Source organism: Saccharothrix sp. NPDC042600 (genome assembly GCF_040647305.1).
In the GTDB taxonomy this organism is placed as follows: Bacteria; Actinomycetota; Actinomycetes; order Mycobacteriales; family Pseudonocardiaceae; genus Actinosynnema; species Actinosynnema mutabilis.
Map to the genome: position 1 here is coordinate 1 of NZ_JBEZBW010000044.1, position 56334 is coordinate 56334.

General features: G+C 72.9%; 52 protein-coding genes and 1 pseudogene (1 of these 53 only partly in view). 34 read left to right on the forward strand and 19 right to left on the reverse strand.

Features of this window, described 5'->3' with window-relative positions:
• Nucleotides 1–140: 140 nt before the first annotated feature.
• Nucleotides 141–1778 carry a serine/threonine-protein kinase gene (locus AB0A74_RS24345; protein ID WP_358252793.1) on the reverse strand — a complete coding sequence of 546 codons (1638 nt, stop codon included), beginning with the start codon at nt 1776–1778 and terminating at the stop codon, nt 141–143.
• A gap of 121 nt (nt 1779–1899) precedes the next feature.
• Between AB0A74_RS24345 and AB0A74_RS24350 the strand changes: the two genes are divergently transcribed.
• From AB0A74_RS24350 to AB0A74_RS24385, 8 genes are all read left to right on the forward strand, one after another.
• Complete coding sequence (locus tag AB0A74_RS24350) at nt 1900–3669, forward strand: methylmalonyl-CoA mutase family protein (RefSeq protein ID WP_358252886.1); 1770 nt, start codon at nt 1900–1902, stop codon at nt 3667–3669.
• On the forward strand, nt 3666–5837 hold the full coding sequence (gene scpA, locus AB0A74_RS24355; RefSeq protein WP_358252795.1) for a methylmalonyl-CoA mutase: 2172 nt from the start codon (nt 3666–3668) through the stop codon (nt 5835–5837). The genes AB0A74_RS24350 and scpA overlap by 4 nt, the downstream gene beginning before the upstream one ends.
• The gene (gene meaB, locus AB0A74_RS24360) at nt 5830–6843 is read left to right on the forward strand and encodes a methylmalonyl Co-A mutase-associated GTPase MeaB (protein ID WP_358252797.1); all 1014 of its coding nucleotides are present in this window, start codon (nt 5830–5832) and stop codon (nt 6841–6843) included. The genes scpA and meaB overlap by 8 nt, the downstream gene beginning before the upstream one ends.
• 31 nt (nt 6844–6874) lie before the next feature.
• Nucleotides 6875–7159, forward strand: coding sequence for a hypothetical protein (locus AB0A74_RS24365; RefSeq protein ID WP_343940054.1), 285 nt, complete (start codon nt 6875–6877; stop codon nt 7157–7159).
• A gap of 266 nt (nt 7160–7425) precedes the next feature.
• Nucleotides 7426–8592 carry a M20 family metallopeptidase gene (locus tag AB0A74_RS24370; RefSeq protein WP_358252799.1) on the forward strand — a complete coding sequence of 389 codons (1167 nt, stop codon included), beginning with the start codon at nt 7426–7428 and terminating at the stop codon, nt 8590–8592.
• On the forward strand, nt 8589–9857 hold the full coding sequence (locus AB0A74_RS24375) for an amidohydrolase (protein WP_358252800.1): 1269 nt from the start codon (nt 8589–8591) through the stop codon (nt 9855–9857). Before AB0A74_RS24370 ends, AB0A74_RS24375 begins: the two co-directional genes overlap by 4 nt.
• Before the next feature lie 703 nt (nt 9858–10560).
• Entirely contained in the window at nt 10561–11226 is a 666-nt protein-coding gene (locus AB0A74_RS24380; RefSeq protein WP_358252888.1) for a response regulator transcription factor, read from the forward strand.
• Nucleotides 11226–12500 (forward strand): ATP-binding protein, encoded by a 1275-nt coding sequence (locus AB0A74_RS24385; RefSeq protein ID WP_358252802.1) that lies wholly within the window; start codon nt 11226–11228, stop codon nt 12498–12500. The genes AB0A74_RS24380 and AB0A74_RS24385 overlap by 1 nt, the downstream gene beginning before the upstream one ends.
• Nucleotides 12501–12642: 142 nt before the next feature.
• Here AB0A74_RS24385 and AB0A74_RS24390 read toward each other — a convergent pair.
• The 8 genes and pseudogenes from AB0A74_RS24390 to AB0A74_RS24425 form a co-directional block, all read right to left on the reverse strand.
• A pseudogene (locus tag AB0A74_RS24390) lies at nt 12643–12891 on the reverse strand (hypothetical protein); the annotation flags it as partial.
• Nucleotides 12888–15608: a TNT domain-containing protein gene (locus AB0A74_RS24395; protein WP_358252804.1), complete on the reverse strand. Its 2721-nt coding sequence runs from the start codon at nt 15606–15608 to the stop codon at nt 12888–12890. The pseudogene AB0A74_RS24390 and the gene AB0A74_RS24395, both read right to left, overlap by 4 nt.
• An 11-nt stretch (nt 15609–15619) precedes the next feature.
• A complete protein-coding gene (locus AB0A74_RS24400) occupies nt 15620–15928 on the reverse strand; it encodes a hypothetical protein (protein WP_358252806.1) in 309 nt (102 codons plus the stop codon).
• Nucleotides 15925–16383 (reverse strand): YbaB/EbfC family nucleoid-associated protein, encoded by a 459-nt coding sequence (locus AB0A74_RS24405; RefSeq protein ID WP_358252808.1) that lies wholly within the window; start codon nt 16381–16383, stop codon nt 15925–15927. The genes AB0A74_RS24400 and AB0A74_RS24405 overlap by 4 nt, the downstream gene beginning before the upstream one ends.
• Before the next feature lie 95 nt (nt 16384–16478).
• Nucleotides 16479–17027 (reverse strand): GNAT family N-acetyltransferase, encoded by a 549-nt coding sequence (locus AB0A74_RS24410; protein ID WP_358252810.1) that lies wholly within the window; start codon nt 17025–17027, stop codon nt 16479–16481.
• A complete protein-coding gene (locus AB0A74_RS24415; RefSeq protein ID WP_358252812.1) occupies nt 17024–17953 on the reverse strand; it encodes a hydroxymethylglutaryl-CoA lyase in 930 nt (309 codons plus the stop codon). Before AB0A74_RS24415 ends, AB0A74_RS24410 begins: the two co-directional genes overlap by 4 nt.
• Nucleotides 17940–18461, reverse strand: a complete 522-nt coding sequence (locus tag AB0A74_RS24420) for a PH domain-containing protein (RefSeq protein ID WP_358252813.1) — start codon at nt 18459–18461, stop codon at nt 17940–17942. Before AB0A74_RS24420 ends, AB0A74_RS24415 begins: the two co-directional genes overlap by 14 nt.
• Nucleotides 18462–18492: 31 nt before the next feature.
• Nucleotides 18493–19314 carry a biotin--[acetyl-CoA-carboxylase] ligase gene (locus tag AB0A74_RS24425; protein WP_358252815.1) on the reverse strand — a complete coding sequence of 274 codons (822 nt, stop codon included), beginning with the start codon at nt 19312–19314 and terminating at the stop codon, nt 18493–18495.
• A 171-nt stretch (nt 19315–19485) separates the two neighbouring features.
• Here AB0A74_RS24425 and AB0A74_RS24430 point away from each other — a divergent pair, with 171 nt between their 5' ends.
• Nucleotides 19486–21117, forward strand: coding sequence for an acyl-CoA carboxylase subunit beta (locus AB0A74_RS24430; protein WP_358252817.1), 1632 nt, complete (start codon nt 19486–19488; stop codon nt 21115–21117).
• Nucleotides 21114–21359, forward strand: a complete 246-nt coding sequence (locus AB0A74_RS24435; RefSeq protein ID WP_358252818.1) for an acyl-CoA carboxylase subunit epsilon — start codon at nt 21114–21116, stop codon at nt 21357–21359. Before AB0A74_RS24430 ends, AB0A74_RS24435 begins: the two co-directional genes overlap by 4 nt.
• Nucleotides 21360–21674: 315 nt before the next feature.
• On the opposite strand, the gene AB0A74_RS24440 is transcribed toward AB0A74_RS24435, so the two are convergent.
• Nucleotides 21675–22079, reverse strand: a complete 405-nt coding sequence (locus AB0A74_RS24440; RefSeq protein WP_358252820.1) for a hypothetical protein — start codon at nt 22077–22079, stop codon at nt 21675–21677.
• Between the two features lie 123 nt (nt 22080–22202).
• The gene (locus AB0A74_RS24445) at nt 22203–25046 is read right to left on the reverse strand and encodes an NACHT domain-containing protein (protein ID WP_358252822.1); all 2844 of its coding nucleotides are present in this window, start codon (nt 25044–25046) and stop codon (nt 22203–22205) included.
• A gap of 284 nt (nt 25047–25330) precedes the next feature.
• Here AB0A74_RS24445 and AB0A74_RS24450 point away from each other — a divergent pair, with 284 nt between their 5' ends.
• Both AB0A74_RS24450 and AB0A74_RS24455 read left to right on the forward strand, forming a co-directional pair.
• Nucleotides 25331–25936, forward strand: a complete 606-nt coding sequence (locus tag AB0A74_RS24450) for a Maf family protein (RefSeq protein WP_358252824.1) — start codon at nt 25331–25333, stop codon at nt 25934–25936.
• 174 nt (nt 25937–26110) lie between these two features.
• The gene (locus tag AB0A74_RS24455) at nt 26111–27430 is read left to right on the forward strand and encodes a dicarboxylate/amino acid:cation symporter (RefSeq protein ID WP_358252826.1); all 1320 of its coding nucleotides are present in this window, start codon (nt 26111–26113) and stop codon (nt 27428–27430) included.
• A 273-nt stretch (nt 27431–27703) separates the two neighbouring features.
• On the opposite strand, the gene AB0A74_RS24460 is transcribed toward AB0A74_RS24455, so the two are convergent.
• A complete protein-coding gene (locus AB0A74_RS24460) occupies nt 27704–28402 on the reverse strand; it encodes a hypothetical protein (RefSeq protein ID WP_358252828.1) in 699 nt (232 codons plus the stop codon).
• Between the two features lie 113 nt (nt 28403–28515).
• Here AB0A74_RS24460 and AB0A74_RS24465 point away from each other — a divergent pair, with 113 nt between their 5' ends.
• From AB0A74_RS24465 to AB0A74_RS24505, 9 genes are all read left to right on the forward strand, one after another.
• Nucleotides 28516–30282 (forward strand): acetyl/propionyl/methylcrotonyl-CoA carboxylase subunit alpha, encoded by a 1767-nt coding sequence (locus tag AB0A74_RS24465; protein ID WP_358252830.1) that lies wholly within the window; start codon nt 28516–28518, stop codon nt 30280–30282.
• Nucleotides 30283–30292: 10 nt separating this feature from the next.
• Entirely contained in the window at nt 30293–30694 is a 402-nt protein-coding gene (locus AB0A74_RS24470) for a DUF1707 domain-containing protein (protein WP_358252832.1), read from the forward strand.
• Complete coding sequence (locus AB0A74_RS24475) at nt 30691–30936, forward strand: hypothetical protein (RefSeq protein WP_358252834.1); 246 nt, start codon at nt 30691–30693, stop codon at nt 30934–30936. The genes AB0A74_RS24470 and AB0A74_RS24475 overlap by 4 nt, the downstream gene beginning before the upstream one ends.
• A 69-nt stretch (nt 30937–31005) precedes the next feature.
• Nucleotides 31006–31536, forward strand: a complete 531-nt coding sequence (locus tag AB0A74_RS24480; protein ID WP_358252835.1) for a GNAT family protein — start codon at nt 31006–31008, stop codon at nt 31534–31536.
• An 11-nt stretch (nt 31537–31547) separates the two neighbouring features.
• Complete coding sequence (locus AB0A74_RS24485) at nt 31548–31982, forward strand: GNAT family protein (protein ID WP_358252837.1); 435 nt, start codon at nt 31548–31550, stop codon at nt 31980–31982.
• A gap of 6 nt (nt 31983–31988) precedes the next feature.
• Nucleotides 31989–32573 carry a DUF3558 domain-containing protein gene (locus AB0A74_RS24490; protein ID WP_358252839.1) on the forward strand — a complete coding sequence of 195 codons (585 nt, stop codon included), beginning with the start codon at nt 31989–31991 and terminating at the stop codon, nt 32571–32573.
• Between the two features lie 100 nt (nt 32574–32673).
• The gene (locus AB0A74_RS24495; RefSeq protein ID WP_358252841.1) at nt 32674–33054 is read left to right on the forward strand and encodes a transcriptional regulator; all 381 of its coding nucleotides are present in this window, start codon (nt 32674–32676) and stop codon (nt 33052–33054) included.
• 26 nt (nt 33055–33080) lie between these two features.
• Nucleotides 33081–34340 (forward strand): PPE domain-containing protein, encoded by a 1260-nt coding sequence (locus AB0A74_RS24500; RefSeq protein ID WP_358252842.1) that lies wholly within the window; start codon nt 33081–33083, stop codon nt 34338–34340.
• Nucleotides 34340–35137: an ESX secretion-associated protein EspG gene (locus tag AB0A74_RS24505; RefSeq protein WP_358252843.1), complete on the forward strand. Its 798-nt coding sequence runs from the start codon at nt 34340–34342 to the stop codon at nt 35135–35137. Before AB0A74_RS24500 ends, AB0A74_RS24505 begins: the two co-directional genes overlap by 1 nt.
• A 705-nt stretch (nt 35138–35842) precedes the next feature.
• Here the strand turns inward: AB0A74_RS24505 and AB0A74_RS24510 are convergent.
• Complete coding sequence (locus tag AB0A74_RS24510) at nt 35843–36292, reverse strand: gamma-glutamylcyclotransferase family protein (RefSeq protein WP_343935914.1); 450 nt, start codon at nt 36290–36292, stop codon at nt 35843–35845.
• 118 nt (nt 36293–36410) lie between these two features.
• On the opposite strand from AB0A74_RS24510, the gene AB0A74_RS24515 reads away from it, so the two are divergent.
• Nucleotides 36411–37814, forward strand: coding sequence for an NAD(P)H-quinone dehydrogenase (locus AB0A74_RS24515; RefSeq protein WP_358252844.1), 1404 nt, complete (start codon nt 36411–36413; stop codon nt 37812–37814).
• Nucleotides 37815–37905: 91 nt separating this feature from the next.
• On the opposite strand, the gene AB0A74_RS24520 is transcribed toward AB0A74_RS24515, so the two are convergent.
• The gene (locus AB0A74_RS24520; protein WP_358252846.1) at nt 37906–39399 is read right to left on the reverse strand and encodes a carboxylesterase family protein; all 1494 of its coding nucleotides are present in this window, start codon (nt 39397–39399) and stop codon (nt 37906–37908) included.
• A gap of 163 nt (nt 39400–39562) precedes the next feature.
• Between AB0A74_RS24520 and AB0A74_RS24525 the strand changes: the two genes are divergently transcribed.
• The 3 genes from AB0A74_RS24525 to AB0A74_RS24535 are packed head-to-tail and all read left to right on the forward strand — an operon-like array spanning nt 39563 to nt 41610.
• Nucleotides 39563–40159 (forward strand): class F sortase, encoded by a 597-nt coding sequence (locus tag AB0A74_RS24525; protein WP_358252848.1) that lies wholly within the window; start codon nt 39563–39565, stop codon nt 40157–40159.
• A gap of 9 nt (nt 40160–40168) precedes the next feature.
• Complete coding sequence (locus AB0A74_RS24530) at nt 40169–40882, forward strand: hypothetical protein (RefSeq protein WP_358252849.1); 714 nt, start codon at nt 40169–40171, stop codon at nt 40880–40882.
• A 17-nt stretch (nt 40883–40899) separates the two neighbouring features.
• Nucleotides 40900–41610, forward strand: a complete 711-nt coding sequence (locus AB0A74_RS24535; protein WP_358252851.1) for a hypothetical protein — start codon at nt 40900–40902, stop codon at nt 41608–41610.
• 61 nt (nt 41611–41671) lie between these two features.
• Here the strand turns inward: AB0A74_RS24535 and glpK are convergent, their stop codons facing one another.
• Nucleotides 41672–43192 (reverse strand): glycerol kinase GlpK, encoded by a 1521-nt coding sequence (gene glpK / locus AB0A74_RS24540; protein WP_358252852.1) that lies wholly within the window; start codon nt 43190–43192, stop codon nt 41672–41674.
• Between the two features lie 24 nt (nt 43193–43216).
• On the reverse strand, nt 43217–43957 hold the full coding sequence (locus AB0A74_RS24545; protein WP_358252853.1) for an MIP/aquaporin family protein: 741 nt from the start codon (nt 43955–43957) through the stop codon (nt 43217–43219).
• A 189-nt stretch (nt 43958–44146) separates the two neighbouring features.
• Between AB0A74_RS24545 and glpD the strand changes: the two genes are divergently transcribed.
• Both glpD and hisN read left to right on the forward strand, forming a co-directional pair.
• The gene (gene glpD, locus AB0A74_RS24550) at nt 44147–45883 is read left to right on the forward strand and encodes a glycerol-3-phosphate dehydrogenase (protein WP_358252854.1); all 1737 of its coding nucleotides are present in this window, start codon (nt 44147–44149) and stop codon (nt 45881–45883) included.
• A gap of 66 nt (nt 45884–45949) precedes the next feature.
• The gene (gene hisN / locus AB0A74_RS24555; protein WP_358252856.1) at nt 45950–46717 is read left to right on the forward strand and encodes a histidinol-phosphatase; all 768 of its coding nucleotides are present in this window, start codon (nt 45950–45952) and stop codon (nt 46715–46717) included.
• A gap of 4 nt (nt 46718–46721) precedes the next feature.
• Here the strand turns inward: hisN and AB0A74_RS24560 are convergent, their stop codons facing one another.
• The 3 genes from AB0A74_RS24560 to AB0A74_RS24570 are packed head-to-tail and all read right to left on the reverse strand — an operon-like array spanning nt 46722 to nt 50179.
• Nucleotides 46722–47270: a GtrA family protein gene (locus AB0A74_RS24560; protein WP_358252857.1), complete on the reverse strand. Its 549-nt coding sequence runs from the start codon at nt 47268–47270 to the stop codon at nt 46722–46724.
• Between the two features lie 56 nt (nt 47271–47326).
• On the reverse strand, nt 47327–47848 hold the full coding sequence (locus AB0A74_RS24565; RefSeq protein ID WP_358252890.1) for a GtrA family protein: 522 nt from the start codon (nt 47846–47848) through the stop codon (nt 47327–47329).
• A gap of 36 nt (nt 47849–47884) precedes the next feature.
• Nucleotides 47885–50179 (reverse strand): sigma-70 family RNA polymerase sigma factor, encoded by a 2295-nt coding sequence (locus tag AB0A74_RS24570; RefSeq protein WP_358252859.1) that lies wholly within the window; start codon nt 50177–50179, stop codon nt 47885–47887.
• Nucleotides 50180–50324: 145 nt separating this feature from the next.
• Between AB0A74_RS24570 and AB0A74_RS24575 the strand changes: the two genes are divergently transcribed.
• From AB0A74_RS24575 to AB0A74_RS24605, 7 genes are all read left to right on the forward strand, one after another.
• Nucleotides 50325–51161, forward strand: a complete 837-nt coding sequence (locus AB0A74_RS24575) for a GGDEF domain-containing protein (protein ID WP_358252860.1) — start codon at nt 50325–50327, stop codon at nt 51159–51161.
• A gap of 507 nt (nt 51162–51668) precedes the next feature.
• Nucleotides 51669–52058 (forward strand): GntR family transcriptional regulator, encoded by a 390-nt coding sequence (locus tag AB0A74_RS24580; RefSeq protein ID WP_358252862.1) that lies wholly within the window; start codon nt 51669–51671, stop codon nt 52056–52058.
• Nucleotides 52055–52927 (forward strand): ABC transporter ATP-binding protein, encoded by an 873-nt coding sequence (locus tag AB0A74_RS24585; RefSeq protein WP_358252864.1) that lies wholly within the window; start codon nt 52055–52057, stop codon nt 52925–52927. Before AB0A74_RS24580 ends, AB0A74_RS24585 begins: the two co-directional genes overlap by 4 nt.
• Complete coding sequence (locus AB0A74_RS24590; RefSeq protein ID WP_358252866.1) at nt 52924–53913, forward strand: ABC transporter permease; 990 nt, start codon at nt 52924–52926, stop codon at nt 53911–53913. Before AB0A74_RS24585 ends, AB0A74_RS24590 begins: the two co-directional genes overlap by 4 nt.
• 78 nt (nt 53914–53991) lie before the next feature.
• Nucleotides 53992–55185, forward strand: a complete 1194-nt coding sequence (locus AB0A74_RS24595; RefSeq protein ID WP_358252868.1) for a 5-(carboxyamino)imidazole ribonucleotide synthase — start codon at nt 53992–53994, stop codon at nt 55183–55185.
• Between the two features lie 17 nt (nt 55186–55202).
• The gene (gene purE / locus AB0A74_RS24600) at nt 55203–55670 is read left to right on the forward strand and encodes a 5-(carboxyamino)imidazole ribonucleotide mutase (RefSeq protein ID WP_343935948.1); all 468 of its coding nucleotides are present in this window, start codon (nt 55203–55205) and stop codon (nt 55668–55670) included.
• A 109-nt stretch (nt 55671–55779) separates the two neighbouring features.
• Nucleotides 55780–56334: the start of an acyl-CoA dehydrogenase gene (locus AB0A74_RS24605; RefSeq protein WP_358252870.1), read on the forward strand. Its footprint extends 609 nt past the window's final position; 555 of the gene's 1164 nt are visible here — the first part of the coding sequence; its start codon is at nt 55780–55782; its stop codon lies beyond the right edge, outside the window.

Genomic DNA, 56334 nt, shown 5'->3' on the forward strand with positions numbered 1-56334 from the left:
CGGCGTGCGCGTTGGGCCGGCGGCGTGGGCGGCTTGCCGGCGGCGTGCGCGTTGGGCCGGCGGCGTGCGCGGCTTGCCGGCGGCGGTGTGTGGTGTGGCGGCGGGTGGCTGTGTGCGAGGTGGCTGTGTGCGGGGTGGGGTCAGGAGACCGTGAAGGTTTGCGCGATCGGGTTGAACAGCGTGTCGCGGCCGGTCTCCTCCTGCTCCGTCGGGAACACGACCTCCACCACCCACAGGTCCGTCCCCCGGGGCAGCACGCGCGAGTACCGCGAACGCCGCAGCGGCTCCTCCCGCCCGTCCGGCACGATCGCCCGCTCCACCGTCCGGTAGCTGAACTGCACCGCCTCCTCCGGCCCCCCGACCGGCAACGGCGGCGCCTGTTCCACCACCTCGCCGAAGTACGTGTCCTCCGCCCACCGCGATCGCACCAGCTGCAGGTAGTCCGTGATCTTCCGCTTCGGGTAGAAGTCCGCGAACCGCTGCACCGTCACCTCGTACACCCCGGTCGGCGCGACCAGGTGCACGACCGTGCTCGGCACCAGCCCCTTGTTCGTGCGCTGCTCCAGGAAGCTCGTCCAGTCCGCCCCGACGTCGATGGTGAACTCCGCCCCCTGCTCGCCCTTCGCCGTCGCCGCCGACGCCGTGGTGGGCCGCAGCGACACCGTCGAGGAGATCGCCGGCAGGGACGGCCCCGGCACGTCCGGCGGCGGCAGCAGGGTCGCGCCGGCCAGGGTGCGCGTGATCGCGAACCCCGCGCTGCCGCCGATCAGGAACAACACCACCGCGAACACCCCCACCACCCAGAACGGCGTCCGCCGCGCGGGCAGGGTGTGCGTGAACGGCAGCGGACCGGGGTCGGCGGCCAGCGGGGTGTCGCCCGGCACGGGCGTCTTGACCAGCGGCGGGCGGACGATCTCCACCACCGGGCGGGTCTCCTCGGACGCCGGGAACACGTCGGTGCCCGGGTCCGGCAACAGGTGCCGCACGAAGCGGCGCACCTCGGACAACGGCATGCGCTCGGCCGGGTCCTTCGTCATCAGCCCCGCCACGACCGGCGCGAGTTCCCCGCACACCTCCGCCGACGGCACCTCGCCGTGCACGACCTGGTTGATGGTCTGCAGCACGTTCGCGCCCTCGTACGGCTGCTGCCCGGTCATCGCCGCGAACAGCGAAGCGCCCAACGACCACTGGTCCGCCGCCGGCGACACCGCGCCACCCGCCGCCACCTCCGGCGCGATGAACGCGGGCGTCCCCAGCGTGATGCCCCGGCTGGTCAGGGTGGCTTCGGCGACGTTGCGCGCGATGCCGAAGTCGGTCAGCTTCACCCGGCCGTCGTCGGCGACGAGCACGTTGCCCGGCTTCACGTCCCGGTGCGTGATCCCGGCCCGGTGCGCGGCCTCCAGGGCGGCCGCCACGGCGTCCGCGACGACCGCGCCCTGCACGGCGGACAGCGGACCGCGCCGCCGCACCACGTCCGCGAGCGACTCCGACGGCACCAGTTCCATCACCACGTACGGGTCGCCGTCGACCTGCTGCACGTCGTAGAGCGTCACCACGTTCGGGTGAGCCAGCTGCGCGACCGAGCGCGCCTCCCGCAGGGTGCGTTCGCGCAACAGCTCCGCCTCGGTGTCCGGGGTGCCCGGCGGCACCAGGACCTCCTTCACGGCGACGTCCCGGCGCAGCACCTCGTCGTGCGCGGCCCACACGGTGCCCATGGAGCCGCGGCCCAGGACGTGGTGCAGGCGGTAGCGGCCGGCGATCAGGCGCTCGGTTTCCACCAGGCCATTGTTCACCGCTCAAGGCGCGTACAAGGACACACTGGTAGACACGACTGCATCGTTCACGGCGGTGAACCTCACATAGCCGCCGCACTACTGCTGAGTAACACTGCGGAGCATGATGGAGCCGACTGGCGAACTGGCGCTGGCCGCCGAATTCCCTGCGCCCGACCGGGAGCAGTGGCTGGAACTGGTCCAGGGCGTGCTCCGCAAGTCGGGCGCGGCCTTCGACTCCCTGGTGACCACCACCTACGACGGCATCCGCCTCCAACCCCTCTACACCGCCGACGACACCGCGCCGCCCGCCGGCTTCCCCGGCCTGGCCCCGTTCACCCGGGGCGGCAAGCCGCAGGGCGCGGTCGAGGGCTGGGACGTCCGGCAGCTGCACCGGGTCGCCGACCGCAACGCGGTCGTGGCCGACCTGGAGAACGGCGTCACGTCCCTCTGGCTGAAGACGCCCAAGGACGAGCTGGACGACGTCCTCGCCGAGGTCTACCTCGACCTCGCCCCGGTCGTCGTGGACGCGGGCGCGGACTTCCGCGCCACCGGCCTGGAGATGCTGCGGATCTGGGACCAGCGCCCGGTGCTGGCGAGCCAGGTCCGGGGCAACGTCGGCGCGGACCCGATCGGCGTCCAGGCCCGCACCGGTGAGCCCGCCGACCTGGAAGCCCTCCGAGACCTGGTCGAGAAGGCCAAAAACTTCCCCGACCTGCGCGTGGTCGTGGTCGACGGCCTGCCCTTCCACGAGGCCGGCGGCTCGGACGCGCAGGAACTCGGCGCCTCGCTCGCGGCGGGCGTGGCCTACCTGCGGGCGCTGACCGACCTGGGCCTCACGCCGCAGAACGCGGTGCGGCTGCTGGAGTTCCGGTACGCGGCGACCGCCGACCAGTTCCTCACCATCGCGAAGTTCCGGGCCGCGCGCCGGCTGTGGGCGCGGGTCACGGAGGTCGCCGGCGCGCCGGCCCCGCAGGTCCAGCACGCGGTCACCTCGCCCGCGATGATGACCCGCCGCGACCCGTGGGTGAACATGCTGCGCACCACGGTCGCCGCGTTCGGCGCGGGCGTGGGCGGCGCGGACTCGGTGACCGTGCTGCCGTTCGACCACGCGATCGGCCTGCCCGACGACTTCGCCCGCCGCATCGCCCGCAACACCCAGTCGCTGCTGCTGGAGGAGTCGCGGGTGGCGGGCGTGATCGACCCGGCCGGCGGCTCCTGGTACGTGGAGAAGCTGACCGACGACCTGGCGCACGCGGCCTGGGCGTGGTTCCGCGAGATCGAGGCCGCGGGCGGGCTCCCGACCGCGTTCCCGCTGGTCACCGACAAGATCGCCGAGACCTGGGCGAAGCGGTCCGAGAACCTCGCCGACCGCACCGACGCCATCACCGGCGTCAGCGAGTTCCCGAACCTCACCGAACAGCCCGTCCAGCGCGAGAAGGCCCCCGAGGAGCCGTCCGGCGGTCTCCCGCGCATCCGGTACGCGCAGGCCTACGAGGCGCTGCGGGACGCCGCCGACGCCGCGCCGGAACGGCCGAAGGTCTTCCTGGCCACGCTGGGCCCGGTCGCCGCGCACACCGCGCGCGCCACGTTCGCCGCGAACCTGTTCCAGGCGGGTGGCATCGAGACCCCGGCGGCGGGCGCGACCAGGACCGTCGAGGACGTGGTGAACGCTTTCAAGGCGAGCGGGGCCCGGATCGCCTGCCTGGCGGGCAGCGAGACCAGCTACGCCGAACTGGCCGCCCCGGTCGCGGACGCCCTGCGCGCGGCGGGCGCCGAGCGGGTGCTCCTGGCGGGCAAGAAGTCCGACGCGCGAATCGACGAGTACGTCTACACCGGTTGTCCGGCGCTGCGGGTGCTGGAGCACACCTTCGAGTTCCTCGGAGTACAGCGATGATCCCGAACTTCGCCGACGTCGAGCTGGGCGAGCCCACCGCGGCCACCGCCGAGCAGTGGCAGGAGGCGCTGCACCAGACCACCGGCAAGGGCCCGGACGCCCTGGTGTGGGAGACGCCGGAGGGCATCGGCGTCAAACCCGTCTACACCGCGGCCGACACCGAGGGCCTGGACTTCCTGCGGACCTACCCGGGCATCGCGCCGTTCCTGCGCGGCCCGTACCCGACGATGTACGTCAACCAGCCGTGGACGATCCGCCAGTACGCGGGCTTCTCCACGGCCGAGGAGTCCAACGCCTTCTACCGCCGCAACCTCGCGGCCGGGCAGAAGGGCCTGTCGGTGGCGTTCGACCTGGCCACCCACCGCGGCTACGACTCCGACCACCCGCGCGTGGCCGGTGACGTCGGCATGGCGGGCGTGGCGATCGACTCGATCTACGACATGCGCCAGCTGTTCGACGGCATCCCGCTGGACAAGATGTCGGTGTCCATGACGATGAACGGCGCGGTGCTGCCCGTGCTCGCGCTCTACGTCGTGGCGGCGGAGGAGCAGGGGGTGGCGCCGGACCAGCTCGCGGGGACGATCCAGAACGACATCCTCAAGGAGTTCATGGTCCGCAACACCTACATCTACCCGCCGCGGCCGTCGATGCGGATCATCTCGGACATCTTCTCGTTCACCTCGCGGAAGATGCCGAAGTTCAACTCCATCTCGATCTCCGGCTACCACATGCAGGAGGCCGGCGCGACGGCCGACCTGGAGCTGGCCTACACGCTCGCGGACGGCGTGGAGTACCTGCGGGCGGGCCGGGACGCGGGCCTGGACATCGACGCGTTCGCCCCGCGCCTGTCGTTCTTCTGGGCCATCGGCATGAACTTCTTCATGGAAGTGGCCAAGATGAGGGCCGCTCGCCTGTTGTGGGCGAAGCTGGTCAAGGGGTTCGACCCGAAGTCGCCGAAGTCGCTGAGCCTGCGCACGCACTGCCAGACCTCCGGCTGGTCGCTGACCGCGCAGGACGTGTTCAACAACGTGGCCCGCACGTGCGTGGAGGCGATGGCCGCCACCCAGGGCCACACCCAGTCCCTGCACACCAACGCGCTGGACGAGGCGCTGGCGCTGCCCACGGACTTCTCCGCGCGCATCGCCCGCAACACCCAGTTGCTGCTCCAGCAGGAGTCCGGCACCACCCGCGTGATCGACCCGTGGGGCGGCAGCGCGTTCGTCGAGCGCCTGACCCACGACCTCGCGCACCGCGCGTGGGCGCACATCACCGAGGTCGAGGCCGCCGGCGGCATGGCGCAGGCGATCGACGCGGGCATCCCGAAGCTGCGCATCGAGGAGGCCGCGGCCCGCACCCAGGCGCGCATCGACTCCGGCCGCCAGCCGGTGATCGGCGTGAACAAGTACCAGGTGGAGTTCGACGAGCAGATCGAGGTGCTCAAGGTCGACAACGCCGGTGTGCGCGCCCAGCAGCTCGCGAAGCTCCAGCGCCTGCGGGAGGAGCGCGACCAGTCCGCTGTGGACAGTGCGCTCAACGCGCTCACCAACGCGGCGGGCGCGGACGGCAACCTCCTGGAGCTGGCCATCGACGCGGCCCGCGCCAAGGCCACCGTCGGCGAGATCTCCGAGGCCCTGGGCAAGGTGTGGGGCCGGCACTCGGCGCAGATCCGCACCATCACCGGCGTCTACCGCGAGGAGGTCGGTTCGGTGTCCAACGTCGACGCCACCCGGCGGGTGGTCGAGGAGTTCGCGGAGGCGGAGGGCCGCCGCCCGCGCATCCTGGTCGCCAAGATGGGCCAGGACGGCCACGACCGCGGCCAGAAGGTCATCGCGACCGCGTTCGCCGACCTCGGCTTCGACGTCGACGTCGGCCCGCTGTTCCAGACGCCGGACGAGGTCGCCCGCCAGGCCGTCGAGGCGGACGTCCACATCGTCGGCGTGTCCTCGCTGGCCGCCGGGCACCTCACGCTGGTGCCCGCGCTGCGCTCGGCGCTGGCCGAGCTGGGCCGCGAGGACATCATGATCGTGGTCGGCGGCGTCATCCCGCCGCAGGACTTCGACGACCTGCGCGCGGCGGGCGCGGCGGCGATCTTCCCGCCCGGCACGGTCATCGCCGACGCGGCAGGTGACCTGCTGAAGAAGCTGTCGGCGCAGCTCGGGCATGCCTAGGCCGCTCGACGTCGGCGAGTACGCCAAGGGCGTGCTCGCCGGCGACCGCGGCACGCTGGCCCGCGCCATCACGCTGGTCGAGTCCACCCGCGCAGACCACCGCCGGCTCGCGCAGGAACTGCTGGTGGAGCTGCTGCCGGCCTCCGGCGGCGCGCACCGGATCGGCATCACCGGCGTGCCGGGGGTGGGCAAGTCGACGTTCATCGACGCGTTCGGGTCGATGCTGACCGAGCGGGGCCACCGGGTCGCGGTGCTGGCCGTGGACCCGTCGTCCACCCGCACCGGCGGCTCGATCCTGGGCGACAAGACCCGCATGGCGCGGCTGGCCGTGGACCCGGCGGCGTTCATCCGGCCGTCCCCGACCTCCGGGACGCTGGGCGGCGTGGCCAAGGCGACCCGCGAGACGATCGTGCTGGTCGAGGCGGCCGGGTTCGACGTGGTGCTGGTGGAGACCGTCGGCGTCGGGCAGTCCGAGGTGGCCGTGGCCAACATGACCGACTGCTCGCTGTTCCTGACCCTCGCGCGCACCGGCGACCAGCTCCAGGGCATCAAGAAGGGCGTGCTGGAGCTGGCCGACGTGATCGCGGTGAACAAGGCGGACGGGCCGTTCGAGCAGGACGCGCGCAAGGCGGCCCGGGAGCTGGCGGGCGCGCTGCGGTTGCTGCGCGCGCCGGACGCCGTGTGGAACCCGCCCGTGCTGACGTGCAGCGGGCTCACCGGGGCCGGGCTGGACACCGTCTGGCAGCAGGTCGTGCAGCACCAGACCGCGCTGCGGGACGCCGGAGAGCTGGCCGAGCGGCGGCGGCGTCAGCAGGTCGAGTGGACGTGGGCGATGGTCAACGACCAGCTGTTGACCGGCCTGCGCACGAATCCGGCGGTGAAAGCGCTGGTCCCGGAGCTGGAGCGGCAGGTGCGCGACGGTGAGCTGACCGCCACGCTGGCCGCCGAACGCATCCTCGCCGCCTTCACCGCCCGTGAAGACCACACCGGTTTGGACGACCGCTGACCGAGGTAACCATCGGCTAGTCTTGGTGACCATGTGGCGATCTGTGCTCGCGGTGTGCCTCGTCGTGCTGGCCGGAGCCTTCACCGTGACGGGAGTGGCGAACGCCACAGACCACGTGCACGTCGCCGCCGTCCAGCCGACCGACACGGTCTCACCTGGGCCGGACATCAACGCGCCGCAGCAACCCGACACCGGCGTGAACCCCGAGACGCGCAGGAAGTTGTGGATCGGTGGTATCGCGCTGGTGCTGTTCGCCCTCGTTTACTGGCGTAACAAGAAGCGGTGGGACAAGTGGCGGAAGGCCAAGAAGGGCTGACCGCTCGTCGTCCTCCGCGCAACGGCGCGGGACCCGACCGCACGGAGGTCGGGTCGCGGTCCGGTCGCAGGCGGCTGGGGTGCGGCTGTATCCCAATAGTTGGGACACGCCGGTCGTTATATGGTCTCCTGCTGTAGGAGCGCCTGCGCGGACTTGATCGGTCTGACCGAATCCCGCGCACCGCTTGGCGCAGCCGCGCGACCGGCCGGCGTTGATCGACGTCGTCGGCCCACGGCCTGCCGACACGTGATGCAGGATGGACGCAAATGGGTACCGACTTCGAGGTGAGAACGCGCTCGGCCGTCGAGCGGTACTCGAATGCGCTGGTAGGGCTCTCGCGCAGCATCCACGCCGAACCCGAGCCGGCCTTCGCCGAGCACCGCAGCGCCGCCAAGGTGGCCGACCTGCTCGCCGCCGAGGGCTTCGAGGTCGAGCGCGGCGTGGCCGACCTGGACACCGCGTTCACGGCCTCGTTCGGCTCCGGCGACCTCGTGCTCGGTCTGTGCGCGGAGTACGACGCGCTGCCCGAGGTCGGACATGCTTGCGGGCACAACGTCATCGCCGCCGCGTCCGCCGGGGCCGCCCTGGCGCTGCGGGACGTGGCCGACGAGCTGGGCCTGACGGTCCGGGTGATCGGCACGCCCGCCGAGGAGGTCGGCGGCGGCAAGGTGCTCATGCTGGAGCGCGGGGTGTTCGACGACGTCTCGCTGTCGATGATGGTCCACCCCGCTCCGTACGAGGCCATCGCCGCCCGCTCGCTGGCCATCACCGACGTCGAGGTCCACTACAGCGGCCGTCCCTCGCACGCCGCCGCCGCGCCCCACCTGGGCGTGAACGCCGCCGACGCCATCACCGTCGCCCAGGTCGCCATCGGGCTCGCCCGCCAGCACCTGGAGCCCGGCCAGATGGTCAGCGGCATCGTCACGCGCGGCGGCACGGTCCCCAACGTCGTCCCCGACCGCACGTCGGCCATGTTCGACCTGCGGGCGGAGGACATGGAGTCCCTGCACCGCCTGGAGCAGCGCATCAACCGCTGCTTCGAGGCCGGCGCCCTGGCCACCGGGTGCACGCACGAGGTCGTCAAGGTCTCGCCCGTGTACGCCGAACTCACCCCGGACCCCTGGCTGGCCGACGCCTACCGGCGCGCGGTCACCGCACTCGGCCGCACGCCGCTCAGCGCGGAGGAAGAACGCGGCCACAAGATCGGCAGCACCGACATGGGCAACATCACCCGCGCGCTGCCGGCCATCCACCCGACCATCGCCATCGACTGCGGAGACGCGGTGAACCACCAAATCGAGTTCGCGACCGCCTGTGCCTCGGCTTCGGCCGACCGAGCCGTGCTCGACGGGGCACTCGCCCTGGCCTGGACAACGATCGCCGCGGCGTCCGACGACGCGCAGCGGGCCCGGCTGCTGGGCGGTGCGGCATGACGGTTCTCGACTCGCGCCTGCCGCCGGGTGAGGAGGGCTCCGAGGTGCTGTTGACGGAACGCGGGGTCAGCATTGCCCCTGTGGAAGATCCGGGAGCGGGGCGCGGCCCCTCGTGGCTGGACGACTGGCTCACCGCCAACGCGTCCGAGGTGGTGGCCTGGCGCCGCCACATCCACGCGCACCCGGAGCTGTCCCGCAAGGAGTTCGCGACCACCGAGCTGATCTCGGACGTCCTGCGCTCGGCGGGCCTCAAGCCCCGCGTCCTGCCCGGCGGCACCGGCCTGGTCTGCGACGTCGGCAACGGCCCGCGCTGCGTGGCCCTGCGCGCCGACATCGACGCGCTGCCGGTCACCGAGAACACCGGCGCGCCCTACGCGTCCACTGTGGACGGTGTGGCGCACGCGTGCGGTCACGACGCCCACACGACGATCCTGCTGGGTGCGGCCCTGGCGCTGGCCTCGGCCACCGAGCTGCCCGGACGGGTGCGCCTGGTGTTCCAGCCGGCGGAGGAGGTCATGCCCGGCGGGGCGCTGGACGTGCTGGCCGCCGGCGGCCTGGACGGCGTGGAGCGCATCTTCGGCCTGCACTGCGACCCGAGGCTCCCGGTGGGCCGCATCGGCACCCGCATCGGCGCCATCACCTCCGCCAGCGACCTGCTGGAACTCCGCCTGACGTCCCCCGGCGGGCACACGTCCCGTCCGCACCTGACGGCGGACCTGGTCCACGCGCTGGGCACGGTCATCACGGGGCTGCCGACGCTGCTGTCGCGGCGGGTGGACCCCCGTTCGGGGACGGTGCTGGTCTGGGGTGCCGTGCACGCCGGCGAGGCCGCCAACGCGGTGCCGCAGGACGGCGTCCTGCGCGGGACCCTGCGGACCGGCGACCGGGACATCTGGGCCGAGCTGGAGCCGTTGATCAAGGAGCTGACCGGCGCGCTGCTGGCCCCGACCGGTGTCGGGTTCGACCTGCACCACCGCCGCGGCGTGCCGCCGGTGGTGAACGACCGCGAGTCGACCATGTTGCTCCGGGCCGGCATCGAGGCGGCGTTGGGCGAGGACGCGCTGGCCGGCACCGAGCAGTCGTCGGGTGGCGAGGACTTCGGGTGGTACCTGGAGCACGTGCCGGGGTCGTTCGCGCGGTTGGGCGTGTGGAACGGGGTGGAGAAGCAGCGCGACCTGCACCAGCCCGGGTTCGACCTGGACGAACGGGCCCTGCTAGTCGGCGTCCGGGTCATGGTCCACGCCGCTCTCGCCGCACTCGCCTGACGCAAGGCGCAGCCGCAGTTGCTTTTCCTTTTGGCTGTTGAGCCAAAGGAAGGGCTTCGGTTCGTCCCCCGTACGGCCTGGGCGCAGCCCAACCACAGATCGTCGGGGTCGGCCTGAAAAAGTTTTGCGAGGAACGAGCGAAAGTTTTTTGGCCGACCCCGGCGATCTGTGGTTGCCTCCGGCAGGTCGTGCGGGGGACGAACCGACGCTCTTCCTCCCCCGGGGGCCTGCCTGCCGGCGAGGCGCTTTTATCTTTAGAGCGCTCCGCGCGTTCGTCTTGCGAGCGCTCTGCGCGTTCGTCTTGAAAGCGCTCCGCGCGTTCGTCTTGAGAGCGCGGAGCGCGTTGCTTGAAGCTCTCGAAAAGATCAAAAGCGCCTCGCCGGCGGGCAGGCCCCCGGGGAGGAAAAGCAAAAGCGGGGCTTTTCCGTCCTCCCCGTACGGCCTGGCGGAGCCAACCACAGATTCCCCCGGGTGCCGCTAAAATTTTTGCTCGTTCCTCACAAAAATTTCGGCTGCACCCGGGGAAATCTGTGGTAGCCCTTCGGGCAGGCCGTACGGGGAGGACGGAAAAGCCAAAAGCGGGGGCGCTGCGCGCCCCGGAAGCGAGGCGCTGCGCGCCCCGAAAGCCGACGAGTGGCATCCGTGGGGCGGGCGGCGTGAGGGCTTGGGGGGAGGGCTTGCGCCTACGCTGGAGTGTGTGAGCGTGGTCTTGTTGGCCGAGGACGACCCGGCTATCGCCGAGCCGTTGTCGCGTGCCCTCCAGCGTGAGGGGTACCAGGTGCAGGTCGTCGGGGACGGGCCCGGCGCGTTGGAGGCCACCGCGCAGGGCGGTGTGGACCTGCTGGTGCTCGACCTCGGGTTGCCCGGCATGGACGGGCTGGAGGTGTGCCGTCGGCTGCGGGCCGGTGGGCGTGGGGTGCCCGTGTTGATGCTCACCGCGCGTTCCGACGAGGTCGACTTCGTCGTCGGCCTGGACGCGGGTGCGGACGACTACGTGGCCAAGCCGTTCCGGTTGGCCGAGCTGATGGCCCGCATCCGCGCCCTGCTGCGCCGGCGTGCGCCGGGGACGTTGGAGGTCAACGGGGTGCGCATGGACCTCGCGGCCCGGCGGGTCACCGTGGACGGGCAGGAGGTGCAGTTGGCGAACAAGGAGTTCGAGCTGCTGCGTGTGCTGATCCAGCGGGCCGGGCAGGTGGTGCACCGGGACGAGATCCTGTCCGAGGTCTGGAACGACCCCGAGCTGAAGAGCAGCAAGACGCTCGACATGCACATGTCGTGGTTGCGGCGGAAGCTCGGGGACGTGCGGTCCGTCGAGCGGCGGATCGCGACCGTGCGCGGTGTCGGTTTCCGGTTCAACACCGCTGACTGATGCGCCGCCGCATACTGCGGGCCATCCTGCTCGCCGTCGCCGTCACCGGGTTCGCGCTCGGCATCCCCCTCGGGTACACCGCCCTGCGGCTGGTCGAGGACGGGGCGCGCGGCGACCTGTCGGTGCGGGCGCAGCGGATCGCCGCGTTGATCGACGACCAGATCGCGACCGGCCAGCCGATCGACCTCGCGCCGGTCGAGGTGGGCGTGCCGGAGGGCGGCCACCTGGTGGTGACCTCCGCCGGCGGGCGCAAGGAGCTGGGGACCTCGCCGGGCGCGGACCCGTTGTCGGTGGAGATACCGATCGCGCAACAGGGGACCGTGCGGCTGGAGATCCCGTCGGGGCCGATGCACACCTCCCAGTACCAGGTGGCGGCGCTGGTCGTGCTGCTCGTGGTGCTGTCGGTGGGCACGGGCACGGTCGTCGCCACCGTGACCGCCCGCAAGCTCGCCGCCCCCCTGCGGCACGTGGCGGTGCGGGCGGCCCGGTTGGGCGCGGGGGACTTCCGGCGCGACGACCGGCGGCACGGGGTCGAGGAGCTGGACCTGGTCGCCGAGGCGCTGGACCGGTCCGCCGGGGCGCTGGCGTTGCTGGTGCAGCGGGAACGGGAGCTGGTCGGCGACGTGTCGCACCAGTTGCGCAGCCGGTTGACGGCGTTGCAACTGCGGTTGGAGGCGCTGTCGGTGCACCCGGAGCCGGACACGGCGGCGGAGGCGCGGGCGGCGCTGGAGCAGGCGGAGCGGTTGGCGGAGGTGCTCGACGAGCTGCTGGCGGCGGCCCGCGCGGCGCGGGCGGTCGGCGCGGAACCGCTGGACCTGCGGACCGCGCTGACCGCGATCGCCGAGGAGTGGCGGGAACCGCTGCGCGGCGACGGGCGCGCGCTGCGGGTCCGGGTGCCGGAGGGCTTGCTGGCGCGGGCGACGCCGGCGCGGCTGCGGGAGGCCATCGGGGTGCTGCTGGACAACGCCCTGCGGCACGGCCAGGGCCAGGTGGTCGTGTCCGCGCGCCGCGACGAGGGGACCGTGGTGGTCGAGGTCGCCGATGGCGGCGCGGGCGTGCCGGACGAGCTGGCCGGGCACATCTTCGAACGCGGCGTGTCCGGCGGCGGGTCCACCGGCGTGGGCCTGGCCCTGGCCCGGGCGCTGGTGGACGCGGACGGCGGACGACTCGAACTGTCCACCGCCCGACCCGCGACCTTCGCGGTCTACCTGCCGGTGCCCAAGGCCGACGACGTGGTGGGCGTGACCTGGCGCTCCGACCTCACGCCCCGCTAGCCGACGACTCGCCGGACGTGGCGGGTGTGGCGGAGTCGGCGGGTGTGCCGGCTTCCGGGGTGCCGGCGGCGGTCGCGGCGGGCACCGGTTGGGTCCGGTCCGCCTGCTCGGCCGGCTCCGGTTCGCCGGTCCGGTCGGGTTGGGGGAGGAGGCCGACCGCGCCGCGCACCACCTGCGCCCACACCAGGCGGCCGAACAGGTAGTGGCAGGCGACGTCCTCGCTGGTGAACCGGGCCCAGTCGTAGCGGTTGCCCTGTTCGCGCCAGAAGACCTCGAAGCCCTCGTCGTCGCGGACCAGGCACCACGTGTTGTCCGCCTCGGCCCCGATCGACACGACCTCCGCGGGCACGCCCACCGCCAACAGCCAGCCCTGCACGGACTCGGCGTTCATCGGACCTCCTCCAGGTAGCCGAAGGCGACCAGCTCGGCCACCGCGTGGGTCGTCCGGTACCGCACCCCGCCGCCGCGCTGCCCGAACCACTCGGCGGACAGCGTGAACCACACCGGCAGCTCCCGGACCACCCGGTACCGGTGGTACCCGGCGTCCAGCGCGGCGGGCGGCAGGGAGCGCTCGGCGAAGGGCGTGCCCAGCTCGGACAGCACCCGGCCCTCGGGCGTGCCGAACCGGTCCAGCTCGACGCCCACCGCGAGCACACCGGGCTGCCCGGCCTCGTACCCGCCCTCGGGGAACAGCTCACCGGGCGGCCACGCGTACTCGGGCGGGTCGGCGCGGACCAGGAACCGGCGGTCCCAGTCGCGTTCGTGCATGCCGGCCAACGGGTCGTAGCCGTCCAGCAGCGCCGGGTCGGGCTCGGCGGCCGGGCCGTGCGCGAACCTCGGCAGCGGGCGGGCGGACGCGTCGACCAGGTCGCCGTCGGGGTGGCCCTGCGGCTCGAACCGCAGACCCGAGGCGAACTCCTGCTCCTCGGACGGCGTCGGCAACTGCCGGGCCGGCGTGCGCCGGGCGGGCGGCAGGGTGCCGCCGGGGAACATGTGCAGCAGGAAGAGCGCGACCGACTCGTCACCGGGTTCGGCGGTCTGGGCGGCCCGCTGCGGTGCGCCGGGCAGCTCCACCGAGACGGCCGGACCGGTCCCGAGCACACCGGACATCGAGCCGAACGACACCCCGCCCGCCGCGGGACCGGTGCCGACGTACCCGTGGGCCGGGCCGCCGGTCGCCGCCTGGCCGGGCACCCAACCCGGCAGGAACGCCTGCGCCTGGCCACCGCGGACGAGGAGGTCGCGGGCCAGCGGGAGGACGGCGAGCCCGTAGGCGGCCTGCTCGGCGGCCTTGGCGGCGTCCTTGGCCGGGTCCTTGGGGGCGACACCGTCCTTGGGCTGCCCGGACTGGTTCTGCCCGCCCTGGTTCTGGCCGGACTGGTTCTGGCTGCTCTGGTTCTGGCCGGACTGGGTGCTCTGGCCGCCTTGGTTCTGCGCCGCGGTCTGCCCCTGGCCCGCACCCTGGCCCGTTTGAGCCGCACCGGCCGAGCCGCCCGCGGTCGGGCTGCCTGCCGAGGGGCCGCCGGTGGTGGGAGTGCCGGTGGTGGGGCTGCCGGTGGTCGGGCCGGTGGCGGTCGGCTGGCCTGCGCGTGCCGCCTGCTGGGCCGCCTGACTCTGCGCCTGATTCTGGGCCTGACTCTGGGCCTGACCGGCCGCCGGGGCCTGGGTCGCCGCCGCGCCCGCCGCCGCACCGCTCGCCGCGGCACCGGCGGCCGGAGCGGACACGCCGCCACCCACGCCACCGCCGCCCAGACCGCCGCCGCCCAGACCGCCGCCGCCCAGACCGCCGCCGGGACCACCGAGGCCACCGCCGCCGGGACCACCCACACCGGGTCCCTGAGGGGTGTTCGGCGTCGGACCCGTCGGCTGGGCAGGCGCGTGGGGCGTCTCCGTCGGCAACAGGGGCCGCTCCAGGACCGCCGCCGCCGACTGCGTCACGGTGTCCGCCGTACGACCGACCGTCTCCACGACCGGCTGGGCCGGGCCACCGCCGAGCACCGGCGAAGCGACCTGCTCCACCAAGCCCGGCACGACCTGCGGGCGTCCGGGCGCGTCGGGGCGACCCTGCGGACCGTCGTGACCGGGCGGACCGCCGGGCAGCACGTCCGCCGCCCCCTGCACGGTCCGGCCGACCGTGTCCGTCACGCCCTGCGTCGTGTCGCCCACGACCTCCACCGCGCCGTGCACGACCTTGCCGGTCGTGTCGAGCACCGGGTCCACGACCGCGGCCACGGGCGCGGCGACCGTCTCGACCACCCGGCCGAGGAGTCCACCGCCCTGTCCGGCACCCGGCTGGGCCTGACCCGGCTGGCCCTGGCCCGGCTGGGCCTGACCCGGTGCGACCGGCTGTTGCGCCTGGTTCTGGCCGCCGTCGAGGATGCCGCCGAGCAAGCCGCCCTGGCCGGGCTGTCCGCCGAGCAGGCCACCGCCGAGCAGGCCACCGCCGAGCAGACCACCCGGAGCGCCACCGGGCGCACCACCCGAAGTGCCGGGAGCGCGTCCGTCGGCCGGACCGTTCCCGGGCACCGCCGCGCCGTCGCCGGGACCGGTCGGAGCCGGGCCGTGCACGCCGGGGTTCACGTCCACCAGGGGTCGGCCGCCGATCTGGACGCCGCTGTCCAGGCGGACCGCGCTGGTCAGCGTGTCCGTCAGGTGCGCGACGTTGGCCGCCGCGCCCCGCACGGCCGTGTCCAGGCCCAGCAACGCCGTCGGGTGGCCGGCCGCGGCGGCCTGGTTGGCCGCGTCGTTGTTCTTGGCCAGGTTGACCAGTTCCCGCACCAGCTCGACCTTGGCCGCGCCCACCTGCTGGGCCGCGTGGTCGAGCCGGTCGGCGGCGGCGTTGCAGCCGCGCACGGCCTCGTCGAGCTTGCCGTCCGGGCCGGTGAACTTCGTCCAGTGGCGGCGGGCCGCGTCGCCGGTCTCGCCGGTCAGGCCGGCCAGCGCCCGGGACGCCGCCCCGTCGGACTCGCCGGCCAGCGCGGAGAGCCTGGTGCCCGCCTCGCGCCACGCGCCGGCGGACGAGCGCAGCGCGTCCTCGTCGGCCTGCGGCCAGGTCACGCCCGCTTTGGCGGCGACCTCGGCCAGCTCGGCCGGCAGCTCGATCCCCATCCCCTGCCCCTTTAGATCGCGCCGAAGGAGGTGCTGGTGCCGTCTTCCGCCGCGCGGTAGGTGCGGGCGGTCTCGGTGAGGCGTTCGCCGATGCCGCCGAACTCGCGGCCGAGGCCGCCCAAGCGGCTCAGGGCGTCGGTGGCCGGCTGGACGTGCGAGGAGGCGAAGCTCTGCCCGATGGCGTCGGAGCCCCAGCACGCGCCGAGCGAGTCGAGCACGCCGCCGAGGTCGCCGAAGATCGTCCCGGCCCGCTCGGCGAACGCGCCGAAGTCCGTCGCGCCGGCGGTCAGCTTCGCGAGGTCGGTCTCGAAACCGCTCATCTGGGTCCCCCGGTGGTCTCGACGTTCAGCCAGTCGCGCTGCTCGAAGTCCTCGTCGTCCTCGACGACCCGGCGGGGCCGCTTCGGCGCGGGCGGCGCGATCTCCTCCGGGCGGAGGTCCGCGGTGCCGCGCACGAGCGCTTCGGGGTCGGTCCCGGCGGGCAGCACCGGCGCCATCGCCCGGTAGGTCCGCTCGGCGGCCTTGGCGGCGGCGTCCTGGGTGGTCCGCACGATCACCTGGGCGAGCTGCGCGGGCCGCAACCGGTAGGCGGCGTCGGTCAGCTCCAGGTCGGTCAGCGTGCCCTGCGCGCCGACGGTCGCCGTGACCGAACCGTCCGGGCTGGTCGCGGACGCGCTCACCTTCGCCAGGTCGCGCTGCACGGACGCGAGCTGGTCCCGGCTGCGGCGGTAGTCCGCCAGCAGTTCGTCCACCTGGGCTCGGTGATCGGTCGTCACGGCCACCTCCGGTCTGCGCCGTCGCCGGGCATGGTCGTCGGTCGCGCGTTGGACGTTACGACCCCTACCGCGGTTCCCGCCGTGGTGGCGGAAATTCAGACCGCTCGCCGGACCAGCGCCCGGTTCGGGCCCTTGCGCTCCACCAGACCGAACCCGGCGTCGGTGAACATGCCCAGCGTGCCGTGGTACAGGTCGCCGGACCCCTTCTTCGCCCCGCCGGTGTCCACCGGGTAGCCCTCGACGTGCTTCGCGCCGCGCCCGGCCGCGAACGCGACCGCTTCCTCCAGCAGGAACTTCCCCACCCCACGCCGGCGCGCCGTGCGGTGGATGAAGAAGCACGTCACCGACCACGTGTCGGGCGGGAATTCCCCGGCCGCCGCCTTCATGGTCGCCAGTCGCGGGTAGTGGGGCCGGGGCGCGACGGCGACCCAGCCCAGCGCGGTGTCGTCCTCCACCGCGAGCACCCCGAGCGGGTCGCCGAGCCGGGACCGGAGGAACTCGCGGTTGCCGTCGCCCCGCCCGGCCCGCCACTCGGCGCGGTCGCGCAGGAAGAACGTGCACCAGCACCCGGTGACCGCGCCGTTGGGGCCGAACAGCTCGACCAGCAGCGGCCAGGTGTCCGCGGTCAGCTCGACGGCCTTCATCCGCGCAGCGCCCGCACCACCCGGGACGGACTCGGGCGGCCCAGCTTGCCCGCCATCCAGGCGCTGGTGTCGCACAGCTTGTCCAGGTCCACGCCGTGGGCGACGCCCAGGCCGTCGAGCATCCACACCAGGTCCTCGGTGGCCAGGTTGCCGGTCGCGGACTCCGCGTACGGGCACCCGCCGAGGCCGCCCGCCGACGAGTCCACCGTCCGCACGCCCGCCAGCAGCGCCGCGTAGGTGTTGGACAACGCCTGGCCGTAGGTGTCGTGGAAGTGCACGGCGAGCTGGTCCACCCGGTCGAAGCCGCGGATCAGCGCCGTGACCTGGCCGGGCGTGGCGACGCCGATCGTGTCGCCCAGGGAGAGCTGGTCGCAGCCCATGTCCAGCAAGCGCTTGCCCACGCCCACGACCTGCTCGCGCGGCACAGCCCCTTCCCACGGGTCGCCGAAGCACATGGACACGTACCCGCGCACCTTCAGGCCCTCGGCCTTCGCCCGCGCCACCACCGGGTCGAACATCGCGAACTGCTCGTCCAGCGACGAGTTGAGGTTCTTGCGGGCGAACGTCTCCGTGGCGGAGGCGAAGATCGCGATGTGCTCGACGCCCGCCTTCAACGCCCGGTCCAGGCCGCGCTCGTTGGGCACCAGCACCGGGTAGCTCACGCCGTCCCGGCGGTCCAGGCCCGCGAGCAGCTCCTCGGCGTCGGCCAGCTGCGGCACCCACTTGGGGTGCACGAAACTGGTCGCCTCCAGGACCTTCCCGCCCGCGTCGGCGAGCCGGTCGAGGAACTCCAGCTTCACCTCCACCGGCACCACGGAGCTCTCGTTCTGGAGCCCGTCGCGGGGACCGACCTCCCAGATCGTCACGCTCTCCGGCAGCCCGTCGCCGCCGACCCGGTCCGGCAGACCGACCTCACGCGCGCCCATCGCCGACCCTTTCCCCCGGCTGGACATCGTCGTCCGGGTTGTCGTTGATCCCCCGGTAGAGCAGGGAGTGCACCTTCTCCACGCCCGGGATGTCGTCGAACTCCAGCGGCTCGTCGGACGAGGACTCCACCACCAGCGTGCCGCAGCCCAGCGCCCGGTCCGGCAGGCCTTGCGCGAACCGGACGCTGCTGATGCGGCTGAGCGGGATGTCCAGCCCGGTGCGCTTGAGGACGCCTTCCCGGTACATCACGCGGTCGCTGGTGACGATGAAGTGCGTGGTGCGCCACCGCACCACGGGCACGAGCGTCGACCAGACGACCACCGCCAGCGCCAGGACGCCGACGACCAGCCAGGCGACCTGCCCGAAGTCCGTCAGCACGGCCAGGGCGACCACCGCCGCGACCACGACCACGAGCGCGAGGACCGGCGGGACCAGCACCTTCCAGTGCGGGTGCTTGTGGAGCACGACGTGCTCGCCGGGGCTGAGCAGGTCGTCCGGGTAGGCCACGGCGGTCCTTTCGCGTCAGCGCTGGTGGCCCTCACCGTACCCGGAGGTGCACCACGTCCCCGGCGGAAACCGGGTGGTCGACGCCGTGGTCGTCGCGGACCACCAGGGTGCCGTCCACCTCCAGGTCCTGGGCGGTGCCGGAGAGTTGCCCCTCGGACAGGTCCACCCGCACCCGGCGGCCCAGCGTGGAGCACTCGCGGACGTACTCGTCGTACAGGCCGGAGGCGTGCGGGTCGCCCTGGGCGTCGCGCCAGGCCCGTTCGAGGTGGGCCAGCTCGTCGAGCAGGGTGGTGGCGACCTCGGTGCGCTCCAGCGGCCGGCCGGCGTGCTCGGCGAGACTGGTCGGCTCCAGCCCACCCGCACCCGGCTCGATGCCCTCGGGCAGCTCGCCCACGTTCAGCCCGATGCCGACGACGACGGAGTGGTCGGCGGTGATCTCGGCCAACACGCCGGCGGCCTTGCGGTCACCGACGAGCAGGTCGTTCGGCCACTTGAGGGAGGCCTGGACCCCCACCGACGCGGCCGTGCGCACCAGAGCGACCCCGGCGATCAACGTCAACCACGGCAACCGCTGAGCCGGAACCCCTTCGGGCCGAAAAAGCACACTCAGGTAAAGCCCACCACCAGGCGACGTCCACGACCGCCCCCGCCGCCCTTGGCCGGCAGTCTGCTCTTCGGCGATCAACACCGCACGATCGACCTTCTCGGTCCGCAGGTCGGCATTCGTGGACCCCGTAGAGGCGACGACGTCGAGCTTGGCGAAATGGGTGCCGACGAGCCGTTCGCGGAGGACTCCGGCATCAAGTGGCGTGCTCACGCAGTGCAGCCTAGGAGCGACTGTGTTGGACCGCATCGCCTGCGGCGACGGCGACCCGCCCCGCGCGCTGTCGGAGCGGTGTGGAGGCGGGGCGGGTCGCCTGTGATCAAGCCTGCAACCTCCAGCGCGGTAGAGGTCAAGCCCCTTCCAGTGAGCTGGGCTACTCACGGGTACCTCACGTGCCCGGTCTGGTTAAGCTGCCCGTTCATGAGCAGTGCGACCGCCCCCATCGGCGAGGAGCCGGACGTCCACACCACGGCCGGCAAGCTGGCCGACCTGTACCGCCGCAACGACGAGGCCGTGCACGCAGGGTCCGCGCGGGCGGTGGAGAAGCAGCACGCCAAGGGCAAGAAGACCGCCCGCGAACGGATCGAGCTGCTGCTCGACCCCGGTTCGTTCGTCGAGCTGGACGAGCTGGCCCGGCACCGCTCGACCAACTTCGGCCAGGAGCGCAACCGCCCGTACGGCGACGGCGTCGTGACCGGGTACGGCACCGTGGACGGCCGCCCGGTGTGCGTGTTCAGCCAGGACGTGACCGTGTTCGGCGGCTCGCTCGGCGAGGTCTACGGCGAGAAGATCGTCAAGGTCATGGACCTGGCCATCAAGACGGGTCGCCCGATCGTGGGAATCAACGAGGGCGGTGGCGCGCGCATCCAGGAGGGTGTCGTCTCGCTCGGCCTCTACGGCGAGATCTTCCGCCGCAACGTGGCCGCGTCCGGCGTCGTCCCGCAGATCTCGCTGATCATGGGCGCGAACGCGGGCGGGCACGTGTACTCGCCGGCGCTGACCGACTTCGTCGTGATGGTCGACCAGACCTCGCACATGTTCATCACCGGCCCGGACGTGATCAAGACCGTCACCGGCGAGGACGTGGGCTTCGAGGAGCTGGGCGGCGGGCGCACCCACAACACCAAGTCCGGCAACGCGCACTACCTCGGCTCGGACGAGGAGGACGCCATCTCCTACGTCAAGGAGCTGCTGTCCTACCTGCCCGCGAACAACATGTCCGAGCCGCCGGTCTTCGAGGCGCCCGACGACGTGGTCCACGGGTCGGTCGAGGACTCGATCACCGACGAGGACCGCGAGCTGGACACCCTGATCCCGGACTCGGCGAACCAGCCCTACGACATGCACGAGGTCATCACCCGCGTGCTGGACGAGGGCGAGTTCCTGGAGGTCCAGCCGCTGTTCGCGCCGAACATCCTGGTCGGCTTCGGCCGCGTGGACGGCCACTCGGTCGGCGTGGTGGCCAACCAGCCGACCCAGTACGCGGGCTGCCTGGACATCGACGCCTCGGAGAAGGCGGCGCGGTTCGTGCGCACGTGCGACGCGTTCAACATCCCGGTGCTGACCTTCGTGGACGTGCCCGGCTTCCTGCCCGGCACCGACCAGGAGTGGAACGGCATCATCCGGCGCGGCGCGAAGCTGATCTACGCCTACGCGGAGGCCACCGTCCCGCTGGTCACCGTGATCACCCGCAAGGCGTACGGCGGCGCGTACGACGTCATGGGCTCCAAGCACCTAGGCGCGGACATCAACCTGGCGTGGCCGACGGCGCAGATCGCGGTCATGGGCGCGCAGGGCGCGGCGAACATCGTGCACCGCAAGACCCTCGCCACCGCCGCGGCCGAGGGCCAGGACGTCGAGGCGCTGCGGGCGCAGTTGCAGCAGGAGTACGAAGACACGCTGTGCAACCCCTACGTGGCCGCGGAACGTGGTTACATCGACAGTGTGATCCCGCCGTCGTACACGCGCTCCTACGTGGCCCGCGCGCTGTCCATGCTGCGGGACAAGCGCGAAACCCTGCCGCCCAAGAAGCACGGGAACATCCCGCTGTGACCGAGCCGGAGGCCGCTGTGCACCCCGAGACCGAGTCGAACCGCCCCTACCTGCGCGTTGTCCGGGGCACCCCGACGGACGAGGAACTGGCGGCCCTCACGGCCGTGGTGACCACCCTGGGCACACCCCAGACGGAAGAGGAACCCCCACGCCGCTCGGCGTGGTCCGACCCAACCCGCCTGACCCGCCGCCCCCTACCGCACGGCCCAGGAGCCTGGCGCACCTCCGCCCTACCCAGCTGAACACAAGGCCAACACCCGCGCCGCAGGCGCGCGCTCTTCAATGGGCTATCAGCCACAGGAAGGGCCTCGGTTCGTTCCCCGTACGGCCTGGGCGCAGCCCAACCGCGCTTCAGCCTTCTTTGCAACCACGCTTTACCGGTTGCAAAGAAGGCTGAAGGGTGGTTGCCTCCGGCAGGCCGTACGGGGAACGAACCGACGCCCTTCCACCCCCGGGGGCCTGCCGCGCGGCGAGCGCCGCTTTTGATCTTTGCGCTCTTCGCTCTCAGCTTTTGATCTTGAGAACGCGGAGCGCGTCGCTCAAATCGCCCGAAGAAGTCAGCAATCGACGCGCCGACTGGTGACCTGGACGCGATCGCCCAACACCATGACCTCACGACACCGAACCCCGTCGTGCACGTGGTACCGGACGCGCATCCACACCGCCCCGTGCGGCGCGTTCAACGAGGACTCCAGGACTTCCACCCCGTCCGCCGCCACCGCCACCGGCACCCGGGCCGGGTCGCCCTCGGCCCGCGCCGCACCCGTCACGGCCTCCATGACCCGCAGGTCGTCGCGGTCGGCCCGGCTCAGGAACGGCCAGAACGGCACCCCGTACCCGACCGGGTCGGTCGAGACCACCACCGCCGCCACCGCGACCACCAGGGCCGCGGGCACGGCCAGCCACCACCGCCGACCGCGAGCCCGATCGATCCGGCGGACCACCAGAGCCCAGCGCTGCACACCTCCGAGGTTGCCCAACCCACGCGCCGCGCGCATCGGTAGTTCTACGCAGCGCCTCCCCCCACCGCCCTACCGCCACTCGCCCTACCGCCACCTCGACCGGCACCCCCACCGCCACCCGCCCTACGCGGCCACCTCCACCGCCACCCGATCACCAAGCCCGACCAACTCCACCGGCGCCTCAGGCTGCCGAATCACCAACCGCTCCAACGCCGGCAACTCGGCCAACTCGGCCAACTCCGCCGGGTGCGGGATGCCGTAGCACTCGACCGCCCGCAGCCCCGGCCACCGCGACACCCCCAGCAACGACCGCCCCGGCGGCCGGTTGTCCACGGCCAGCACGCGCAACGGCAGGTCCGCCGGGATCGCGGCCAACCCGGTCTCCAGCGCCGGGTGCCGCACGTGCAACGCGTGCAGCCGAGCACCCTTCAAAGTCCGCAGGTCGGCGGGCGTGAAGTGCAGGGACAGCTCCTCCACCCCGGTCCGCGCCAACGGCGACAGGTCCCGCACCCCGGGGCACTGCGTGAGGTGCAACGAGCGCAGCGAACCGTGGCCCGCCAACGGTTCCAGCGACTTCAGCACCTCGTTCTGCATCAGCTCCAGCCGGCGCAGGCCGGGGGCCGCCGCGACCGGGTCCAGCGGCGACCAACCGCCCAGGCAGCGCAGGTGGTGCAGGTGCCGCAGGTGGTGGACGTGCCGGATGCGGTGCCAGCCGCGCAGGTCCACGCGCTGGTCGCCGAAGTCCACCTCGGCCAGCACGGTCCGGGCGTAGTCCTCCGGGTTGGGGGAGTGCCGCCACGCGCGCAGCAGCTCGTCCAGCACCACGGACTCGCCCAGCCCGGTGAACGGCTTGATCTTCTCCAGCACGCCCTCGCCGCCGATCATGGCGATCACGCGCACCACGCACGCGGCCTCGATGTCGGTCAGGCCCTCGGGCGTGTCCGGCAGCAGGTCGCGCACGAACGCGCCCGCCGACGCCAGGGTCTCCGCGGCGGTCATCGTGGTCGGCGGGATGAGCCGGGCCACCGCGCGGCGCACCTCGTCGCGCACGTCGGGCCGCTTGTCCACCCGGCCGACGACGTCGGCGTGCTCGACGGCCGCCGCCGCGAGCAGGTGGAGCAGGTCGGCCACGCGCGGGTCGTGGCGGGCGGCCTGGTTGCCGTCGAGCAGGCCCGCGAGCACCTCGGCGCGCTCGACCGGGCGGGCGTGGGCGACGGCCATCACGACCACGTCGTGCCAGTCGTCGCGGTGGGCGTGGTCGACCAGCGGGCCCAGGTCGCCGGAGTCCACGACCTCCTTGGCGGCCAGGTAGTCGCGGAACGTGCGGTGCACGAACTGGACGTCGCCGTGCAGGGACTCGCGCAGCAGGCCCGTGCGTTCCAGGAACCGTTGCAGCACTTGGGCGGGCTCGGCGTCGTGCGGGCGCAGGCCGCGCATGGCGCTGCCGATCCACTGGCGCGCCTTGGACTTCGCGACGAGCTGGCGGCTGTTGCGCACCAGCGAGTACGCGAACCGTTGCAGCACGACCAGTTGCTCCTCCTTGGAGAAGCCGAACCGGTCGGCGTCCACGTGGACGCCGCGTTGCTCGTCCCAGCGGACCAGCAGCAGGTCCAGGGCGGCGTCGTAGAGGGACTTGCGGTCGCGGGGCAGGTGCATGCCGCCGTCCTGGTGCAGCGCGCACAGCAGCCCGCACAGCAGCGGGCTGGACGCGAGCCGGCGCAGGTCCGCCCGGGTGGCCAGCGTCTCGGCCAGGGTCTGCTCGCACCGGTCGAGCCAGTCGGTGAACCCGGGCTGCTCGGCGCGGGCGGCGTCGTGCCAGGCGGTGAGGAAGTCGCGGACGCCCTTGGCCGACATCGGCAGCAGGTCGTAGGTGGTGAACCGGGCCTCGCCGAGCCAGTTCTCCTCCACCGCCGACGGGCGCGTGGACACCACGTACCGGGCGTCGGGGTAGGCGGCGACCAGGTCCGCCAGCCACTGCCCGGCCTCCGCCCGGCGCTCGGAGCCCAGCTCGTCGATGCCGTCCACCAGCAGCAACGCCCGCCCGTCGCGGAACCGCCCGACGACCCACCGGTCGGGTTTCTCCTCGGCCAGCACGGGCGCGGTGGTGTCGAGGATGCGTTCCGGCGTCGGCAGCGGCCCGTCCGCGAACTGCCGCAACGGCACGAAGAACGGCACCAGCCCGTCGCGCGCGGCGGTCAGGGCGAGCCACCGCAGGAACGTCGTCTTCCCCGCACCCGCCGACCCGCGCAGCAGGACGCGCCGGGCGTCCTCGAACGCGGTCGCGGCGCTGACCCCGGCCCCGGTCAACGCGTCGTCGTCCCGCCCGGTCCGCCGCGCGACGGCCAGGCTGACGTAGGACCGGTCGAACGAGTGCCGCCCGGGTCCGCGCCCGCGGGCGACGCCGAACAGCTCGAACGAGCTGGTCGTCCGGACGACGTAGTCGGCGTAGCGGAGGTCGAAGTCGTCGGCCCGCCGCGCGTCGCGTTCGAGCAGCTCGGTGACGCCGTCGCCGACCCCGACCTGGAGGTCCCGCATGATCCGGTCGACGGACCGCGCCATCTCCGCCAGCCCGGCGCAACACCCGGCCAGCAGCAACTCGTAGGCCGCCCGACCGCCCGCGCTGAACTCCGCGGTCGTGGCGGGCACCCGCTTGGCCAGCCGCTCGGCGTTGACGAGGTCCGCGGGCTCCTTGGCCAACCGCTCCCAGGACACCGCGTTCAGGACGTCCCGAACGGCCTCGACCGCCCGCCGCCACTCGGCGTCGGAGACCCCCGGCAGCTCGGTCCGCCGCAGCCCGACGAGCTCCTCGGCCACCCGCCGGACGACGCGATCGGGCTTGGCCAACGCCCTGATCCGCCGCCGGTCGTCCACGCGGTGCGCCAACCCGCCGACACCGTGCTGGAGCAACCCGTCGAACGCGGTCCCGAACACCGCGCCCAACGCACCCGAAACCGGGTCGACCACCATCCGCGCCTCCCCACGCCAGCGGTGCCGACGCCAGCGTAAGCCGATCACCGGGCACGAAACGGCCACCCACCCGCGACTACGACACAGGGCCGCACACCCGGGCCGCTGACCGGCGGCCTGGTTTCGCGCGTCCGGTCTCGCCGAGCGGTTGTCCGGGGGGCGGGCGTTCCGGGCGCGGGCGTTCCGGGGGCAGGCGTTCCGGGGGCGGGCGTTCCGGCTGCGGGCGTGGCGCGTGGCCCGGTGGTGTCGGTGGAGACCCCCGGTCCGGGCGTTAGGGTTCGGCCGTGCGCTTCGTGCTTGCCTCCGCGTCCCCCGCCCGCCTGAACGTCCTCCGCAGCGCCGGCATCGAGCCCGTCGTCCGCGTGTCCGGGGTCGACGAGGACGCCGTCGCCGCCGCGCTCACCGACCCCACCCCCGCCGAGCTGGTCACCGCCCTCGCCCGCGCCAAGGCCGAGGTGATCGCCGCCGACGAGCAGGACGCCCTGGTCGTCGGCTGCGACTCGATGCTGCTCACCGCCGACGGCGAGGTCCAGGGCAAGCCCGGCACCGTCGAGAACGCCCGCGCCCGCTGGCGCAAGATGGCCGGCACCACCGGCACGCTGCTCACCGGCCACGCCGTGCTCAAGGTCGAGGACGGCCGGGTCACCGACGGCGTCGCCGACCACGAAGCCACCCACGTCCGGTTCGGCACCCCCTCCGACGCCGAGCTGGAGGCCTACCTCGCCACCGGCGAACCGCTCCAGGTCGCGGGCGCGTTCACGCTCGACGGGCTCGGCGGCTGGTTCGTCGACGGCATCGACGGCGACCCCTCCAGCGTGATCGGCATCAGCCTGCCCCTGACCAGGCGATTGCTGCGCCGGTTGGACGTCGTCGTGTCCGACATCTGGTAGCCGTTGTCACATTTCCGCTGAACCGGGAAGCTCCACCCAGGGACATCGCGTTGGGGGAGCCGATGAACGCATTTTTGACGCGCCGTCGCCACATCGACTTCGGCCGCAGGCAGAACACGGGCTGTCACGCGCAGTAGCCGCCCGCCGAGCCCTGCGCACCCGAAAGAAGTCGACATGTCGTTCATCCGCACGTACACCAAGCCGAAGGTCTTCGGCGTCACCGTCCTCGCGGCCCTCGTCCTGGGCGCGCTGGCGGGCTGGGTGGCCAAGTCCACCCGCCAGACGTGGCTGACCACCACCCTGGAGAAGCTCGGGGACGTCTTCACGAGCCTGCTCCAGTTCACCGTCATCCCGCTCGTGTTCACGGCGATCGTCGTCGGCATCACGAGCCTGCGCCGCCTCGGCGGCCAGCGCGCCGCGCGCCTGGGCGGCAAGACCCTGCTCTGGTTCGCGATCACCTCGCTGATCGCGGTCCTGATCGGCCTCGCCATCGCGGTGGTCTTCAAGCCGGGCACCGGCGTCCAGGTCGAACCGACGGAGGCCGCGCTCAAGCGGCTCGCGAGCCGCGAGGGCGGGTCGTGGTCCACCCTGCTGGACACGCTCGTCCCGTCGAACCTGTTCTCCGCCTTCACCGAGGGCGAGGTGCTCCAGGTCGTGTTCATCGCGATCCTGGTCGGCTTCGCCGCGTACGCGCTGGGCGAGCGGGCCGCGCCGTTCGTCACCCTGACCCGGTCGGCGTTCGACCTGGTGCAGAAGATCGTCGGCTGGATCGTGCTGCTCGCCCCGATCGGCGTGTTCGGCCTGATCGGGACGGCGTTCGCGACCTACGGCAACGACTTCGTCCGCCCGCTGTTCAGCCTGATCGCGACCGTGTACGGCGGGACGCTGCTGGTGCTGTTCGTGGTGTACCCGGTGCTGCTGCGGTTCGTCGGCCGGGTCAGCCCGGTGACGTTCTTCTCGAAGGCGTGGACGGCCATCCAGTTCGCGTTCGTGTCCCGCTCGTCCGGCGCGACGCTGCCGCTGAGCCGCCAGACCGCCGCGAACCTGGGCGTGGACGACGACTACGCGTCCTTCGCCGTCCCGCTGGGCACGACCACGAAGATGGACGGTTGCGCGGCGGTGTACCCGGCGATCGCGACGGTGTTCATCGCGAACCTGTTCGGCATCGAGCTGGGCCTGTGGCAGTACGTGGCCATCGTGGCGGTCGCGGTGTTCGGCGCGCTGGCGACGGCGGGCACGACCGGGTGGTTCACGATGCTGACCCTGACCCTGGGCGCGGTGAACCTGCCGCCGGAGGTCATCGCGACCGGCGTGGCCGTGGTGTACGCGATCGACCCGATCCTGGACATGGTGCGCACGGCGACGAACGTGGCCGGCCAGATCACGGTCCCCGTCCTGGTCGCCCGCTCCGAGGGCCTGCTCGACGACGAGGTCCTCAACGCCCCCAGCACGCCCCCGCTGCTGTCCGACCGGCGCGAGGCCGTGCCGGCCTGACCCCGCGAGAGCCGCACCGACGCACCCGGCCCGACACGCCCCCACGTCGAAGGGCCGGGTGCTCGGCGGTTGGGCGGGTGCTCGGCGGTTGGGCGGGTGCTCGGCGGTTGGGCGGGTGCTCGGCGGTTGGGCGGGTGCTCGGCGGTTGGCCGGGTGCTCGGCGGTTGGCCGGGTGCTCGGCGGTTGGCCGGGTGCTCGGCGGTTGGCCGGGTGCTCGGCCGTTGGCCGGGTGCTCGGCCGTTGGCCGGCTGGTGGGCGGGGTGTGCTGCCGGGCTACTCGCCGCAGGGGCGCAGCTGGTTGCGGGCGGGTTGGACCGCGGGCCAGCCCGGGAGTTGGGACGCCTCCGGCACGACCGCCGTGCAGCCCAGGTCCGTCGACGGCCCCACCAGCGAGAACACCTGCGCGAACCGGCGCGCGCAGTCCACGCCCGGGGCGCACGCGCGCTGCACGGCCACGACGTCCGCGACCCCGTCCGCGTCCACGTCGTGCAGCCCCAGGTAACCACCGCCGGCGACGTACGGGACCTGCGCCCGCGACCACGCCCCCGACCGGCGGACCAGGACCTCGCCCAGCACCTCCGACCGCGCCGGACCGCGGACCAGGCACACCGCCACCTCCGCGTCCACGCACTCCAGCGACCCGTCGGTGATCGCGGCGCCCTGCTCGGCGATGGTCAGCTCGAAGATGTTCCGGCCGGACGCGCCGTTCGTGCTGATCCGGCCCGCGCCCTGGCCCGGCCCGCCGACGCCCGCGGCCTGGCCGACCAGGACCGCCACCGTGTCGCGCCCCACGTCCGCGCTCACCACCACCTGGCAGGCGGTCGGGCCGCAGCGCAGCTCGTCCTGGGTCGGTGAAACCCCCCGTTCGGCGGTGTCGTCGGGCCGCAGTGACCAGGCGAAGACCATGCCTGCCGCCGTGATGGCCACGGCCAAGCAAGCTGTGAGCAGCGCGGGGAGGTTCGGACGTGACACGATCGCCGATTGTCCCACCCCGACGTGAGCTGTCTCTCCACCACGTATTACTGACCAGTCACTAAACTGCCGAGCCATCACTCCACATCAGCGCTGCCAGGAGGTAGGACGTCGTGTCGCTGCGCAAGGTCCTCGTCGCCAACCGCGGTGAGATCGCCGTCCGGGTCATCCGCGCTTGCAAGGACGCCGGTCTGGCCAGCGTCGCCGTCTACGCGGACCCCGACCGCGACGCACCGTTCGTCCGGCTCGCCGACGAGGCGTTCGCCCTGGGCGGCAGCACGCCCGGTGACAGCTACCTCTCGTTCGACAAGCTGCTGGACGTCGCCAAGCGCTCGGGCGCGGACTCGGTGCACCCCGGTTACGGGTTCCTGTCCGAGAACGCCGACTTCGCGCAGGCGGTCCTCGACGCGGGTCTGATCTGGATCGGGCCGACCCCGCAGGCCATCCGCGACCTGGGCGACAAGGTCACCGCCCGGCACATCGCGATGCGCGCCGGCGCGCCGCTGGTGCCCGGCACCAAGGACCCGGTGTCCGGCCCCGACGAGGTCGTCGCGTTCGCGGAGGAGCACGGGCTCCCCGTCGCGATCAAGGCGGCGTTCGGCGGCGGCGGGCGCGGGCTCAAGGTCGCGCGGACGTTGGAGGAGATCCCCGAGCTGTTCGACAGCGCCGTGCGCGAGGCGGTCACCGCGTTCGGGCGCGGCGAGTGCTTCGTCGAGCGCTACCTGGACAAGCCGCGGCACGTCGAGGCGCAGGTGCTGGCCGACCAGCACGGCAACGTGATCGTCGTCGGCACCCGCGACTGCTCGCTGCAGCGCCGCCACCAGAAGCTGGTCGAGGAGGCGCCCGCGCCGTTCCTGACCGACGAGCAGCGCGCGAAGATCCACTCGTCGGCGCGCGCCATCTGCAAGGAGGCCGGCTACCACGGCGCCGGCACCGTCGAGTACCTGGTGGCGCTGGACGGCACGATCTCGTTCCTGGAGGTCAACACCCGCCTCCAGGTCGAGCACCCGGTGTCGGAGGAGACCGCGGGCATCGACCTGGTGCGCGAGCAGTTCCGCATCGCCGCCGGTGAACCGCTGCGCTTCACCGAGGACCCCACGCCGCGCGGCCACTCGATCGAGTTCCGCATCAACGGCGAGGACGCGGGGCGCAACTTCCTGCCCGCGCCGGGCGCGGTGACGACGTTCATCGCGCCGTCCGGCCCGGGTGTCCGGGTGGACGCGGGCGTGGAGAGCGGCACGGTCATCGGCGGCCAGTTCGACTCGCTGCTGGCCAAGCTGATCGTGACCGGCGAGGACCGGACGCAGGCGCTGGAGCGGGCGCGGCGGGCGCTGGACGAGATGGTCGTCGAGGGCATGGCGACGGTGCTGCCGTTCCACCGGCTGATCGTGCGCGACCCGGCGTACGTGGGCACGGAGGACGGGTTCACCGTGCACACGCGGTGGATCGAGACCGAGTTCGACAACACCATCCCGCCGTTCACCGACGGCGCGGAGGCCGAGGAGGACGAGCCGCGCCAGACCCTGGTGGTCGAGGTCGGCGGCCGGCGGCTGGAGGTGTCGCTGCCCGGTGGCCTCGCCGCGGGCGCGCCGGTGGCCAAGGGCGGCGGGGCGAAGGCCAAGCCGCGCAAGCGGGCCGGTGGCAAGGGCGGCGCGGCGGCGTCCGGTGACGCGGTGGCGGCGCCGATGCAGGGCACCATCGTGAAGGTCGCGGTCGAGGACGGTCAGCAGGTCGAGGCGGGTGACCTGATCGTCGTGCTGGAGGCCATGAAGATGGAGAACCCGGTGACCGCGCACAAGGCCGGCGTGGTGACGGGGCTCGCGGCGGAACCGGGCGCCACGGTCACCCAGGGCACCGTTCTTTGCGAGATCAAGGAATAAGCTCTGGTCCGTGGGCGAACGGGACATCCGGATCGGTGACGCCGAGCGGCAGCGGGCGATCGAGCTGCTCGGCGAGCACCTGTCCGAGGGCCGGCTGGACGTCGACGAGTACGGCGACCGCACCGCCCGGGTGACCGCCGCCAAGACCCGCGGCGAGGTGCTGGCGCTGTTCGACGACCTGCCCGAGCCACACCCGCGGTTCGCGCAGGTCGCGCCCTTGCCTTCGGTGACGCCGGTGCGTTCCGCGGCGGGCGGGGTGGACCGGTCCTCGGCGGACCGGCGGTGGATGCAGGTCGCCGTGCCCGCGGTCGGGTTGCTGTGCGTGGCGCTGTTCTTCCTGGTGCGCAACCCGTTGGTGTTCTTGCTGGTGCCCGCCGTGGCGTTGATCGTGGGGCGGATGGGCAACCGTTGACCCCCTACCTGCTGCTGGTCCTGCACGACCGCGACGAGGCGGAGGCGCTGGCCAAGACGCTGGCGGCGGAGGGCTGGACCCCGTGCACGGTCCACAAGGACCTCCTGGCCGGCGAGGACGACGCCGAAGACGCGGACTGGCTGGTCGAACTCGCCACGGCCCCGGACGGCACTCCGGCCCACACCCACCGCGCGTCCCTGGAGTCGCTGGCCGAACACCACGACGCCTTCCTCACCGACTGACGACCACCCGCCCCACCCGTCACCGCGCCCCACCTGTCGCCGCACCCCGAGCCCGGCTACCGTCGCACCATGGAGCCGGTCGACCTCAAGGCGGACGGGTTCGTGCTCAACCAGCTCACCCCCGCCGACGCACCCGCCCTCCTCGCCGCCGTCGACGACGACGCCATCGGCCGTTGGCTGTCCGGCTACCGGCTCCCCGACGAGCAGGCCGCCCGGGCGTTCATCGGCTACCGCGCCTGGCAGTGGGCCGCCGACCAGCGCTGTTCCTGGGTCGTCCGGGACGACGCCGGGGCCATCGCGGGCGAGGTGTGCCTGCGCGACCTCGACCACCACGATCGCAACGCCCTCGCCGTCTGCTGGACCGCCGCCACCCACCGGGGTCGCGGCGTGGCCGTCGCCGCGCTCGGCGCCGCCCTCCGGCACGGCTTCGACGTCGTCGGCCTGCACCGGGTCGGCTACCGGCACTCCGTCGCCAACCTCGCCTCCCGCCGCGTGGCGGAGAAGTGCGGCTTCACGCTGGAGGGCACCCTGCGGGGCGCGGAGATGGTGCACGGCGTCCACCACGACCTCCTCCAGTGGTCGCGGTTGGCCACCGATTAACCTCCCGGGGCATGGAGCCGGTCGAGATCAACGCGGGCGAGCACTACCTGCGCCAGTTGCGGGTGGACGACCGGATCGACGACCGGCACACCCTCGCCCAGCGGTTCGGGTCGCTCGACCGCGCCGGGGAGCACATCGCGCTCCGGGCGAACGAGTGGGAAACCGACGCCGGCTGTTCGTGGGCGGTGTGTGAACAGTTGTCGAACACCGCGGTCGGCGAGGTGGCCGTGAAGTCCACCGGAGAGCTGTTCTGCTGGATCTCCCCGGACCACCGCGGAAAGGGGATCGCGACCGCCACCGTCCAAGCGGTCGCGGGCTTCGCGTTCGGATTTCTCGACCTCGGAACGCTCTTCTGCACCCCCTGCGACAAAGCCGCGGAACGCGTTGCGCAAAAATGCGGTTTCACGGCAGGCAGTTCACACGGCGTGTGGACCCGGCTACGGTAGGTGCGCATGAGGGCTGCTCGCACGGTCACCGCGCTGCTCGCGCTGGTCGCCACGGCGTGCACGCCCCTGCCCGAGAAGAAGGCCGACGGGCGGGTCGACGAACCGCTCCCCGTCACCACGACGACGGTCCCGCAGTTGCCACCGCGACCCCGGGACCTGCCGCTGGACCAGGTGGACCCCTGCGCGGTGCTCAGCGAGGAGCAGCGGCTCCAGCTCAGCCTCGACAACCCGCCCAGCCCCTACGTCGAAACGAGCTTCGGCAACGCGAAGGCCTGCACCATGCGCAGCGGCATCAGCGGCAACGTGGTGCGGCTTGCGCTGGTCACCGTCGAGGGCGTCGCCGTCTGGCTGTCGGAGAACGCGCAGGTGGAAGCACAGCCCACCACTGTCGGGGGATTTCCCGCGCTGACCGTGCGCACCCCGGGCCTGGAGGAGGTGTGCAACGTCGAAGTGGACGTCGCCCAAGGCCAGTTCCTGGACGTGATGTTCCGCGACGGCGGTAACAAGACGAAGGTGTCCCAGGACATTCTCTGCCAAGGAGCACAACGGGTGGCAGAAGCCGCTGTCGCCGGTTTGCTGCAACGCGGCTGACCCACGCGGGGGAAGTGCGCTCCGCCCACTCCCCGCTGTCGGACCGTGTGGCTAGAGTGACCATGCTGACGCGCGAAACGCGAAGACGGGGAGGTCGTCCATGCCGTCGGAAGACCACGGCCACGGCGCGGACACGGGCACGCCACCACCGCCCCTGTCGCAGACGCTGAGCGTCGAGCCCAACGCCATCCCGAGCCTGCGCAGCGCGTTCGCGGGCGCGCTGACCAAGCTCGACAAGCAGATCGAGCTGGCCATCACCGAGGTCCGGGTCCGCCCCTGGGCCGGTGACCCGGTCAGCCAGGACGCGGCGGAGAAGTTCAACGAGCGCTCGCTGGAGTCCGGCGACTCGGCGCTCACCGCGTTGCAGAACTACCAGCAACAGCTCAAGGGCGCGATGGACGCCCTGACCCTGGTCGAACGGCAGTACCAGGCGATCGAAGACGACAACACCGGGTTGATGGGGCAGCAGGGCGGCTGCTGAGCCCGCCGCAGGCGAGGGGAATCTTCATGCCCGAGGGCCACCGCTGGAGCGGGTACAGCCACGAAGAGCTCTACCAGAAGATCAACTCCGGGCCCGGCCCGAAGGCCTCGCACGCCTCGATGGAGCGCTGGGAGGGCGTCTCGGCCGCGTTAGCCGAGATCAACGCCGAGCTGCACACCGGCATCGTGGGCTCCGGCGCGAAGTGGGAGGGCTCGGCCGCCGACCAGGCGCGCGGCGGCATGAACCCGCTGGCCGCCTGGGCCGACGAGGCGCGCGGCGGCGCGGAGGTCATGCGGCTGTCCGCCGAGCTGCAGGCCGACCACATCGCCAAGGCCCGCGCCGACATGCCGCCGCCGGTCAAGGTGACCGCCGAGGACCCGGGCACCGTGCTGACCGCGCTGACCCACCTGGTCGGCCAGCAGACCGACCACGAGCTCCAGGAGAAGGTGCGCAACGCCGCCGAGCAGCGCGCCCGCGAGGTGATGACCACCTACGCGTCCTCCACCACCTCCAACGTCACCACCCTCGGCCAGTTCCACCAGCCGCCGCAGCTCGTGATCACCGCCTCGGACGTGGTGCGCACCGACGGGGCGGGCGTGACCCCGGGCCACGGCTTCCACAGCGGCGTGCGCGGCGGCGGGCGCGGCTACGGCGGCGGGCGCGGCCGGGGCTGGAACCGCGGCGGCGCGGTGCCCGGGACCCGGCCGACGGCCCCGCAGCCCACCGGCGCGGGCACGACCGTCTCCGGCGCCACCCAGGCCGGCTCGACCACGCGCCCCACCAGCCTGCCGGCGAGCGCGTCCGCCCAGTCCGGCACGACCACGTTCGGCCCCGGCGGCGTCATCGGCGGCAGCGCCGACGGCAGGCAGCAGGACCGCCGCAAGTCCGCCGCCGCCGCCGACACCACGACCGAGCAGCACAACGCCCAGTCCGCCACCGAGCAGCAGCTCACCGGCCGGTCCAACGGCACCACGGTGGTCAGCTCGGCGGAGTTCGGCGCGCTCGCCACCACCGCCAACGCCCAGCACGTCGCCGCCGGGGCCGGCACCGCGAGCGGTGTCCTCGGCGCGGCGCAGCAGGGCAGCGGCGACACGGTCCACAAGCGCGCCACGGCCGTGCCCGTGCAGCAGGCGTTCGACCCGTTCGGCGGGCTCGGCGCGGGCCGCGCGGACGACGAAGAGGATGCCGAGCACGACGGCGCGGACTACCTTCGGGAAACTGACGACATCTACGGCCTCGGCGGGCACATCTCGCCGCCGGTGATCGGGGAGAGCACGACCCGCTGATGACGACGTTCGGTCTGGACCTGGGCACGCACGACGTGCGCGAGCCCGTCACCATCTCGGCCCTGGAGTTCGACGTGCTCTGGGAGCACCTGCGGCTGGAGACCATGCCGCTGGTGCTCAAGGTGCCCTCACCGGGCAAGACGCACGCCGAGCGGGCCGACCTGGAGCGGCGGGCGTGGGCGGGTCTGGAGAGCCGCGGCCTGGGCCGGCCGGTGGCGCTGGACCCGATGCTGGAGGACCTCCTGCACCTGCTCAACCGGCCGCAGCGCGAGGTGGACGGCCGGTTGTGGCTGGGCCGCAGCGTGCGGGTGCTGGCGGCGGCCAAGGGCCAGTCCGCCGTGCTGGCCGTGCTCGACGGCGACCAGCTCACCCTGCGCCCGGCCTCCGCCGAGGGCCTGCCCCGCGAGGCGCTGTCGGTGCTGCCGGCCGCCCCGCCCGGACCTGGCCACTCGGTGACGCTGCCCAGCGCGGACCTCGACGCCGCCGCGGCCGCCGCCGGCACCCCGGACAAGCTGGAGGCCGCGCTGCGCGAGCGGGGTGTCCGGCAGGACGACGCCAAGGTGCTGGCGGACATGTTCAAGGACGCCGGCAACCGCGGCCAGTTCGGCGCGGCGGTGCGCGACAAGTGGGGCAAGCGGGTCCGCCCCGAGCACGTGGTGGCGTTCTTCGACAACCCGAACGGCCGGTACGTCCAGCTGCGCCGCGCCACGCCGGGCCAGCAGCCGTGGAGCACGGTCTCGCCGACCGACCCGCGCCGCCTGGTCCAGCACGTCTCGGACCTCCTGCCACCCCCCTGACCGGGTGAACCCGGTACGAGGACCGGTCGGTCGGCCCTCGGTTCCGGCATGACCCTTGGCGTCCACCTGCGCACCGACCTCGTCCGGTTCGGGCCGCGCGTGCTGGTCGAACGGCACCGCGCGCTCGACCCCCGCACCCGCTGCGCGGCGGTCCTCCTGCACGCCGGCCCGACGGCCGTGCTGTGCCGGGAGACCGCGCTGTTCCTGCACGGCTGTGCGACAAGCGCGGGCACCGTGCACGTCCGGGTCCCGGACGGGGTGCGGGTCGAGCGCCTGCGCGGCATGACGGTCCACCACGGGCCGCCCGGCGGGAGCGTCGAGGTCGACGGCCTGCGCTGCCAACCGCTCGCCGCGGCCCTGCGGGAACTCGTCCGGGCGGCGGACCGGCTCACCGCCCTGACCTACGTGGACGCGGTGCTGAGCCGGCGGCCGGAGCTGCGGGGGACGCTCGACTGCCCCCGGGACCTGCTCGACCTCGCCCCCGGCGTCGGCTCGGCGGCGGTCTGCGCGCTGGTGCTGTCCCTGGTGGACGCGGGACTGCCCGTGCCGTGCGTCGAGCGGCACGGGCAGCGGGTGCACCTGGCTTGGCCCGCGCGGAAGGTCGCCGTCGTCTACGGCGGCGCGGCGACCCCGGCGCACGACTGGGTCGTCGTCCCGGCGGACGACGTGGACGTGCGCAACCCCCTCCGGCTCATCTCACGGCTGTCACGGCCCGATGCCCTGGCAAGGGCGGGTGCGCAGGTCGGCCACGTAGTCGTCCGGGGCGCCGGCGGCCTCGGCCGCGTCGGCGACCACGCCGATGTAGCGGGCCGACGGCAGGCCGCCCTCGTAGGCGTCCAGCACGTACAGCCACGCGGTGACCGACCCCTCCAGGGTCTGCACCCGGAGGCGGATCTTCTTGTAGAGGCCGAGCGCGCCCTCCCACCGGTCCAGGCGGGACTCGTCGCGGGGGCTCACGTCGTAGAGCACGCAGAAGACCTGGGCCTCCGGGTCCTCCACGATGGTGGCCAGCGCGCCCTCCCAGCCGAGGTCCTCGCCACCGAAGGTCAGACGCCAGCCGACGAGCCATCCGGTCCCCGCCATCGGCGAGTACGGGGCTCGCTCCATCATCTGGTTCGGATCCATGTTGGACCCGTACGCGGCATAGAGCGGCACGACGACAGCCTAGCGACCTCTCGATCACCCGGAAGCACCAGAAGACCGGACGACACGCCCCGGCACCCGACCGCGTACGGTAAACGCGCCGGAGGAGAACCCTGAGGAAGGACGTGTCGTGACCCGCATCGTCATCATGGGCGGTGGGCCCGCAGGTTACGAGGCGGCGCTGGTCGCGGCGCAGCACGGGGCCGATGTCACCATCGTGGAGCGCGAGGGCCTGGGTGGCGCGTGCGTGCTGTACGACTGCGTGCCGTCCAAGACGTTCATCGCCTCGGCCGGTGGTCGCAGCGCCTTCCGCAACGCCGGTGAGCTGGGCATCCGCACCTCCGACACGACCGCCGCGGTGGACCTGCCGGTCGTGCACGGCCGGGTGAAGGGCCTCGCGCTGGCCCAGTCTTCGGACGTTCGGGCGCGGTTGCAGCGCGAGGGCGTGCGGATCGTCAACGGCACCGCGAAGTTCTGCGACGACGCCCGGGGCCTCGCGCAGCACGAGGTCGTCGCCGAGCTGAAGGACGGCGGCACCGAGGTCCTGCCGGCCGACGTGGTGTTGATCGCCACCGGCGCCACCCCGCGCGTGTTGCCGGGGGCCGAGCCGGACGGCAAGCGCGTCCTGACCTGGCGGCAGATCTACGACCTGCCCGAGCTGCCCGAGCACCTCGCGGTCGTCGGCTCCGGTGTGACCGGCGTGGAGTTCGCCTCCGCCTACACCGAGCTGGGCGTGAAGGTGACCATGGTCTCCAGCCGCGACCGCGTGCTGCCGCACGAGGACGCCGACGCGGCCGTGGTGCTGGAGGACGTGTTCGCCGAACGCGGCACGGCCGTGGTGAAGCACGCCCGCGCGGACCGGGTCGAGAACGTCGGCGACCAGGTCCTGATTCACCTGGAAGACGGTCGCACGATCGAGGCCAGTCACGCTCTGATGACCGTCGGCTCGGTGCCCAACACGACCGACCTCGGCCTGGACAAGATTGGCATCGAACTCGGCCGCGGCGGCTACATCCCGGTGGACCGCGTGTCGCGGACGAACGTGCCCGGCGTGTACGCGGCGGGCGACTGCACGGGCGTGCTCCTGCTCGCGTCGGTGGCGGCGATGCAGGGCCGGATCGCGATGTGGCACGCGCTGGGCGAGGGCGTGAGCCCGATCAAGCTCAAGACGGTCGCGGCGAACGTCTTCACCAACCCGGAGATCGCGTCGGTCGGCATCAGCCAGCAGGCGATCGACTCGGGCGAGGTCCCGGCCCGCACCATCATGCTGCCGCTGGCCACCAACCCGCGCGCGAAGATGGAGGGCCTGCGGCGCGGTTTCGTGAAGCTGTTCTGCCGGCCCGCGACCGGCGTGGTGATCGGCGGCGTGGTGGTGGCGCCGAACGCGAGCGAGCTGATCCTGCCGATCGCGCTGGCGGTGCAGAACCAGCTGACGGTGGAGGACCTGGCGACGACGTTCTCGGTGTACCCGTCCCTGACGGGCTCGATCACCGAAGCCGGCCGCCAGCTGATGCGCCACGACGACCTGGACTGACCCGGCGAGGCGGCGGACCAAAAGAAGTCCGCCGCCCACCCGACACCGCGGCTCGCACCGCCCGCGCCCGAACGCCGCCGCCTCCCGCAGGTCAGCCGAGCGAGCGCCAGAAGTCGGTCTGGTGGCGAGCGGCGAAATCGACGAGCCGGTCGCCGTCGGGCGACAGCTCCAGCGCCAGTCGGCCGCGCTGCCAGCCCGGGTCGCCGGTGCGCGCGAACCGCGTCCAGTACTCGATCATCCGGTCGCCCAGTGCGCGTTGGGCCGGCGTCAGCGGCGCGTCGAAGCCCGTCGTGCGGAACAGGTATTGCAGTTCTGCCGTGTGGTACGCGCCGGTCGGGAAGGACGGGGGCGGGAAGGCGCTCATCCACGGTGCGGTCGGGTCGGCGAACTCGAAGGCGTACGTCGGGACGCGGCCCGCCAGTTGCCGGTGGAAGTCGATCGTCGGCCGGCCGAACACCGCGTCCGTCACCACCGCCGACCACGCCTCGCTCGGACTCGCCACCACCGGGTACCGCGCGAGCACCGCCGCCGCCCGCTCCGCCCCGACGAACCGCGCCACCCGCGCCTCGTACTCGGCCGACGTCAGCGGCGGCACGCCGAACGCCTCGTTCAGCCCGTCCGAGATCCGGTACTCGTCCCGCGTGATCCCGTGCAGCACCGGCACCCGCGCCACCCACCCCGCGACCGCCGGGTCCACCGGCAGGACACCGGTGCCGTGCGTCGGCGCGAACCACTCCGCGGTGCCGAGCAGCTCGGCCGCCGTCTTCCCGCGCAGGCACGCCACGTCCGCGCACCCCAACGCCTCCGCGTACCGCACGCCCTGCCGCTCGGCCGCCGCACGCGACCGCGGGAACCCCGGCGGCTCGGCCTCGGGCGTGCCGTCGGCGGCCGGCCAGTCGACCATGGTGCACGGCTCGCTCTGCACCACCGCCCGGTGGAACAGCCCCCGCGACGCGGGCGCGACCAGGTGCGCGCACACGCTCCGCGCCCCGGACGACTCGCCCGCGATGGTCACGTTCCCCGGGTCGCCGCCGAACGCCGCCGCGTTGCGCCGCACCCAGCGCAGCGCCGCCTGCTGGTCCGCGAGCCCGTAGTTGCCCGAACCCGGCAGCGCCGGGTGCGCCAGGAACCCGAACGCCCCCAGCCGGTAGTTCACCGTGACCACGACGACGTCCCCGCGCGCGGCCATCCGCTCCGCACCGTGGTCCGCGGCGGCTCCGAACTGGAACGCGCCACCGTGCAGCCACACCACCACCGGCTTGCCCCGGCCGGTCCGCGGCGCGGTGACGTTCAGGTACAGGCAGTCCTCGTGCTCGCTTCCCGCGCCGAACCCGGCGGCCTGGGCGCACGCGTTCCCGGGCCGGGTCGCGTCCCGGACGCCCGACCAGGCGCGCGGCGGCTCGGGCGGGGTCCAGCGCTCGGGTGGCGCCGCGTAAGGGATGCCCTGGAACACCCGGTGGTCGTCACCCACGACCCCGCGCACCGAACCGCTCGCCGTCGTCACCACATCGGGTGACGCTGCCGCCGGACTCGCCATCGACGCGAGTCCGACGGCGGCAAGGAGGCAGGCCAACGTCTTCCGCATGATGTTTCCCCCAGACACTTACGTGTCCACCGGACACTGATGTGTACGGTAGACACGGCGAGCAGGCCGGACAACACCGGTTCGGGCTAATGCTGTTTGGTCCGATCGGGTGGTGGTGTTTCATTCACCACCCCCACCCCGCAAGCGGGCGGATTCTGGCGACATGGCCAGACTCGGCGCGGGCGTCGTCCTCGCGGTGGCGCTCGCACTGACCGGCTGCTCCGCGCCCCCGACGGCGACCGAGCAGCCCCCAGCACCCACGACGACCCCGGCGACGACCCCGGCGACGACGCCCGCGGCACCGCCCGGTGACCGGGTCGAGCCCACCGAGGTCGTCATCCCGAAGATCGGCGCACGCTCCACGCTCGTCCCGTTGGGCCTCAACCCCGACGAGACGATCGAGGTGCCGCCGGTCGAGCAACCGATGCAAGCCGGGTGGTACACCCACGCGCGGGCGCCGGGCGAACCCGGTCCCGCGATCATCCTGGGCCACGTCGACGGCAACGCGCAGCCGGGCATCTTCCACCGCCTCAAGGAACTCTCGCCCGGCGACGCGATCGACGTGACCCGCGCCGACGGCACGACCGCCCGGTTCGCGGTCGTGCGGGTCGACCAGGTCCCCAAGGAGCGCTTCCCCACGGACGCGGTCTACGGGGACACACCCGACCCGGTGCTGCGCCTGATCACGTGCGGGGGCGTGTTCGACCGGTCCGCGCGCAGCTACCAGGACAACGTGATCGTCTACGCGAAGTTGAGATGAGGGGATCGAATGAGACCTGTCACGGCCTTGCTGGCCGCCCTCCTGTTAGCCACCACGACAACCGTCACCGCCGCCGCGGCCCAGCCGGCCGGTTTCCCCGGTGTGTCGTTCACCCTGTCGCCCCTGGAGGTCAAGGCCGGCGGCGTGATCAACGCGACCGCGCCCGCGCAGTCGTGCAACGCGAGCGAGATCGGCCCGGTGACCTCGCCCGGGTTCGCCGAGCCCATCGAGTGGGGCAAGTTCCCCGGCGGCCCGAGCGCCCAGGGCCAGGTGAGCGGCAACACGCGCGTCTCCAACACGCCCGGCACCTACACCGCGACCGTGAAGTGCCTGAACACACCGGACTCCGCGGAAGTCACCTTCACCATCGTGTCGCCGCGCGTGTTCGGCCTCATCCCGCTGGAAGTGGACCCCGGCGGCGAGATCACGGCCCGGATGCCGGAGACCAACGACTGCACCGGCCGGACCATCACCTCGCCCGGCTTCGTCGCGCCGCTGGAACTCCGGATGGAGCCCGGCAACTTCCCCGAGCTCGCGGGCAAGACCACGGTCGTGTCGACGCCCGGCACCTACCAGGCCGTGATGACCTGCCTCGGCGCCCCGTACGCGGTCGACTTCACCGTGCGCGGCACCCCGCCGCAGGACCCGCCGCAGACCCAGCCGAAGCAGCCCGTCAAGAAGCCCAAGGGCGCGCCGGAGACCGGCGGCGGCGCGACCGCCTGATGGCGAGGGGGATCACGATGAGACGTCTGACGGCCCTGGTGGCCGCACTCCTGGTGACCGCGTCACCCGTCGCCGCCGCCCAGGTCGACAACGGCGCGGAGTTCCAGCTCAGCCCGACCGAGGTCACCGCCGGCGGCCGGGTCACGGTCACCGCGTTCCCGTTCGTGTGCAGCTCCCACGGCGGCCCCGGCCCGGTCACCTCGCCCGGGTTCGTCGCGCCGATCCAGTGGGGCAGCGCGGAACCGGCCGCCGCCGGCCCGTCGATCACCGGCGTCGGCACCGCCATCGCCACGCCCGGCACCTACACCGCCACCCTCGAATGCCTCGACGGCCAGAGCAAGGCGGAGCGGACCTTCACCATCGTGGAGCCGCCGCCGGTGCGCGCGTTCGACCTGTACCCGCTGGAGGTCGAGCCCGGCGGGGAGATCAACGCGCGGATGTCCGTGGTGAACGACTGCCCGGAGGCGCGGACCATCACCTCGCCGGGGTTCGTCGCGCCGCTGACCCTCGAAATGGAGGGCGGCAACTTCCCCGAGCTGTTGGGCAAGACCACGGTCGTGTCCACACCGGGCACCTACCAGGCCGTGATGACCTGTCGGGACGGTCCGTTCTCCGTATCGTTCACCGTGCTGGGCACGCCACCGCGGGACCCGCCGCAGACCGAGCCGAAGCAGCCGGTGAAGAAGCCCAAGGGCGCGCCGGAGACCGGCGGCGGCGGGACGTCCTGAGCCCGTCGGGCGCTCGCGCAGCTCTTGAGGGGGGAACTGCGCGAGCGTCCACACCGGACGGTCACTCCACCCAGTCGAACGTCCGGGTCACCGCCTTCTTCCAGAAGTGGTACTGCCGTTCGCGGGTCTCCTCGTCCAGCGCCGGTTCCCACTGCTTGTCCTGGGCCCAGTTCGCGCGGATGTCGTCCTCGGACTCCCAGAACCCGACCGCCAGGCCCGCCGCGTAGGCCGCGCCCAGGGCGGTGGTCTCGTTGACCACCGGGCGGATCACGGGCACACCGAGGATGTCGGCCTGGAACTGCATGAGCAGTTCGTTGACCACCATGCCGCCGTCCACCTTCAGCGACGTCAGCGCCACGCCGGAGTCGGCGTTCATCGCGTCGATCACCTCGCGGGTCTGGAAGGCCGTCGCCTCCAGCACCGCCCGCGCCAGGTGGCCCTTGTTCACGAACCGGGTCAGGCCGACGATCGCGCCGCGCGCGTCCGACCGCCAGTACGGCGCGAACAGGCCCGAGAACGCGGGCACGAAGTACGCGCCGCCGTTGTCCTCGACGGTCCGGGCGTGCTGCTCGATCTCGGCGGCCGTGCCGATCATGCCGAGGTTGTCGCGCAGCCACTGCACCAGCGAGCCGGTCACCGCGATGGAGCCCTCCAGCGCGTAGACCGGAGCGGCGTCGCCGATCTTGTAGCAGACCGTGGTGAGCAGGCCGTTCTCGCTCATCACCTTGTCGTTCCCGGTGTTGAGCAGCACGAAGTTGCCGGTGCCGTAGGTGTTCTTGGCCTCGCCGGGGGACAGGCACGCCTGGCCGAACGTCGCCGCCTGCTGGTCGCCGAGGATGCCGGAGATCGGCACGCCCGCCAGCGCGCCGCGCTCCCGGACCTGGCCGTAGGTCTCCGACGACGAGCGGATCTCCGGCAGCATGGACAGCGGGATGCCCATGTCCGCGGCGATGCCCTCGTCCCAGCTCAGCGTGTCGAGGTCCATGAGCAGGGTGCGCGAGGCGTTGGTGGGGTCGGTGACGTGCACGCCGCCGTCCACCCCGCCGGTCATGTTCCACAGCACCCAGGTGTCCATGTTGCCGAAGAGCAGGTCGCCGGACTCGGCCTTCTCCCGGGCGCCCTCGACGTTGTCCAGGATCCAGCGGACCTTCGGGCCGGAGAAGTAGGTCGCGAGCGGCAGGCCGGTCTTGGCGCGGTAGCGCTCCTGCCCGCTCCGCCCGTCCTCTCGGCCCAGGCCCCCGAGGTCCTGGCAGATGCGGTCGGTGCGGGTGTCCTGCCAGACGATCGCGTTGTAGACGGGCTTGCCGGTGGTGCGGTCCCACACGACGGCCGTCTCCCGCTGGTTGGTGATGCCGACGGCGGCGATGTCGCCCGCGGTCAGGTCGGCCTTCGCCAGCGCGCCGGCGACGACCTGCCGGGTGTTGGTCCACACCTCCTCGGGGTTGTGCTCGACCCACCCGGCCCTGGGGAAGATCTGCTCGTGCTCCTTCTGGTCGACCGACACCACCCGGCCCGAGTGGTCGAACACCATGCACCGGGTCGACGTCGTGCCCTGGTCGATCGCTGCCACGTACTTGGTCATGCGTCGGGGTCCTTTCGGGGCGGGTCAGACCGGCAGGGCGAGGTAGAGCAGCGCCGCGAGGGCGCCGCCGACCAGCGGGCCGACGACGGGGATCCAGGAGTAGCCCCACTCGGCGCTGCCCTTGTCGCGGATGGGCAGGATCGCGTAGGCGATGCGGGGGCCGAGGTCGCGGGCGGGGTTGATGGCGTACCCGGTCGGGCCGCCGAGCGAGTTGCCGATGCCGATGACGACGAACGCGACGGCCGCGTAGCCCAGCGCGGAGTTGCCGAACTGCGGGACGCCGCCCTCCGCCTCCTTGGCGCCGGGGCTGAGCAGGATCCAGATGACCAGCACGAACGTGCCGATGATCTCGGTGACGAGGTTCCACGGCACGGTCGGGACGGTCGGTCCGGTGCAGAAGATGCCGCGGGTGTTGGGCAGGTCGTCGTGCGTGTCGAACTGCGCCTTGTACGCCGCCCAGGCGAGCACGGCGCCGAGGAACGCGCCGACCATCTCCCCCGCGAAGTAGACGGGCACCTTGGACCACTCGACCTTGTCCGAGATGGCGAGTCCGAGGGTGACGGCCGGGTTGAGGTGCGCACCGCTGGGAGCGGCCACGCTGGCGCCCGCGAACACCGCGAAACCCCAGCCGAAGTTGATCAGGAGCCATCCGCCGCCGTTGCCGAGGGTGTTCTTGAGGACAACGTTGGCGACGACACCCGCGCCGAGCAGGATCAGGATCGCGGTGCCGAGGGTCTCCCAGACGAAGATCGAGCCGTTGCTCATCCGCCGACCTCCTTGCGTTGGCAGGGGACAGCGCTCGTGCCCGGGGTCCGGCGGCGCTGCCCACCCACGATGTTCGTTGACGCTAGTTCGGTTGCCGATCAGTTGTCTACGGTGGCGTACCGGCGGGTAACGTGGTCAAGTCAAGTCCTTGGTCCCGACCAGCCGTCAGTATCAGGGAGGCGTTGCCCAGTGGCCACGCGCGAGACGCCCGCCGGCGCCGACGACCCCGGTCGCCTCGGCCCGCGGGAGCGGGAGACGGCCTGGCGGCGGCTGGGGTCCGAGACGTTCGACCTGGTGGTCGTCGGCGGTGGCGTGGTCGGCGTCGGGGCCGCGCTGGACGCCGCGACCCGGGGCCTGCGCGTCGCCCTGGTGGAGGCGCGCGACCTGGCGTCCGGCACGTCGAGCCGGTCCTCGAAGCTGTTCCACGGCGGCCTGCGCTACCTGGAACAACTGGAGTTCGGCCTGGTCCGCGAGGCCCTGCGGGAACGCGAGCTGATGCTCACCCGCATCGCGCCGCACCTGGTCAAGCCGGTGAGCTTCCTGTACCCGCTCACGCACCGGGTGTGGGAGCGGCCTTACACGGCGGCGGGGCTGCTCATGTACGACACCATGGGCGGCGCGCGGTCTGTGCCGGGGCAGAAGCACCTCACCCGAGCGGGTGCTTTGCGCATGGTGCCGGCGTTGAAGCGCGACGCCCTGGTCGGCGGCATCCGCTACTACGACGCGCAGGCCGACGACGCCCGGCACACCATGATGGTCGGCCGGACCGCCGCCCACTACGGCGCCGTCGTGCGGACGTCCACGCAGGTCGTGGCGTTCCTGCGGGAGGCGGACCGGGTGTCCGGCGTGCGCGTGCGGGACGTGGAGGACGGGCGCGAGACGGACGTGCGGGCGCACGCGGTGATCAACGCGACCGGCGTGTGGACCGACGAGCTGCAGCGCCTGTCCGGGTCGCGCGGGCGGTTCCGGGTGCGGGCGTCCAAGGGCGTGCACATCGTGGTGCCGCGCGACCGGATCGTCTCCGAGTCGGGGTTGATCCTGCGCACGGAGAAGTCGGTCCTGTTCGTGATCCCGTGGCGCAACCACTGGATCGTGGGCACGACGGACACGGACTGGAACCTGGACCTGGCCCACCCGGCGGCCACGAAGAACGACATCGACTACATCCTCGACCACGTGAACTCGGTGCTGGCCACGCCGTTGACGCACGACGACATCGAGGGCGTCTACGCGGGCTTGCGGCCGTTGCTGGCGGGGGAGAGCGAGTCCACGTCGAAGCTGTCCCGCGAGCACGCGGTGGCGCGGGTCGCGCCGGGGCTGGTGGCCATCGCGGGCGGGAAGTACACGACCTACCGGGTGATGGGCGCGGACGCCGTGGACGCGGCGGCGGTGGACCTGCCGGGGCGGATCCAGCCGTCCATCACGGACAAGGTGCCGTTGGCGGGCGCGGACGGGTACCACGCCCTGGTGAACCAGGCCGACCAGCTCGCGGGGCGGTACGGGCTGCACCCGTACCGGGTCCGGCACCTGCTGGACCGGTACGGGTCGCTGGTGCACCAGGTGCTGGGCGCCGCGGCGGCGGAGCTGCTCAAGCCCGTGCCACACGCGCCGGACTACCTGCAGGTGGAGGTCGTGTACGCGGCTTCGCACGAAGGCGCGCTCCACCTGGAGGACGTGCTGACGCGGCGGACCCGCATCTCGATCGAGTACCCGCACCGGGGCGTGGACTGCGCGGAGGTCGTGGCGCGGCTGATGGCCCGGGTGCACGGGTGGGACGACGCGCGGATCGCGCGGGAGGTCGAGGTCTACACGGCCCGGGTCGAGGCGGAACGGGCCTCGCAGACCGAGCCGGACGACCAGGCGGCGGACGCCGTCCGCTCGGCCGCTCCCGAGGCGCGGCCCCAGATCACCGAACCGGTGAGCTGAGCCCCGTCGGACCCGGTCGGGTGGGGGTGCGGTGTCCCGGTGGGTGGGCGTGGCACGATCGGGCCCGTGGCCACCGATCTTGAGCTCGCCCTGCGCCTCGCCGACGCCGCCGACGCGATCACCACCGCCCGGTTCCGGGCCCGGGACCTCGTCGTGGAGCGGAAGCCCGATCGGACGCCCGTGACCGACGCGGACGTCGCCGTCGAGGACGCCATCCGCGAGCTGCTCGCCGCCACCGGGGACGACGTCGCCGGCGAGGAGCGCGGCGGGGTGGTCGGGGCCGGGCGCACCTGGGTCGTCGACCCGATCGACGGCACCAAGAACTTCCTGCGCGGCGTCCCGGTGTGGGCGACGCTCATCGCGTTGGTGGTGGACGGGGTCCCGCGGGTCGGGGTGGTCAGCGCGCCCGCCCTGGGGCGGCGGTGGTGGGCCGCGACCGGGCAGGGGGCGTTCACGCGGGACGCGACCGGCGAGCGGCGGATCAGCGTGTCGGCGGTGCGGGACCTGGCGGACGCGTACCTGTCGACCACCCACCTCGGGTCGTGGGTCGAGCACCACTCCCGCGAGGCCTACCTGCGGCTCGTGGACGCCTGTTGGGAGAACCGGGCGTTCGGCGACTTCTGGCAGCACTGCCTGGTCGCCGAAGGGGCCATCGACGTGGCCGCCGAGGCGATCGTGAACCCGTGGGACGTCGCGCCGTTCCAGGTGCTGGTCCGGGAAGCCGGTGGGCGGTTCAGCGACCTGGCCGGGGTGGACCGGTTCGACGGCGGCAACGTGCTGTCCACCAACGGGCACCTGCACGACGCGGCCCTGGACGCGCTGCGCCGCGACTAGCGCCTCAGGAGTGGCCGAGGGCCTGCTCGTCCTCGTCGGAGTCGTAGGACCGCCTGGCGCGGGGGCGGTAGTCCGCCTCCGGGAAGACCCACTTCTTGTAGCTGTACCAGCGGAACGCCATCGCCACCGCGGTCCCGAGGATCTGGGCGCTGGTGAAGTCGGCGATCTCCTCGACCAGCCGGCTGACGTTGGGCTCCTGGAGGTGCAGCAGGTAGCGCGACACCCACAGCGGCACCGAGTTGATGCCGATGGCCAGGCCGTTGACCAGGAAGAACAGCGCGGCCTCGTGGTGGCGCTCCCGGCCGCCGCGGGTGCGGAAGCTCCACTCCCGGTTCAGCACGTAGGAGACGATCGTGGCCACCAGGGTCGCGACGATCTTCGCGGTCACCGGTTTCTCGGTGAGCACGGTGGTCTTCAGGCCGAGGAAGATCGCCGTGTCGATGATGAAGCAGGTGCCACCGACAAGGGCGAACTTCAGCAGCTCTCGGTGCCGCAGGGCGATCTTGCGCAGCGGCTCGGGCAGGCGGCGGACGACGCTCTCGACAACGGACACTCAAGGCAGTGTACGGAGAACGGGTGAAAGCGCAGTTCAGGCCGCTGCGGGGTGGGTCAGGCCACTTCGCGCTCGTCGTCGTCGGAGACCACGCGCAGCGTGCGGACCTCGGGGCGCGCGCCGGCCTCCGGGAAGACGACCTTGCGCATCGCCCAGAACTTGAAGGCCGTCGCCGCGAGCATGCCGATCACCGAGCCGCTGAGGAAGTCGGCGACCTCGCTGTGCAGGTCGAGCACGTGCCGCGACAGGTACAGGGGCGCGAGGTTCACCGCGATGCCCAGGCCGCTGACGATGAAGAACAGCGCGGCCTCGTGGTGGCGCTCCCGGCCACCCCGGGTGTGGAAGGACCACTCGCGGCTGAGCACGTAGGACGAGATCACCGCCACCAGCACGGCGATCGCCTTGGCCGTGACCACCTTGTCCTGCAAGACGGTCAGCTTCAGGGCGTACCAGATGCCGTTGTCGATGACGAACGTCGTGCCGCCGACGACGGCGAATCTGATCAGCTCGCGGTGCTTGTTGATCAGGAAGCGGACCGGTTCCGGGAGCCGGTTGAAGGCCCTGCGCACGAATGGCAGCACCCGGGCAGCCTACCCACGTCCGTCTCGAAGCGATCACGAAGGGGTGCGGCAGAGATCCGGTAGCAGGTCACGCAGCCCCGGGGGCAGCCACGGCTGACACGGCGGGTCGACGCGGCCGGGCGGGTCCTGGCGGCCCGGCGGGTCCTCGCGGCCGGGTGGGTCCTCGCGGCTCGGCGGGGTCGTCGGGTCGGTGGTGCGCGGCGTGCCCGGCGTGCTCGTCCCGCCCGGGTCCGCGGGCGTGGCCGGCGGGGTGGGCAGCGGCAGCGTGGGCAGCGACGGGAGCGTCGGTTGCTCGGCCGGCTTGGTCGGGTCGGTGGTCACCGGGGGCTTGGTCGGCTCGGGGGTGGTGACCGGCGGCTCGACCACGGGCGGCTCTGGGACGGTGCCCTCGCCGTCGCCGGGGTGCAGGTGGACGGGGACCGAGACGCTCTTGGTCGCCGTGCCCAGGGTGGCGGTCACGGTGACGTTCCCGCCCCGGTACGGCAGCCCAAAGGCCCACACCGACAGCCGGAACGACTCGCCCCGCTTGAGCGGCTGCTCGCAGGTGACCAGGTGGTCGCTCTGCGCGCAGTCCGGCCGCATGGCCACCACGTGCACGTTCTCGTCCGACTCGACCACCAGGCGCAACGTCCGCGCGCTGCCGCCGGTGTTGGTGGCCCGGATGTCGATGCGCGGGTCCCAGTACCCGTGGTGCCACTTGTGCACGGCCAGGTCGAGGTCGTCGTCGGCGGGCTGCACGGCCACGTCCACCCGGACGGCCACGGACATCGCCGTGCCGGCGCTGATCGTGCCGGTGATCACGGCGGTGCCGCCCTCGTAGTCCCGGTCCACCTTGAGGCGGAAGACGAACGTCGCCGTGCCGCCGGGCGCGATGCCGCGGTCCGTGGCGCACCGGATCTCGCCGCGGCCCGCGGGGCAGCCCACCGTCTGGTCGGGCGCGCCGTCGAGCTGGACCAGGCGCTGGCCGGTGAACGAGTTGCCGGGGCCGACCGCCTGCACGCCCGGCGGCAGCACGAGCGCGGCGCTCGCGGGCTCGGACGCGGTCTCGCCGGTGTTGCGGACCGTGATCGGCAGCGCGACCGGTGGCTCGCTGGGCCGGAGGGTGAACCCGCTGGGCACCGTCGGCACCAGGGTGGGCGGTGTCGGCTGGGGCTGCGGCTCGGGCTCCGGGGCCGGCGTGGGCGCCGGAGTGGGCGCGGGCGCGGGTGCCGGGGTGGGTTCCGGCGTCGGGGTCGGCTCGGGCGTCGGTTCGGGGGTGGGTTCCGGGGTCGGCGCGGGCGACTCGGCGGCCGGGGGCGGCGGCAGCTGCGGAGGCTGCGCCGGCTGGCTGGACGCCGGGGGCGGCGGCACGACCTGGGCGGCCGGCACCTGCTGCTCGCCACCGGACGCGAGACCGATCACCACGGCCACCGCGAGCGCCGCGACCGACGCCGCCGTGCCGAAGACCTGGCGGGGCGCGGACGTGGCGGCCGTCGCGGCCCCACCGGCGCCCGCGCCCACCGCGACCGCGGTCGCGGCCTTGGCGGTGGTTGCGGTCGCGGCCAGGTAGCCCGCCGCGCCGACACCGAGCACCAGCGGCGCGACGAACGCGCGCAGCGCCCCGTTGACGTCGGCCAGCTCGGCGGCCAGCGAGCGGCAGTCGGCGCACTCGTCCAGGTGCGCCTCGACCTGGGTGGTCTCGCGCTTGGACAGGCCGCCGCGGGTCCACGCGCCGAGGCGGTCGACCGTGGCGCGGCAGCGCTCGGCGGAGGTCTCGGCGAGGTGCACCTGGAGGTAGGCCTGGCGCAGGCCCTCGCGGGCCCGGTAGGCCAGCGCGGACACGCCGTTGGCGGTCAGCCCCAGGAGCGGGGCGACCTCGGCGGGTGTCTGGCCCTCGATCTCGGTGTGCCACAGCACGGTCTGCCACCGCTCGGGCAGCCGGGCGAACGCCTTCGCGGCCAGCGACCGCTCCAGCCCGGCGACCGCGGTGTCCCGGAACGGCACGGCGGTCTGCTCGGGGGCGACCTCGGAGACGTCCTCGGCGAGGTCCACCTTCTTGTCCCGCCGGGTCTTGTCGTAGGCGGTGTGCCGCAGCGCGGTGAGCAGGTAGGCGCGGAACGCCGAGTCCGGGCCCCGGCCGCCCTGCAAGGTCTCCAGGACCTTGGCGAAGGCGTCGGAGACCAGGTCGTCGGCCTCGGCGGACGAGCGGGTGAGCTGGCGGGCCAGGTTGTAGGCCGCGCTCACGTGGCGCTCGTAGAGCTGCCCGTAGGCGTCGATCGCCCCGCCGCGCACGGAGTCGATCAGCTCCGCGTCGCTCGGTCCCTGGACTTCAGCAGGAACGGTCGCCACGTGTTTTCCCTCCTCGCGCGCCCAGTGTGACCTACCGCATCGACGCCAGTCACGTCGAACCCCCCAACTGGGCACCCGGACCGCCGTCATGGCTGGGCCCCGGCGACGTCCCGTACTCGAATCCCCAGGTCGAGGAGGCATCCGGGTGGGTGTGCGGGAAGCAGCCAAAGGTGGCGCCGAGCGGTGGTCCGACGCGCGGCGCTCCGGCTCCGGCGACGAGGCGCGTGCCCTGAGATCCAGGTGGCGCACCGCGTCGATGGCGGCGGGGTGGGCCTACCCGGCCGACTGGCCGTTGGCCGAGGTGGACGAGGTGTGCGCGGCGGTGCTCGGTCCGGCCGATCCCGGGTCCGCGCTGTACCGGCTGGGCAGCGCCCGGGCGGAGGCGGGCGCGGGCCTGGCGGAGACGTTGCTGGACCTGGCCGCGCTGCACGCGGTGCTGGCCGAGCCGCCGGGGTCCACCGGCATCGTGTCGCCGAACGTGGACGCCATCCCGGCCCGCATGCTGCGCGCCACCGCGCTGGGCTGGGGCGACGTGATGTCGCGGCAGGCGTCCAACTGCGCGGCGGACAACCCGTTGACCGGCCTGGCGACCGCGGCGTACCTGCGGACCCGGTTGCGGGAGGTGTACGCGGAGAACCGGGCGTCCGGGCGGGACGACCACGTGCTGGTGCTGGTGCGCCTGGACCTGAGCCGCACGTCGGGCTGGTCGCGGGTGGTGGCGATGACGCTGCTGGCCGACGCGCTGCGCGAGGTGTTCGACGCGGGCGAGACGATCGCGTCCGTCGGCCCGTCCCTGGCGGCGGTGCTGCTCAAGCGCGACGAGCACCTGCACCGGGCCCTGGTGAACCTCCGCATCCTGACCGCGGACCGCCTGTCGGTGGACCCGCACGTGGCCCCGAGCGGCCCGGCCGAGGTCTGGCTGGAACCGCTGCCGAGCACGTACGAGGAGGCGTCCGACCTGCTCGCGACCCTGGGCCGCTGACCGGACCCGGGCGCTGCCGCGGACCCCTGTCCAGCGCCCGCCAACGATCCCCCTCCCCACCCGCCAGGCCCGTGCCGCCAGCCCCTCGGCGGCACGGGCCTGGCCCTTTTCCCGGCCGCGACGCTCGCCGGCCGCGACGCTCGCCGGCCGCGACGCTCGCCGGCTGCCTGCCCGGCGCGCTGCCTGCCCGGCGCGATGCCCGCCCAGCCGCGATGCCCGCCCAGCCGCGATGCCCGCCAGTCGCGATGCCCGCCAGTCGCGATGCCCGCCAGTCGCGATGCCCGCCAGTCGCGCGTGCCGGCCGTGGGGCGTGCCGGCCGGCGGGTGTGTGCCGGTGGCTGCGGCCTCGGTGGACGCCGGCGGCTCGTGCGGCTCGGGCTGGCGGGTGGCGTGCGGCCGGGGGTGGCGTGCGGCTCGGGTGTTCGCCGGGTCGTGGCGCGTTGACAGGCGGGCGGGTGTTCTGGTCTTCTAGTGTCTTAGTTGAGTAGAACACTTTGGAGGCGGCGGGTGGAGTTCCGCATCGACCGGGCCAGTGGTCTGCCGGCTTACCTGCAGCTCGTGCGGCAGGTGCGGGAGGCGCTGCGGTTGGGGTGGCTCGTGCCGGGGGACCGGCTGCCGACCGTCCGCGACGTCGTCGCGAGCAGCGGGGTCAACGCGAACACCGTGCTCAAGGCGTACCGGGAGCTGGAGCTGTCCGGCCTGGTCGAGGCGCGCCAGGGGTCGGGCACGTTCGTCAAGGCGGCGCTCGGCTCGGGTGACCCCGAGGCGATGGCCGCGCTGCGGACGCGGTTCGCCGAGTGGGTGCGCGCGGCGCGGGAGGCCGGTTTGGACGACGAGGACATCGACGCGCTGGTGCGCTCGGTCCTCACCGAGGGGGAAGGAGAGGCGGTCGCATGACGACCGTGGTCGAGTCTGCCGACACCACCGCGCTCGCGGTGCACGCACGGGGTCTGGGCAAGCGGTACCGGACCAAGTGGGCGCTGCGGGAGTGCTCGTTCGAGCTGCCCGCGGGCCGGGTGGCGGCGCTGGTCGGCGCGAACGGCGCGGGCAAGACGACGCTGATGAGCGTCCTGGCCGGGCTGCTGCAGCCGGACGAGGGGTCCGCGGGCACATCGGGCCGGGTGGCGTTCGTGTCCCAGGACAAGCCCGTCTACAAGCACTTCTCCGCCGCGGACATGCTGCGGCTGGGCGCCCGCCTGAACACCGTGTGGGACCAGGGGCGCGCCGAGCGGTGGCTGGAGAGGTTCGAGATCCCGTTGGGCAAGGCGTGCGGGAAGCTGTCCGGCGGCCAACAGGCGCAGGTGGCGTTCGCGCTGGCCATCGGCTCGCGGCCGACCGTGCTGATGCTGGACGAGCCGCTGGCCAACCTGGACCCGCTGGCCCGCCGGGAGGTCACCGCCGAGCTGCTGAGCGAGGTCGAGGAGACCGGGATGACCGTCCTGCTGTCCACGCACGTCGTGGCCGAGCTGGGCGGTGTCGCCGACTACCTGCTGCTACTCGCCCACGGCCGGCTGCTCGCGGGCGGCGACCTGGACGAGCTGCTGGAGCGGCACGTCCTCTACACCGGGCCGAAGTCCGACGTGCCGCCCGCCCTGGGCACGGTCGTCGAGGCGCGGCACCGCGGCAACCAGTCGACGTTCCTGCTCGAACTGCCCGAGGGGCAGGAGCGCCCGGTGGTCGCGGGCCAGTGGACGACGCGCCCGGTGACGTTGGAGGACTACGTGCTCGCGCAGCTCGCGGCCACCCGGAAGGGGTTCGACGCATGACCGTGACGGCGGTTCCCGTGCAGCGGCGGGACCGGGTCGGCTGGGGCGACCTGGTGTGGTTGACCTGGCGGCAGCACCGGTGGTCCATCGGCGCGCTGGCCGTCCTGCTCGGCCTGGGCGCGGTGCTGAGCCTGGCGCTGGCCGCGTTCGTCCGGGGCTCCGGCCGCGTCGAGCTGTTCGGCCTGATCGGGGTCTACGGGCTCAGCCGGCTCGTCTCGCTGGTGCCGATGGCGGTGGGCGCGGTCGTCGCGGTGTTCTGGGCCGCGCCGCTGGTGGCGCGGGAGTACGAGCAGAAGACGTCGGTCGTGGTGTGGAGCCAGGACCTCTCGCCGGCCCGCTGGGTCGTCGGCAAGATCGTCCTGCTCGGCGTGCCCGCGGTGGGCCTGTCGGCCGGGTTCGGCGCGGCCGTGCTGGTCCTGCAGCGCGCGGTGAACGGCACGTTCGGCAGCGACTTCCAGCCGTACCAGCCGTTCGAGCAGCAGGTGTTCGAGTCGACGCCGCTGGTGCAGGTCGGGTACGCGGCGTTCGGCTTCGCGCTGGGCCTCGCGCTGAGCGCGCTCACCCGGCGGACGATCGTCGCGATGGCGTTGACGCTGGGCGGCTTCATCGTGGTCCGCATGGTGGTCGCGCTGGGCTGGCGGCCGTACTTCCAGACGCCGGTGCGCGAGGTGTGGTCGTACGGCGAGACCGGCGAGCGCGCGTACAGCCAGGTCGCTCGGGACAACGGGCTGCACGTGACCAGCGGCTACCTCGACTCGGCGGGCCGCGAGGTCGACTTCCCCATGATCTGCGCGCGCACCTCCACCGACGGGGACAGCTTCCAGAAGTGCATGGCGGACCAGGGGATCGTCAGCCACTTCACCGACTACCAGCCGGTGGAGCGGGTCGGGGCGTTCCAGGTGTTCGAGTTCTTCGTGTTCGCCGCGCCGGCGGCGGCGCTGCTCGTGTTCGCCTACTACTGGGTGAAGCGTTCGCACCGGATCTAGGTGCGTCTCCAAGGGCGGTCCCGCACACATCGGGGGTGTGCGGGACCGCCCTGTTTGTGCAGGTAAACTCTCCACACCGTGGACTCCCGAACTCGTCTCCCCGTCGTCGGCATGATCGGCGGCGGGCAGCTCGCGCGCATGACCCACCAGGCCGCCATCCCGCTGGGCCAGTCGCTGCGGGTGCTCGCCGAGTCGGACGCCGACCCCGCCGCGCTCGTCGCGCGGGACGTCGAGCTGGGGAAGCACACCGACCTCGACGCGCTGCGGGCGTTCGCCAAGTCGTGCGACGTGCTCACGTTCGACCACGAGCACGTGCCGCAGGAGCACCTGCGCGCCCTGGTCGCGGACGGCGCGCGCGTCCACCCCGGGCCCGACGCCCTCCAGCACGCGCAGGACAAGCTGGTCATGCGCGAGCGGCTGGGCGCGCTGGGGTTGCCGGTGCCGCCGTTCCGCGAGGTCACCGACGCCGCGGACGTGCTGAAGTTCGGCGCCGAGCACGGGTGGCCGTGCGTGCTGAAGGCGCAGCGCGGCGGGTACGACGGCCGGGGCGTGTGGATGTTGAACACGCCGCAGAGCGCGCAGCGCGTGGTCCCCGAGCTGCTGGCGGCCGGGACGCCGCTGATGGTGGAGCAGTGCGTGCCGATGCGGCGGGAGTTGGCGGCGCTGGTCGCGCGGTCGCCGTTCGGGCAGGGCGCGGCGTGGCCGCTGGTGCAGACCGTGCAACAGGAAGGCATCTGCGTCGAGGTGCTGGCCCCCGCGCCGGACGCGGGAGAGCTGGGCGAGCAGGCCCAGGAGCTGGCGCTGCGCATCGCGTCCGAGCTGGGCGTGGTCGGGCTGCTCGCGGTCGAGCTGTTCGAGACCGCCGACGGCCTGGTGATCAACGAGCTGGCCATGCGCCCGCACAACTCCGGCCACTGGACCATCGAGGGTGCGCGGACCTCCCAGTTCGAGCAGCACCTGCGGGCCGTCCTGGACTACCCGCTGGGCGCCACCGACCTGGCCGCGCCGGCCGTCGTGATGGCCAACGTGCTCGGCGCCCCGGACGCCCCGGAGATGGGCCCGGACGAGCGGCTGCACCACCTGTTCGCGCGCTTCCCCGACGCGCACGTGCACCTGTACGGCAAGGCGGAGCGGCCGGGTCGCAAGATCGGGCACGTGACCCTGCTCGGGGAGCGGATGGACCACGTGCGGGAGCGGGCGCGGCTCGCGGCGCACTGGCTGTCGCACGGGGTTTGGCTGGACGGTTACGACATCCACGGAGGACAGCGGTGACGTCGGTCGGTGTGATCATGGGCAGCGACTCGGACTGGCCGGTGATGAAGGCCGCCGCCGAGGCGCTCACCGAGTTCGACGTGGCGCACGAGGTCAGCGTGGTGTCGGCGCACCGCACGCCGCAGCGCATGATCGACTACGCGCGGTCCGCCGCGTCCCGGGGGCTGCGCGTGATCATCGCCGGTGCGGGCGGGGCGGCCCACCTGCCGGGGATGGTGGCGTCGGCGACCGTGCTGCCGGTGATCGGCGTTCCGGTGCCGCTGAAGTACCTGGACGGCATGGACTCGCTGCTGTCGATCGTCCAGATGCCGGCCGGGGTGCCGGTGGCGACGGTGTCGGTCGGTGGGGCGCGCAACGCGGGGTTGCTGGCCGTTCGGATGCTGGCCGCGTCGGACCCGGCGTTGCAGGCGCGGATGGCCGAGTTCCAGGAGTCGCTCGAACGGCTGGTCCTGGAGAAGGACGAGGCGCTGCGCGCGTCCCTCTGAGTGGCGGGTTTCCGCACGTCCGGGTGCTTGTAGTACAGCGCACACGGGATATTCCAGTGAACGCGCGCTAACATCTCCGGTAGGTCCTGCTACTCGGAGGTAACTTGACGTGGACGCGAGCTTCGGTACCTACCAGCTGGCCGAGGAGCACGAAGCGCTGCGGGAAGCGGTCCGGGCACTCGCCGACAAGGAGATCGCGCCGTACGCGGCCGACGTGGACGAGCACGAGCGCTTCCCCGTCGAGGCCCTGAACGCGCTGGTCAAGTCGGGGTTCGCGGCCGTCCACGTGCCCGAGGCCTACGACGGGCAGGGCGCCGACTCGGTGGCGACGTGCATCGTCATCGAGGAGGTGGCGCGGGTGTGCGCGTCGTCGTCCCTCATCCCGGCGGTGAACAAGCTGGGCACCATGCCGATCCTGCTGTCGGCGTCCGAGGACCTCAAGCGCCAGGTGCTGCCGTCCATCGCGGCCGGTGAGGCGATGGCGTCCTACGCGCTGTCCGAGCGCGAGGCGGGCTCCGACACGGCCTCCATGCGCACGCGCGCCCGCCTCGACGGCGACCACTGGGTGCTCAACGGCACCAAGTGCTGGATCACCAACGCCGGCGAGTCCACCTGGTACACGGTGATGGCCGTGACCGACCCGGACGCCCCGAAGAAGTCGCAG

Excerpts from the sequence above, each read along its gene's own strand:
- AB0A74_RS24430 (WP_358252817.1), top strand. The coding sequence starts at position 19,486 with ATGAGCAGTGCGACCGCCCCCATCGGCGAGGAGCCGGACGTCCACACC.
- AB0A74_RS24410 (WP_358252810.1), bottom strand. The coding sequence starts at position 17,027 with ATGAAGGCCGTCGAGCTGACCGCGGACACCTGGCCGCTGCTGGTCGAG.
- AB0A74_RS24425 (WP_358252815.1), bottom strand. The coding sequence starts at position 19,314 with ATGCGGTCCAACACAGTCGCTCCTAGGCTGCACTGCGTGAGCACGCCA.
- glpK (WP_358252852.1), bottom strand. The coding sequence starts at position 43,192 with ATGACCAAGTACGTGGCAGCGATCGACCAGGGCACGACGTCGACCCGG.
- AB0A74_RS24535 (WP_358252851.1), top strand. The coding sequence starts at position 40,900 with ATGAGACGTCTGACGGCCCTGGTGGCCGCACTCCTGGTGACCGCGTCA.
- meaB (WP_358252797.1), top strand. The coding sequence starts at position 5,830 with ATGCCTAGGCCGCTCGACGTCGGCGAGTACGCCAAGGGCGTGCTCGCC.
- AB0A74_RS24530 (WP_358252849.1), top strand. The coding sequence starts at position 40,169 with ATGAGACCTGTCACGGCCTTGCTGGCCGCCCTCCTGTTAGCCACCACG.
- AB0A74_RS24500 (WP_358252842.1), top strand. The coding sequence starts at position 33,081 with ATGCCCGAGGGCCACCGCTGGAGCGGGTACAGCCACGAAGAGCTCTAC.
- AB0A74_RS24490 (WP_358252839.1), top strand. The coding sequence starts at position 31,989 with ATGAGGGCTGCTCGCACGGTCACCGCGCTGCTCGCGCTGGTCGCCACG.
- AB0A74_RS24350 (WP_358252886.1), top strand. The coding sequence starts at position 1,900 with ATGGAGCCGACTGGCGAACTGGCGCTGGCCGCCGAATTCCCTGCGCCC.
- purE (WP_343935948.1), top strand. The coding sequence starts at position 55,203 with ATGGGCAGCGACTCGGACTGGCCGGTGATGAAGGCCGCCGCCGAGGCG.
- AB0A74_RS24585 (WP_358252864.1), top strand. The coding sequence starts at position 52,055 with ATGACGACCGTGGTCGAGTCTGCCGACACCACCGCGCTCGCGGTGCAC.
- AB0A74_RS24415 (WP_358252812.1), bottom strand. The coding sequence starts at position 17,953 with ATGGGCGCGCGTGAGGTCGGTCTGCCGGACCGGGTCGGCGGCGACGGG.
- AB0A74_RS24400 (WP_358252806.1), bottom strand. The coding sequence starts at position 15,928 with ATGAGCGGTTTCGAGACCGACCTCGCGAAGCTGACCGCCGGCGCGACG.
- AB0A74_RS24525 (WP_358252848.1), top strand. The coding sequence starts at position 39,563 with ATGGCCAGACTCGGCGCGGGCGTCGTCCTCGCGGTGGCGCTCGCACTG.
- AB0A74_RS24395 (WP_358252804.1), bottom strand. The coding sequence starts at position 15,608 with ATGGGGATCGAGCTGCCGGCCGAGCTGGCCGAGGTCGCCGCCAAAGCG.
- AB0A74_RS24495 (WP_358252841.1), top strand. The coding sequence starts at position 32,674 with ATGCCGTCGGAAGACCACGGCCACGGCGCGGACACGGGCACGCCACCA.
- AB0A74_RS24520 (WP_358252846.1), bottom strand. The coding sequence starts at position 39,399 with ATGCGGAAGACGTTGGCCTGCCTCCTTGCCGCCGTCGGACTCGCGTCG.
- AB0A74_RS24455 (WP_358252826.1), top strand. The coding sequence starts at position 26,111 with ATGTCGTTCATCCGCACGTACACCAAGCCGAAGGTCTTCGGCGTCACC.
- AB0A74_RS24590 (WP_358252866.1), top strand. The coding sequence starts at position 52,924 with ATGACCGTGACGGCGGTTCCCGTGCAGCGGCGGGACCGGGTCGGCTGG.
- AB0A74_RS24480 (WP_358252835.1), top strand. The coding sequence starts at position 31,006 with ATGGAGCCGGTCGACCTCAAGGCGGACGGGTTCGTGCTCAACCAGCTC.
- AB0A74_RS24545 (WP_358252853.1), bottom strand. The coding sequence starts at position 43,957 with ATGAGCAACGGCTCGATCTTCGTCTGGGAGACCCTCGGCACCGCGATC.
- AB0A74_RS24365 (WP_343940054.1), top strand. The coding sequence starts at position 6,875 with ATGTGGCGATCTGTGCTCGCGGTGTGCCTCGTCGTGCTGGCCGGAGCC.
- scpA (WP_358252795.1), top strand. The coding sequence starts at position 3,666 with ATGATCCCGAACTTCGCCGACGTCGAGCTGGGCGAGCCCACCGCGGCC.
- AB0A74_RS24485 (WP_358252837.1), top strand. The coding sequence starts at position 31,548 with ATGGAGCCGGTCGAGATCAACGCGGGCGAGCACTACCTGCGCCAGTTG.
- AB0A74_RS24445 (WP_358252822.1), bottom strand. The coding sequence starts at position 25,046 with ATGGTGGTCGACCCGGTTTCGGGTGCGTTGGGCGCGGTGTTCGGGACC.
- AB0A74_RS24370 (WP_358252799.1), top strand. The coding sequence starts at position 7,426 with ATGGGTACCGACTTCGAGGTGAGAACGCGCTCGGCCGTCGAGCGGTAC.
- AB0A74_RS24505 (WP_358252843.1), top strand. The coding sequence starts at position 34,340 with ATGACGACGTTCGGTCTGGACCTGGGCACGCACGACGTGCGCGAGCCC.
- AB0A74_RS24375 (WP_358252800.1), top strand. The coding sequence starts at position 8,589 with ATGACGGTTCTCGACTCGCGCCTGCCGCCGGGTGAGGAGGGCTCCGAG.
- AB0A74_RS24385 (WP_358252802.1), top strand. The coding sequence starts at position 11,226 with ATGCGCCGCCGCATACTGCGGGCCATCCTGCTCGCCGTCGCCGTCACC.